The sequence below is a fragment of the Pseudomonas sp. CC120222-01a genome, from assembly GCF_003097235.1.
GTDB lineage: Bacteria > Pseudomonadota > Gammaproteobacteria > Pseudomonadales > Pseudomonadaceae > Aquipseudomonas.
Window position 1 is genome coordinate 171397 of record NZ_QEQQ01000006.1, and the last position, 57671, is coordinate 229067.

General features: G+C 63.7%; 47 protein-coding genes and 1 pseudogene (2 of these 48 only partly in view). 21 read left to right on the plus strand and 27 right to left on the minus strand.

From position 1 onward, the window contains the following. The 15 genes from rfbG to flgB all read right to left on the minus strand — a co-directional run. Positions 1-694, minus strand: partial view of a CDP-glucose 4,6-dehydratase gene (rfbG, locus tag N430_RS10710; RefSeq protein ID WP_110636448.1) — the 5' portion only. Its footprint begins 389 nt before the window's first position; the window shows 694 of its 1083 coding nt (coding positions 1-694); the start codon lies at positions 692-694; the stop codon falls past the left edge of the window. After that, positions 676-1449 carry a glucose-1-phosphate cytidylyltransferase gene (rfbF, locus tag N430_RS10715; RefSeq protein ID WP_110636445.1) on the minus strand — a complete coding sequence of 258 codons (774 nt, stop codon included), beginning with the start codon at positions 1447-1449 and terminating at the stop codon, positions 676-678. Before rfbF ends, rfbG begins: the two co-directional genes overlap by 19 nt. Before the next feature lie 117 nt (positions 1450-1566). Next, positions 1567-5148, minus strand: a complete 3582-nt coding sequence (locus tag N430_RS10720) for a glycosyltransferase (protein WP_110636442.1) — start codon at positions 5146-5148, stop codon at positions 1567-1569. A 114-nt stretch (positions 5149-5262) separates the two neighbouring features. Next, positions 5263-6834: a flagellar hook-associated protein 3 gene (locus N430_RS10725; RefSeq protein WP_110636439.1), complete on the minus strand. Its 1572-nt coding sequence runs from the start codon at positions 6832-6834 to the stop codon at positions 5263-5265. Between the two features lie 13 nt (positions 6835-6847). Next, positions 6848-8896, minus strand: coding sequence for a flagellar hook-associated protein FlgK (gene flgK / locus N430_RS10730; RefSeq protein WP_110636436.1), 2049 nt, complete (start codon positions 8894-8896; stop codon positions 6848-6850). A 12-nt stretch (positions 8897-8908) separates the two neighbouring features. Further along, positions 8909-10075, minus strand: coding sequence for a flagellar assembly peptidoglycan hydrolase FlgJ (flgJ, locus tag N430_RS10735; protein ID WP_110636433.1), 1167 nt, complete (start codon positions 10073-10075; stop codon positions 8909-8911). A gap of 11 nt (positions 10076-10086) precedes the next feature. Then, positions 10087-11196, minus strand: coding sequence for a flagellar basal body P-ring protein FlgI (locus N430_RS10740; protein WP_110636808.1), 1110 nt, complete (start codon positions 11194-11196; stop codon positions 10087-10089). Between the two features lie 12 nt (positions 11197-11208). After that, positions 11209-11904: a flagellar basal body L-ring protein FlgH gene (gene flgH, locus N430_RS10745; protein ID WP_027921149.1), complete on the minus strand. Its 696-nt coding sequence runs from the start codon at positions 11902-11904 to the stop codon at positions 11209-11211. Between the two features lie 47 nt (positions 11905-11951). After that, positions 11952-12737, minus strand: coding sequence for a flagellar basal-body rod protein FlgG (flgG, locus tag N430_RS10750; protein WP_027921148.1), 786 nt, complete (start codon positions 12735-12737; stop codon positions 11952-11954). A gap of 47 nt (positions 12738-12784) precedes the next feature. After that, positions 12785-13525, minus strand: a complete 741-nt coding sequence (gene flgF / locus N430_RS10755; protein WP_085677753.1) for a flagellar basal-body rod protein FlgF — start codon at positions 13523-13525, stop codon at positions 12785-12787. Positions 13526-13704: 179 nt separating this feature from the next. Further along, complete coding sequence (locus N430_RS10760; RefSeq protein WP_110636430.1) at positions 13705-13890, minus strand: hypothetical protein; 186 nt, start codon at positions 13888-13890, stop codon at positions 13705-13707. 132 nt (positions 13891-14022) lie between these two features. Further along, complete coding sequence (flgE, locus tag N430_RS10765) at positions 14023-15375, minus strand: flagellar hook protein FlgE (protein WP_110636428.1); 1353 nt, start codon at positions 15373-15375, stop codon at positions 14023-14025. Positions 15376-15406: 31 nt separating this feature from the next. After that, entirely contained in the window at positions 15407-16114 is a 708-nt protein-coding gene (gene flgD / locus N430_RS10770) for a flagellar hook assembly protein FlgD (RefSeq protein WP_110636425.1), read from the minus strand. A gap of 15 nt (positions 16115-16129) precedes the next feature. Beyond that, positions 16130-16573 (minus strand): flagellar basal body rod protein FlgC, encoded by a 444-nt coding sequence (gene flgC, locus N430_RS10775; protein ID WP_027921143.1) that lies wholly within the window; start codon positions 16571-16573, stop codon positions 16130-16132. A 3-nt stretch (positions 16574-16576) separates the two neighbouring features. Continuing rightward, complete coding sequence (flgB, locus tag N430_RS10780) at positions 16577-16984, minus strand: flagellar basal body rod protein FlgB (protein WP_085677749.1); 408 nt, start codon at positions 16982-16984, stop codon at positions 16577-16579. A gap of 436 nt (positions 16985-17420) precedes the next feature. Here flgB and N430_RS10785 point away from each other — a divergent pair. Continuing rightward, positions 17421-18764 (plus strand): annotated as a pseudogene (locus N430_RS10785) (DUF6861 domain-containing protein). Positions 18765-18777: 13 nt separating this feature from the next. Further along, complete coding sequence (locus N430_RS10790) at positions 18778-19401, plus strand: GAD-like domain-containing protein (protein ID WP_110636805.1); 624 nt, start codon at positions 18778-18780, stop codon at positions 19399-19401. A 90-nt stretch (positions 19402-19491) separates the two neighbouring features. Here N430_RS10790 and cheR read toward each other — a convergent pair whose 3' ends face one another. Together cheR and N430_RS10800 are read right to left on the minus strand one after the other, a co-directional pair. Then, positions 19492-20319, minus strand: a complete 828-nt coding sequence (cheR, locus tag N430_RS10795; RefSeq protein WP_027921141.1) for a protein-glutamate O-methyltransferase CheR — start codon at positions 20317-20319, stop codon at positions 19492-19494. A gap of 52 nt (positions 20320-20371) precedes the next feature. Then, positions 20372-21301 (minus strand): chemotaxis protein CheV, encoded by a 930-nt coding sequence (locus tag N430_RS10800; protein WP_110636422.1) that lies wholly within the window; start codon positions 21299-21301, stop codon positions 20372-20374. A 78-nt stretch (positions 21302-21379) separates the two neighbouring features. On the opposite strand from N430_RS10800, the gene flgA reads away from it, so the two are divergent. From flgA to N430_RS10820, 4 genes are all read left to right on the plus strand, one after another. Next, positions 21380-22132, plus strand: coding sequence for a flagellar basal body P-ring formation chaperone FlgA (flgA, locus tag N430_RS10805; protein ID WP_110636420.1), 753 nt, complete (start codon positions 21380-21382; stop codon positions 22130-22132). Positions 22133-22284: 152 nt separating this feature from the next. Further along, positions 22285-22599, plus strand: coding sequence for a flagellar biosynthesis anti-sigma factor FlgM (gene flgM, locus N430_RS10810; protein WP_110636417.1), 315 nt, complete (start codon positions 22285-22287; stop codon positions 22597-22599). Between the two features lie 50 nt (positions 22600-22649). Then, on the plus strand, positions 22650-23117 hold the full coding sequence (locus tag N430_RS10815; protein WP_110636414.1) for a flagella synthesis protein FlgN: 468 nt from the start codon (positions 22650-22652) through the stop codon (positions 23115-23117). Between the two features lie 80 nt (positions 23118-23197). Continuing rightward, on the plus strand, positions 23198-23941 hold the full coding sequence (locus tag N430_RS10820; RefSeq protein WP_110636411.1) for a flagellar brake protein: 744 nt from the start codon (positions 23198-23200) through the stop codon (positions 23939-23941). A gap of 167 nt (positions 23942-24108) precedes the next feature. On the opposite strand, the gene N430_RS10830 is transcribed toward N430_RS10820, so the two are convergent. The 3 genes from N430_RS10830 to bkdR all read right to left on the minus strand — a co-directional run bounded on the left by N430_RS10830 (position 24109) and on the right by bkdR (position 27604). Continuing rightward, positions 24109-25452: an MFS transporter gene (locus tag N430_RS10830; RefSeq protein WP_110636405.1), complete on the minus strand. Its 1344-nt coding sequence runs from the start codon at positions 25450-25452 to the stop codon at positions 24109-24111. A 130-nt stretch (positions 25453-25582) separates the two neighbouring features. Beyond that, positions 25583-26824: a glutamine synthetase family protein gene (locus N430_RS10835; protein WP_165837352.1), complete on the minus strand. Its 1242-nt coding sequence runs from the start codon at positions 26822-26824 to the stop codon at positions 25583-25585. A gap of 294 nt (positions 26825-27118) precedes the next feature. Continuing rightward, on the minus strand, positions 27119-27604 hold the full coding sequence (gene bkdR, locus N430_RS10840) for a Bkd operon transcriptional regulator BkdR (RefSeq protein ID WP_012315571.1): 486 nt from the start codon (positions 27602-27604) through the stop codon (positions 27119-27121). A gap of 197 nt (positions 27605-27801) precedes the next feature. Here bkdR and N430_RS10845 point away from each other — a divergent pair, with 197 nt between their 5' ends. Genes N430_RS10845 through lpdA form a run of 4 tightly spaced genes read left to right on the plus strand, consistent with a single transcriptional unit; the run spans position 27802 to position 32754 of the window. Beyond that, entirely contained in the window at positions 27802-29034 is a 1233-nt protein-coding gene (locus N430_RS10845) for a 3-methyl-2-oxobutanoate dehydrogenase (2-methylpropanoyl-transferring) subunit alpha (RefSeq protein ID WP_103446457.1), read from the plus strand. Between the two features lies 1 nt (position 29035). Further along, positions 29036-30094, plus strand: coding sequence for an alpha-ketoacid dehydrogenase subunit beta (locus N430_RS10850; protein ID WP_110636399.1), 1059 nt, complete (start codon positions 29036-29038; stop codon positions 30092-30094). Continuing rightward, positions 30095-31372, plus strand: coding sequence for a dihydrolipoamide acetyltransferase family protein (locus N430_RS10855; protein ID WP_110636396.1), 1278 nt, complete (start codon positions 30095-30097; stop codon positions 31370-31372). Between the two features lie 2 nt (positions 31373-31374). After that, on the plus strand, positions 31375-32754 hold the full coding sequence (gene lpdA, locus N430_RS10860; RefSeq protein ID WP_110636393.1) for a dihydrolipoyl dehydrogenase: 1380 nt from the start codon (positions 31375-31377) through the stop codon (positions 32752-32754). Positions 32755-32832: 78 nt separating this feature from the next. On the opposite strand, the gene N430_RS10865 is transcribed toward lpdA, so the two are convergent. Continuing rightward, on the minus strand, positions 32833-33555 hold the full coding sequence (locus N430_RS10865) for a TylF/MycF/NovP-related O-methyltransferase (protein ID WP_027921127.1): 723 nt from the start codon (positions 33553-33555) through the stop codon (positions 32833-32835). Continuing rightward, the gene (locus N430_RS10870) at positions 33552-34418 is read right to left on the minus strand and encodes a hypothetical protein (protein WP_110636389.1); all 867 of its coding nucleotides are present in this window, start codon (positions 34416-34418) and stop codon (positions 33552-33554) included. Before N430_RS10870 ends, N430_RS10865 begins: the two co-directional genes overlap by 4 nt. A gap of 439 nt (positions 34419-34857) precedes the next feature. Here N430_RS10870 and N430_RS10875 point away from each other — a divergent pair, with 439 nt between their 5' ends. Next, entirely contained in the window at positions 34858-35352 is a 495-nt protein-coding gene (locus N430_RS10875; RefSeq protein ID WP_110636386.1) for a hypothetical protein, read from the plus strand. 35 nt (positions 35353-35387) lie between these two features. Here N430_RS10875 and N430_RS10880 read toward each other — a convergent pair whose 3' ends face one another. Then, the gene (locus N430_RS10880; RefSeq protein WP_110636383.1) at positions 35388-36266 is read right to left on the minus strand and encodes a LysR family transcriptional regulator; all 879 of its coding nucleotides are present in this window, start codon (positions 36264-36266) and stop codon (positions 35388-35390) included. 107 nt (positions 36267-36373) lie between these two features. Here N430_RS10880 and N430_RS10885 point away from each other — a divergent pair, with 107 nt between their 5' ends. Together N430_RS10885 and N430_RS10890 are read left to right on the plus strand one after the other, a co-directional pair. After that, entirely contained in the window at positions 36374-37093 is a 720-nt protein-coding gene (locus N430_RS10885; protein ID WP_110636380.1) for an AzlC family ABC transporter permease, read from the plus strand. Further along, a complete protein-coding gene (locus N430_RS10890) occupies positions 37090-37416 on the plus strand; it encodes an AzlD domain-containing protein (RefSeq protein ID WP_110636377.1) in 327 nt (108 codons plus the stop codon). The genes N430_RS10885 and N430_RS10890 overlap by 4 nt, the downstream gene beginning before the upstream one ends. Here N430_RS10890 and N430_RS10895 read toward each other — a convergent pair. After that, on the minus strand, positions 37413-39254 hold the full coding sequence (locus tag N430_RS10895; protein ID WP_110636374.1) for a diguanylate cyclase domain-containing protein: 1842 nt from the start codon (positions 39252-39254) through the stop codon (positions 37413-37415). The genes N430_RS10890 and N430_RS10895 overlap by 4 nt on opposite strands. A gap of 131 nt (positions 39255-39385) precedes the next feature. Here N430_RS10895 and N430_RS10900 point away from each other — a divergent pair, with 131 nt between their 5' ends. The 3 genes from N430_RS10900 (at position 39386) to N430_RS10920 (ending at position 41598) form a co-directional block, all read left to right on the plus strand. Next, positions 39386-40342, plus strand: coding sequence for an endonuclease (locus tag N430_RS10900; RefSeq protein WP_110636371.1), 957 nt, complete (start codon positions 39386-39388; stop codon positions 40340-40342). Between the two features lie 710 nt (positions 40343-41052). Further along, a complete protein-coding gene (locus N430_RS10915) occupies positions 41053-41322 on the plus strand; it encodes a hypothetical protein (protein WP_110636367.1) in 270 nt (89 codons plus the stop codon). Between the two features lie 3 nt (positions 41323-41325). Then, positions 41326-41598 carry a DUF3077 domain-containing protein gene (locus N430_RS10920; protein ID WP_110636364.1) on the plus strand — a complete coding sequence of 91 codons (273 nt, stop codon included), beginning with the start codon at positions 41326-41328 and terminating at the stop codon, positions 41596-41598. A 402-nt stretch (positions 41599-42000) separates the two neighbouring features. Here the strand turns inward: N430_RS10920 and N430_RS10935 are convergent, their stop codons facing one another. Further along, positions 42001-43632: a twin-arginine translocation signal domain-containing protein gene (locus N430_RS10935; protein WP_110636361.1), complete on the minus strand. Its 1632-nt coding sequence runs from the start codon at positions 43630-43632 to the stop codon at positions 42001-42003. A gap of 177 nt (positions 43633-43809) precedes the next feature. Between N430_RS10935 and pvdM the strand changes: the two genes are divergently transcribed. The 5 genes from pvdM (at position 43810) to N430_RS10960 (ending at position 51721) form a co-directional block, all read left to right on the plus strand. After that, positions 43810-45168, plus strand: a complete 1359-nt coding sequence (pvdM, locus tag N430_RS10940) for a pyoverdine-tailoring dipeptidase-like protein PvdM (RefSeq protein WP_110636358.1) — start codon at positions 43810-43812, stop codon at positions 45166-45168. Next, positions 45168-46457 (plus strand): pyoverdine-tailoring periplasmic protein PvdN, encoded by a 1290-nt coding sequence (pvdN, locus tag N430_RS10945; RefSeq protein WP_110636355.1) that lies wholly within the window; start codon positions 45168-45170, stop codon positions 46455-46457. The genes pvdM and pvdN overlap by 1 nt, the downstream gene beginning before the upstream one ends. 25 nt (positions 46458-46482) lie before the next feature. Then, positions 46483-47337, plus strand: a complete 855-nt coding sequence (locus N430_RS10950; protein ID WP_110636352.1) for a formylglycine-generating enzyme family protein — start codon at positions 46483-46485, stop codon at positions 47335-47337. A gap of 171 nt (positions 47338-47508) precedes the next feature. Then, positions 47509-49167 (plus strand): cyclic peptide export ABC transporter, encoded by a 1659-nt coding sequence (locus N430_RS10955; protein ID WP_110636349.1) that lies wholly within the window; start codon positions 47509-47511, stop codon positions 49165-49167. Positions 49168-49351: 184 nt separating this feature from the next. After that, positions 49352-51721, plus strand: coding sequence for a TonB-dependent receptor (locus N430_RS10960; protein ID WP_165837350.1), 2370 nt, complete (start codon positions 49352-49354; stop codon positions 51719-51721). Between the two features lie 69 nt (positions 51722-51790). On the opposite strand, the gene N430_RS10965 is transcribed toward N430_RS10960, so the two are convergent. Next, entirely contained in the window at positions 51791-55918 is a 4128-nt protein-coding gene (locus N430_RS10965) for a non-ribosomal peptide synthetase (RefSeq protein ID WP_110636343.1), read from the minus strand. Further along, positions 55911-57671 carry the final stretch of a non-ribosomal peptide synthetase gene (locus N430_RS10970; RefSeq protein ID WP_110636340.1) on the minus strand. The gene runs 6006 nt beyond the window's last position, so 1761 of the gene's 7767 nt are visible here — the last part of the coding sequence; its start codon lies beyond the right edge, outside the window — the gene reads right to left on this strand; it ends in the stop codon at positions 55911-55913. The genes N430_RS10965 and N430_RS10970 overlap by 8 nt, the downstream gene beginning before the upstream one ends.

Here is a 57671-nt window from a genome sequence, read left to right on the forward strand (position 1 = left end):
CCTGCGGATAGCGCAGGGTCACAGGCGTACCCGCCGACCAGGCCTTGAGCACGTCCGGGATCAGCCGATCGGCAGCGAAGTCGCCACCACCCAGCACATTGCCGGCGCGGGCGGTCGCCATCGCCAGGCCGTGTTCGGCGTGTTTGTCCGCCGGGAAGAACGAAGCGGCGTAAGACTGCGCCAGCAACTCGCAGCAGGCCTTGCTGCTGCTGTATGGGTCGTGCCCGCCAAGGGCTTCGTTCTCGCGGTATGGCCAAGGCCATTCCTGGTTGGCATAGACCTTGTCGGTAGTCACCAACACGCAGGCGCGCACGCCACCGACCTGGCGTATGGCTTCCAGCAGGTTGAGGGTGCCCATGACATTGCTGGAGTAGGTGCCCAGCGGGTCGCGATAGGCCTCACGCACCAGCGGCTGCGCTGCCAGGTGCAGGACGATTTCAGGCTGCGCGTCGGCCACGACCTCGAGCAGCGCGCCCAGGTCACGCAGATCGCCACGCACATCGGAGATCTCGCGGCTGACCTGGGCCAGCTCGAACAGGCTGGGTTCGGTTCCCGGGTCCAGGGCAAAGCCTGTGACCTGCGCCCCCAGCTCACGCAGCCAGAGGGCCAGCCAGCTGCCCTTGAAGCCTGTGTGACCAGTCAGCAGGACACGCTTGCCCTGCCAGAACGCCGGGCTCAGTCCCACTGCTTCCATGGGGCCTCCCCGCTCTGCCAGAGCTGCTCCAGGTGGTTCTTGTCGCGCAGCGTGTCCATCGGGTGCCAGAAGCCGTCATGCTGGAAGGCGTTGAGCTGCGACGCTGCCGCCAGGCGGGCGAGCGGTTCGGACTCCCAGGAAGTCTGGTCGTCGTCGATGTAGTCGATCACCTTGGGCGAGAGCACGAAGAAGCCGCCGTTGATCCAGCCGCCATCGCCACGGGGCTTCTCGACGAAGCCGCGCACCTGCTCGCCGTCGCGCTCCAGCGCGCCATAGCGGCCCGGTGGCTGCACGGCGGTCACCGTGGCGAGCTTGCCGTGGGCCATGTGGAAGTCCACCAGGGCGCCGATATTCAGGTCCGAGACACCGTCGCCGTAGGTGAAGCAAAAGGCTTTTTCGCCCTCCAGGTAACGCGCGGCACGGCGCAGTCGGCCGCCGGTCATGGTCTCTTCACCGGTGTCGACCAGCGTGACACGCCAAGGCTCGCTGTAGTTCTGGTGCACGTCCATGCGGTTGGCGCGCATGTCGAAGGTGACGTCCGAGGTGTGCAGGAAGTAGTTGGCGAAGAAATCCTTGATCGCATAGCCCTTGTAGCCCAGGCAGATCACGAAATCGTGGATGCCATGGGCCGAGTACTGCTTCATGATGTGCCAGAGAATTGGCTTGCCGCCAATCTCGATCATGGGCTTGGGCTTGAGGTGGGACTCTTCGCTGATACGCGTGCCCAGTCCACCGGCCAGAATTACCGCCTTCATGTTGTCCCCTCTTGTTCGTCACCGGCCATGGCTCGTGTGGCTGCACGATTTATGGCGATATCAGAGGGGACTTGCAGGAAACGCGCCAGAGTGGCGCGCGTGGATGAAGCCGCGTGCTCAGCCCGGCATCCAGCCGCTGTACCAGTGCTGCACGTGCTCTTCGCGCAGCACATAGTCGCGCAGCACTTCCTGTTTCAGGCGCTCGCCCATGCGCATGCTTTCGTCCGGGTCGGCCAGGTGCATGCGGATCGCCTGCAACCACTCTTCGGTGCTGTTGGTCTTGATCCGCGTGCACGGCAGATAGCCTTCGTAGGCTCGGGTGTCGGTGACAATTACCGGGTAGCCGCAGGCACCGTACTCCAGCAGGCGCAGGTTGCTCTTGCAGTCGTTGAAGATGTGATACTCCAGCGGTGCCAGGGCAAGGTCCAGGTTCAGGCTGGCCAGTTTGGCCGGGTACAACTCCAGCGCCACCGGCGCGTGGAACTCCTTGATGTACGGGCGCAGCGCCGGCGGGCACATGCCGAAGAATACCCAGTCCACCTCGCTGGCCAAGGCCTTGACCACCTCGGCGATCACCTCCAGGTCACCGGTATGGCTGGTACCCCCGCCCCAACCCACACGCGGCCTGCGCGAACTGTGGCGCTGGCTGCGCAGGCCAACCCAAAGGTCCTCGGCAAGCATGTTCGGCATGACCCGGATATCGCTGTGGGCGCCGTACAGCGCATCGGCCAGGGCCTGGGTCGAGACCACCAGGCGGTCGCAACGCTCGATACCTCGGCGCAGCGACTTCTCCAGATTTCCAGGCGAATACTTGAGATGGTCGTTCTTCTTCGGCACATCGACCACGTAGTCATCCAGCTCGTAGATGCAGAAGCCCTTGGAGAACGTCTTGAGGCGCTCGATCTCTTTGACGAAGTTTTCCTGATAGCGCCCCTGCACGATCACCACGTCCGGCGAGCTGCGCTCCAGCTCGATACTGGTGGGAAACTCGAAGTACTGCTGCTGAGTCACCCAACCGGCCTTCTCCAGCTCCACCAGCGGCTGGATCACCCGGTAATGGCCAACCGCGCCGGTGTTCATGGGCAACGCCAGCACATGCGGCAGCGAGCGTTCGACGAACGGCATCCAGCCTGCCTTCAGGCCCGGGGACAGGCAAAAGCCGGAGCCACCCAGGGACAGGTTGATGTTGTAGGCTGGGTCCCGTGCCAACAACGGCATCCAGGCCCGGGAGAACACCTCGTGCTGCTGTACCAGGCTGGCTTGGCGTTCGGCATCACGGGCAGCATCGGCCGCAGTGTCCGCTGGCGGGTCCAGCACCAGGCGGGCATCGGCCGCCCACACCACCAGGTAACCGGCCTGGCCCAGTCGCAGGCCCAGATCGGTAACGCTGAAGGCGATGCTGAACAACGTGTCATTCAGCCCACCAAAGTCCATGAACAGCTGCTTACGCACCAGCAGGCAGTCGCCAGACACTGCCGAGTAGTTCTGCGTCACCTGCAGACGCTGCATGTAGCCGCCCGCCTCCACAGGCTCGCCGACAAAGGGTGAGGCCACCCCGCCGCGCAGGCCCAGCACGCTGCCAGCGTGGACCACCAGGCCCCGGGCATCGCACAGCTTGGCGCCCACCGCGCCGACTTCTTGACGTTGGCCATGGCCCAGCATCGCGTCGAGCCAGCCCGGTTCGGTGACCACGGCAAACGGGCTCAGCATCAGCAGGTAGTCACCCCGTGCCTGCTGCGCAGCCAGGTTATGCAGCGCGGCGAAGCTGGTTTCCTCACCCAGGCTCAGCACCCGCAGCTTGTCACTGCCCAACTGCTGCAGGGCGGCCAGCCAGGCTTGGGTTTCACTGCCCTGGCTGGCATTGTCGACGATCAACACTTCGTAATGTGGGTAGGCCGTCTTCTCCAGCACGCTTTCCAGGCAGCGCTCGAGCGCCGGTAACTGGTCCCGGACACTGATCACCAGGCTCACCCGTGGCTGCGTGGCGTGCAGGTAACGCACCTGATTGATCGCCCCATCGCTGTTGCGCAGCTGGTAGGCCACCCCCAGGCGCTTGAGATGCGCGTCCAGCAGCAGGCGGTTCTCTTCGACCACCGCCGCCGAGGACAGCCAGGCGGCATAGCCGAAAGCGCTCTCCCCCAGCACTTCGGGAATGTGCTCGATGACCTGCGGGCCATGGCCTTCCACCAGCCGCCAGAGCAGGTCGTGGGGTGCCAGCTCGCGGTAGCCAGCGGCGAAACCACCCAAGGCCTGGATGGCGTTGCGGGCGAACGCCAGCATGCGGCCGGTATAGGGATAACCGCGCATCAGGTCGAGGTTGAAGTCGGGCTTGAACACCGGCTCCACCGACTCGTCGTTGCGCAAGCCACCCTCATCGCCATAGCAGCAGGTGATCTGCGGGCGCGACACGATGCGCTCAGCCAGCAGCATGAGGCTGAAGCCGTTGAGGCGATCGCCGGCACGCAGCAGGTAGATCCAGTCCACCCCGTCCAGTTGCTCGACCAGCGTGTTCAGTTGTACTGCCCAGTCAGGCTGCAACGGCTGGCTGATGACGCGAGCATCGTGCGCGGCCGCCTGAGGCGAGCATGACAACACCAGGGTCGCATCCGCGGCATAGGCCTGGCGGGCGATGCTGTCCAGGGTCACCTGCAGCGCCTGAGGGTCGCCCTCGCTGTCGATCACCACCGGCACGATGCGCGGGCGCACCGGCCAGTGCTCGCTCAGGCGCATCAGCCGCGCCAGCACCAGTGGGTCCTGGCGGCAGGCCAGCCATTGGCCGTAAAGCTCGGCAAAACTGTCGCTGTCGCTGCCGACCTGGGAGTCATGGATCGCCTGCAGGCAGCGCAGCGTGTGTATCAGGAACAGGTTCTCCCAGGTGCGCTGTGCATCCCGCTGATCATCCCGCAGGACTTGCACCCGTACCCAGCCACTGAACGGCTCTCGCTCGCCAGTGCGAGCGGCGAACATATCGCGCAGGTGCTGCACTTCAATGTCGGCGGCGGCCTTCATGTCGCTCTGGCTGCTCAGCTGGCCCGGATGGACCCGTTCGATGCAGTGCACCCCGGCGGTGACGCCCAGGTGCCCGCGGCGCAACAGGCACACAAAGAGCACGAAGTCGAGCATGGCCACAAAGCCTGGCGCCAACGCTGGCAGCAGTTCGCTCAGGTCGCTGGCACGCAGCAGCACACTGCTCAGGCCGCCAATGAAGTTGAGCTGGCGAGTCTCGAAGAAGTCCAGCAGGTCCTCGCCATTGAACAGCGTGGCGCCGACGGTGACCGGGCTGGTCTCCAGACGCTGCGGCAAGGTGCAATCGTCGGCGTCGGCCAGCAGGCGCCGGGTCGCGACCAGGCTGAGGTCGTCATGGGCCTGGAACAGCCGCACCTGGCTGGACACACAATCGGCCATCAGCCGGTCGTCATCGCAGAGGAACTTGATGTAGTCGCCCTGGCTTTGTTCGAGCCCCAGCTGCAGGTTGCCGACAAACCCCAGCGGCTGCGAGTTGCGCAGATACACCAGCGGGTGAGTGGCCAGCCCGCGCAGTTCATCGACCACCGCTTCGATCTCGGGCCCGCGGCTGTCGTCGCAGACGATCACTTCGAGGTTCGTGTAGTCCTGGGCCAGGGCACTGGCCAAGGCCGCACGGAAGAACCGAGGGTTGCAGGCGGGGATGACGAGGCTGACTAGGGGCGCTGGGTACACGGGAAAATTCTCTCGACAGGTGACTGCCCGCGGAGAATTCAGAACAGTCGCTACCAGGATGAAACAAGGCGCCGCCCCTCCCCGGTCAGGAGGAGGGAGCGGCAACAGGCGCCCTTAGAGGGCGTTGAACAGGCTCAGCTGGCTGATTCGCGCGAACGCCTGCTGGGAGGCTTCGAGCGTGGTCTTCTGCTGGGTCAGGCGGATCAGTACCTCGGCCGGGTCGGAGTCACGGATCGACGACTGCGTAGTGGTGTTGGCGATGGTCAGGCTTTCGTTGGTGCCCTGCTGGATCTCCAGTGCCTTGCCCCGCGCACCGATATCGGTAACCGCCCGGCTCAGGGTGTCCTGACCGCTCTGAATGTTGGCGATGGCCGAATCCAGGTCGGCGCGCAGTTGCTGGTAGGCCGCATTGTCGCCATCGATTGGCTGGCTCAGGGCTGTGCGCAGCTTGGCCACGCTGTCGAGGACGTTCTGGGTCTGGTGGTTGTCGACTTTCACCATGTACTGGTCGCCGGACTGCTGCGCGGGGGTGCTGGTGAACGTGAAGTCCACACCTGCTGCCGAGGCGACGTTGCCAACCATGGTGCCACTGGCCACTGGCCGACTGTCGGCGGTGAGCGGCTGTGCATACAGCTCGAAGTCAGTGTCGCTGGTGAACTTGATCACCGCACCGCCGCTCGGGAACATGGCCTTGTACTTGGTCGGGTCGGTGACATTGACCGACGACACCTGCGCGCTCGACGGGTTGCCCGGGCTGCGGGTGGCAGTGATGGTGTCCGGCTTGCTCTGCAGGGTGAAGGTATGGCCCGCCACGGCGGTGTCCGCAACATCACCATCCTGCAGGTTGATGTTCAGGCGCAGGTCAACGCCACGGAAACTGACCATCGAACCGCCCGCCGTGTTCGGGTCGAATGTGCCACCCTGGGAGGCTTCGGCGGTGACGTCGTTGCCCTGGCTGTCGGTAATGCTGAACTTGGTGCTGCTGAGCATGGTGATGGTGTACGGCTGGCCGCTTCTGAAGCGGTCGTTGTAGGTGACGCTGCCCGACACCTGGCCGTTGGACAGTTTCACCCGGCCGTCATCCACTGGCGGAGCGGTCAGGGTGGTGGACGTGCGACTGGTGTTCAGCGCTTGCTCGAACACGCTGTAGCCGGTGCTGTTGCCCGCCATCTTGAGCATGTCGCCGACCTGCAGCTCCTGCTGGGTCTGGTCACCCTGGTAGCTGTAGGTGCCATCGGCATTGCGCACGAACGGTGCCGTGTCGGTCTTGGAGCCGGCGAACAGGTACTGGCCGTTCTCGTCACGGCTGTTCATCAGGCCCAGCAACTGGTCTTCCAGCTGGCCCAGCTCGGCCGCCTTGGCCTTGCGCTCGGTGTCGGTGTAGCCGGCATTGCCCGACTCCAGCGCCAGCTCGTTGACCCGCGACAGGATCGTGTTGATCGAGTTCAGCGTGGTCTCGGTCTGGTTCAGCGTGTTGGTGATGTTGGTGGCGTTGGTCTTGTACTGCGCCAGCATATCTGCCTGGTTGCCCAGCTGCAGCAGGCGCGCTGCCCCTACCGGGTCGTCGGCAGCCGTGTTGACCCGCACGAAGGAACTGGCCTCTTCGTTGGTCTTGACCACGTTGGAATAGTTGCGCTGGTAGTTTGCCGCGCTGGACGAATAGAACTGGGCCGTGGAAATACGCATGGGTCAAGCCTCCTTAAAGCGCGGCGATCAGGGTGTTGAAGATTTCCTGCGCCGCCTTGATGATCTGCGACGAGGCCGTGTAGTACTGCTGGTACTTGACCAGGTTGCCGGCTTCTTCATCCAGCTGCACACCGGACACCGAATCACGAGCACCGGTTGCCTGGGTCAGGATGACACCGGTTGCCTGGGTGTCCATCTGGCCCTGCTTGGCCTGGGCTCCGACGCTTTCCACCAGCTTGCCGTAGGCGTCGGTGATGCTGATGCCCTTGGTCGAACCAACGTCCACGGTCTGCTTGGTCTGCAGCTCCTGCAGAGACAGCGCGTTGCGGTTGTCCGAAGACCCGGCGCCGGTCAGCGATACGGTGAAGCTGTCGCCATCCTTGGGCGCACCGGCAACATCCATTTCGAAGCTGAACGACTTCTGGTTGCCACTGGCGTCGTTGATCGGGTTGCCTGCGGAGTCGATCATCGGCACATCGAATTTCAGGGTATTGCTCTGCCCTGGGACGAAGGTGCCCGTCCCAATGCTGTTGCCCTTGGCATCGAAGGCTTCGTAGGTCTGCGGCGAAGTGGTTTCGTTGCCGAATACCAGACGCACCGGCGTGGAATACTTGATACCGGTCTGCAGTTCCTGGCGTTGAGCCGGGTCGGCGATATCCAGCACAGAGGTCAGCACCGGCTGAGTGATGACACCGGTACCGATGTTGCCGCTACCCGAAGTAGCGGTCAGGGGGGCGGCCAACGACAGGCGCTTGGCGTCGGTGAGCACCACACCGATCTCAGCCGAGGCATTGCGGGTCGGGGTGATCTTGAAGCTGTCGCCCACTGCCGCGGTGCCGCTCTTGAGGTCGAGGCTGAAACCGTCGATGACTGGCGCCGGGTCGTCATTGGTGCTGTAGGTGCCCATGTCGGTGCCGTCGGGCAGCTTCTTGACTTGGTACTTGTCTGCGCCTGGGCCGACGAAGGTCACCTGGTAATCACTGGTGCTGAGCTTGCCGGTGTCACGGATGACCACGTTCAGCGCGGCACTGCCGGCGTTGCCGACCTTGGGCGTGCTGCGCGCGGACATGGCGCTGTCGCTGTTGAGGTCGCCAAACAGCGCCGCACCGAACTCACCGTTCTTGTCGATACCCTGGCCGAGCTGCGAGTTGATCTGCTGCGACACCACCAGCGCGACACGGCCCAGCTCGTTCATCGCCGGTGCCAGGGTCTCGCTGCGGTAGCGCAGCAGCCCGCCCATTTCGCCACCGCTGATGCTGCTGGTGACATCCATGGTGGTGCTGCCACGATCGAGCTTGACCGCGAACTGGGTCGGGTCGGTGGCACTCGGCTCGGCACTCATCTTGTTGGTGGTCTTGCCCAGCACCAGCGATTGGCCGTTCTTCAGGTAGACATCGATACTGCCGTCACGCTCGACGGTCTGCACACCCACCAGTTCGTTGAGCTGGCGCACCGCCTCGTTGCGCTGGTCGAGCAGGTCGTTCGGCTGGCCGCTGCTGGCCGAGACCTTGGAAATCTGGTCGTTGTACTGGGCGATGCTGGAGGTCAGCTCGTTGATCCGCGAGGTCATCGAGCTGAGGTTGCCGTTGATGTTGCTGTTCTGCTCCTTGAACTGGGCAGACAGGCTGTTGAAGCGGCTGGCCAGCGCCTGGGCATTGCTCAGCAACAGCTGACGGGAAGCGTCTTCGGTCGGCTTGTTGGCAGCACTTTGCAGGGCGGAGAAGAAGTTGGTCAGCGCACCGGTGATGCCGGTATTGCTGTCGGACAGCAGGTTGTTGAGCGGCGTGACCTGGTTCAGGTAGGCGGTGCTGTCGCTGTTGAGCGAAGTGGCGGTCTGCAACTGAGCATCCAGGAAGGCGTTGTACACGCGACGGACATCGCCCAGGGTGGTGCCGGTGCCCATGAACACCTGGCCTTCCTGGATCGAACCCTTGGCTCGCTGGACGTTCTGCTGGCGGGAATAACCGGCAACATCGGCGTTGGCGATGTTGTTGCCGGTGGTATGCAGGCCCGCCTGGGAGGCCGACAGTCCCGACATGCCAATATTGATCAGACTCGCCATGGTTCCATACCCTTAAAGTTTCGTTGTGGTACCGAGCATTGCGTAGCTCTCGTACGACTTCATCTGTCTTGCGATCTGCGAGATCTTGCTGGCGTAGTTCGGGTCGGTGGCATACCCGGCCTTTTGCAGTTCTCGCACGAATTGTTCTGGGTTATCGGCCGACTTCACCGCATCTTGATAGCGTGAATTGCTCTGCAGCAGGCTTACCAGGTCATGGAAACTGTCCTGGTACGAATCGTAGGAACGGAACGCCGCCGTCTCCTTGACGAACTGGCCGTCGCGGAATTCGCTGGTGATCGCCCGCGCCGAATCGCCGTCCCAGTTGCTGCTGGCCTTGATGCCGAACAGGTTGTGGCTGCTGCTGCCGTCACTGTTGCGCATGACCGACTTGCCCCAGCCGGTTTCCAGGGCGGCCTGGGCCACCAGGTAACGCGGATCGACACCAATGCGCTTGGCGGCCTGCTCGGCCATCGGCAGCATGGTGGCGACAAATTCGTCGCTGTCGGCAAAGGCCTTCTTCGGCGCCAGCGGCGGCTGCGCCACGGCACGGCCAGTGATGCGCAGGCCGTTGTCCGGGATGGCAATGGCCTTGGCCACCTGTTGCCCGTCACGGGCCGGCACGGCAGCGGTATTGGTGGCTGCGGCCGGGCTGGTGGCCGAAGGCACGATGCCGGCCAGCAGGCGGTCGGTGAGCTTGCCCGGCAGCGCCAGGCGCCGCGAGTTGAGCGCGGCGACGTCGTTGCGCGTGGCAGTGGTTTGTGTCGCCTGAACCGGGTCGGCCACCTTGTTGCCCCAGAGCGTCGGCGCGTTGCCATCGACACGCGGGAACGGGCTGGTGTTGACCGGGGTGCTCTTGTTCTTCGAGAGCTGGCGCACCAGCACGTCCTGCAGGCCGATACCGCCACCCTCGCGGGACATGCTCACGGCCAGCTGCTGGTCGTACATGTCGCGGTACTGCTTGACCGTCTCGCTGTTCATCGGGTTGTCGTCGGCCAGCACGTCGCTGGCCTTGCGCGAGGCCTTGAGCATCTCGCTGATGAACAGCGACTCGAACTCCTGGGCCACCTTGCGCACGTTGGCGTCGCTGTCGCGGTCACCGTGCTTGAGCGAGCTCAGGCGATTGAGGTCGGTGTAGGCACCGCTGTCGGCGTGGCTGGAGACCAGGCTTTTCGAATTCATTAGCGGCGTCCTCAGATCACGATCAGGTCGGCCTGCAAGGCGCCGGCCTGTTTCAGTGCTTCGAGGATGGCCATCAGGTCGCCCGGTGCCGCGCCCACCTGGTTCACCGCACGGACGATCTCATCCAGCGTGGTGCCCGGGCCGAACTTGAACATCGGCTTGGCTTCCTGCTCGGCATTGACCCGCGAACGCGGAACCACTGCCGTCTGGCCATTGGAGAACGGCCCCGGCTGGCTGACGATCGGGTCTTCGGTAATGGTCACGGTCAGGCTGCCATGGGTCACCGCCGCCGGCGAGACCTTGACGTTCTGGCCGATGACGATGGTACCGGTGCGCGAGTTGATGATGACCTTGGCCACGGCCTGGCCCGGGTCGATCTCGAGGTTCTCGAGGATCGACAGGTAATCGACCCGCTGGCTCGGGTCCATCGGCGCGGTGACCCGCACCGAGCCGCCGTCCACGGCCTGGGCCACGCCTGGGCCGAGCAGGTCGTTGACCTTGTCGACGATGCGCTTGGCGGTGGTGAAGTCCGGGCGGTTGAGGTTCAGGGTCAGGCTGTTGCCCTGGTTGAAGCCGCTCGGCACGGCGCGCTCGACCGAGGCGCCGCCAGGAATACGGCCGGCCGACGGAACGTTGACGGTGATCTTCGAGCCGTCACGGCCTTCGGCATCGAAGCCGCCGACCACCAGGTTACCCTGGGCGATGGCGTAGACGTTGCCATCGATACCCTTGAGCGGGGTCATCAGCAGGCTGCCACCGCGCAGGCTCTTGGAGTTGCCGATCGACGAAACGGTGATGTCCACCACCTGGCCCGGCTTGGCGAACGCCGGCAGGTCGGCATGCACCGACACCGCAGCGACGTTCTTCAGCTGCACGTTGCCGGAGCCGGCCGGCACCTTGATGCCGAACTGCGACAGCATGTTGTTGAAGGTCTGCAGGGTGAACGGGGTCTGGGTGGTCTGGTCACCCGTGCCGTTGAGCCCCACCACCAGGCCATAGCCGATCAACTGGTTGGAACGCACGCCGGAGATGCTGGCAATGTCCTTGAGGCGCTCGGCGTGGGCACCGAACGCACAGGACAGAAGCAGGGTCGCGGCTATCAGCTGCCTAAGGTTGAACATGTTCATCCGTACTCAGAAGGGCCAAAGCGGGCTCATGAAGAAGCGGTCCAGCCAGCCGGGCTGACTGGCATCGGCGAACGAGCCGGTGCCCGAATAGGTGATGCGCGCATCGGCCACGCGGGTGGACGGCACGGTGTTGTCGGTGGCGATGTCGTCGGCACGGATCAGGCCGGCGATACGCACCAGCTCCTCACCGGTGTTCAGGGTCATCCACTTCTCGCCGCGCACGGCAATGATGCCGTTAGGCAGCACCTCGGCCACGGTGACGGTGATCGAGCCGGTCAGGGTGTTGCCCTGGGTGGCCTTGCTGTCGCCCTTGGTGGTGCGGTCACCGCTGTAGCCGGCCTCGAGCGAAAGGTCACCGCTGCCGAACGGGTTGTTGGTGTTCGGGTTGGAGCCGAACAGCGAGGTCAGGCCGATGTCGGCCTTGCTGTTCTTCTGGATCTGGGAACCGGCGTTCTTGCTCGCCGACGTGCGTTCGTTGAGGGTGATGGTGATGATGTCACCCACGCGGAACGCTTTGCGGTCGGTGTACAGGCCCTGCTCGAAACCCGCCTGGTAAATCGAACCGTTGTTGGCTGCTGCCGGCAGCGGGGTGCGCGGCAGAACCGGCGCGTAATACGGGTCGTTCGGCTTGGGCGTCGGCGCGACGCAACCTGCCAACACAACCGCCCCCCCCAGGGCGAATACAGACAACAGACGCTTCATGACACTTACCTCACGGTGTAACGGGAGTAGAACCTGCACTAGGGCTTTCAGAGCTGTTGAGTGACGAACGACAGCATCTGGTCGGCGGTGGAGATGACCTTGGAGTTCATCTCGTAGGCACGCTGGGTGGTGATCATGTTCACCAGCTCTTCCACGGTGCTGACGTTGGAGTTTTCCAGGGTCTGCTGCAGGGTGGTGCCGAAGCCGTTCAGGCCTGGGGTACCGACCTGTGGCGCGCCACTGGCAGCGGTTTCCAGGAACAGGTTGTCACCGATCGCCTGGAGGCCGGCCGGGTTGATGAAGTCAGCGGTCTGCAGGTTGCCGATGACCTGTGCAGCCGGGTTGCCGGCAGTGGTGATCGACACGGTGCCGTCCTGGCCGACGGTGAAGGTCTGGGCATCGTTCGGCACCACGATCGCTGGCTCCAGGGCAAAGCCTTGGGCGGTGACGATCTGGCCATCGGAGTTCAGGTGGAAGGTACCGTCGCGGGTGTACGAGACCGTGCCGTCCGGCTGCAGCACCTGGAAGAAGCCGCGGCCGTTGACCGCCATGTCCAGCGGGTTTTCGGTGGTCTGCAGGCTGCCGGTCTGGAAGTTCTTCTGGGTGCCGACAATGCGCACACCGGTACCGACTTGCAGGCCCGACGGCAGCTCGCTGTCCTGGGTCGACTGCGCACCTGGCTGACGCTTGATCTGGTACAGCAGGTCGGCGAATTCGGCGCGATCCCGCTTGAAGCCGGTGGTCGAGACGTTGGCCAGGTTGTTGGAAATGACGGTCAGGTTGGTGTCCTGGGCGGACAGGCCGGTTTTAGCGACCCAAAGAGCCGGAAGCATCAGTATTCTCCTCGTGCGCCTGTTTTACGGCACCCGTTCAAAGTTGGTTAGCCGATTTGCAAAACACGCGCCATGGCTTCATCGCCTTCCTTGGCCGCGTTCATCATTTTCACGTGCAGTTCGAACTGGCGGGACAGTGCCAGGACCGAAGTCATTTCTTCCACGGCATTGACGTTGCTGCCCTCAAGGAAACCCGATACCACCCGCACATTGACATCGGCGGCAGCCGGTTGGCCGTTCTGGGTGTGGATCAGGCCGTCCAGGCCCTTGGTCATGCTCTTGATGTCCGGGTTGACCAGCTTGATGCGGTCGACCTCGGCCATCACCCGTGGGTCTTCACCCATCGAGCGGATGCTGATGGTGCCGTCGGCACCGACTTCGACTTTCTGCTCTGGCGGAATGGCGATCGGGCCACCGTTGCCGATCACCGGCATGCCATTGCCGGCACGCAGCACGCCGAGCGCGTCGATGTTCAGGCTGCCGGTGCGCACGTAGGCTTCGCTGCCATCGGGCGCCTGCACGGCGATGAAGCCTTGGCCGCTCACGGCAACGTCCAGGTCTCGCCCGGTCTCGACCATCGGCCCTTCGCTGAAGTCGGTGGCCGGGCGTTCAGTCATGGCAAACGCCCGCGACGGAAAGCTGTCACCGAACACCGGCATCGAGCGCGCCTGTTCCAGGTCGCGCTGGAAGCCATTGGTGGAAACGTTCGCCAGGTTGTTGGCGTGGGCCTTCTGCGCCAGCGCGTTCTGGCTGGCGCCGGTCATGGCCACGTAAAGCATCTTGTCCACAGTCATCCTCCGCTGCACTGACGATCGTTTGCCGCTCGCCGTTGCTGTGCAGGCTCTAAAGCAAGTTCCGAACCAACTTTTCGAATTCATGAAAAAGCCCGTGAATACGGGCTTTTTCGGGGTTTTGCTGCTGAGGTGCCGCCGGTTATCCGGCGCCGGGTTGCCGGTTGCGGCAATCCTCAAGGCTCGCGGCAACCGCCATTGGTGAAAGGACCGGCAAACTTCTTCCAGCCATCTCCCGGCGGCCATTGCGAGCACACCAGCCGGCCATCCGCCTGGCTCTCCCAACGCCACCAGGGCGCGGTGCCGGCCTGGGCCTGGTACAGGCAGAAAGCGGTGATCAATGTGACAACCAGCCTTTTCATCAACCCTCCAAATTGCCGGGGCTGCTTTGCAGCCCTTTCGCGACACAAGGCCGCTCCTACAAGGGAGTGCGTAATCCTGTAGGAGCGGCCTTGTGTCGCGATAGGGCCGCAAAGCGGCCCCATCAAAAACCATCAGGTCATCTGGATGATGGTCTGCATGATGGTGCTTTCGGTGGAGATGGTCTTGGCGTTCGCCTGGTAGTTGCTCTGCGCCTTGATCAGCTCGACCAGCTCCTGGGTCAGGTTGACGTTCGAGGCTTCCAGCGAGTTCGACTCGACGCTACCCAGAGTGCCGGTTTTCGGCGAGTCGATACCCGGAATACCCGACGAGTAGGTCTCGGTCCAGCGCGTGCCGCCAATCTGCTGCAACCCTTGCTCGTTGGCAAAGCTGGCCAGGGCCACCTGGCCGATGGCGCGCGATTGCTGGTTGCTGAAGCTCGCGAACATTACGCCGGTGGAGTCGATCGACAGGCTCGACAGGATACCGGTGGCGTAGCCGTCCTGGGACTGCGACATGCGCGCCGTCTCGGTGTTGTACGAGGTGGTGCTGTTCATCGACAGCTTCATGCCGTCGGCGTTTTCCGCCGAACCGTTGGAGGCCCAGTTGCCCGCAGCATCCTTGGCGGCCGGCACCCAGCCCTTGAGGGTGAAGGTGTTGTTGGTCACGGCCCATTCGGCGTTGGCCGGGGCGCCGGCCGGAATGCTGGCCGGGTCGGTCGCCATCGACGCCACGCTGCCGTCGGAATTGAAGGTCATGGACGCTTCCAGCGGCGCAGTGGAAGTCGGGTCCATCGGGTTGCGACCATCTACCAGGGTGTACATGGTCCACTGGTTCGTACCGGTCTTGCGGTAGAACTGCTCCATGGTGTGCTCGTTGCCCTGGCTGTCATACACCTTGGTCGGGAAGGACTTGGTGTAGGTGGTGTCATCCGTCGGGTCGAAGGTCGGGCCGGCAGGCGTGGCGCTCGGCAGCGGAATGATGGTCGCTTCGGAGTTGAGGTTGATACCCTGGTCGATCAGGGTGGTGGCCTTCGGCGCCAGCGACGAGGTGTCGATCTTCAGGTCGGTCAGCACGCCGCGCTTGATGTTGCCGTTTTCGTCGGCAGCATAGCCCTGCAGGCGCAGGCCGTCCGAGGTGACCACGTAGTTGTCCTTGCTGTTCTGGAAGGCGCCGGCACGGGTGTAAACGCGTGCGCCGTTGTCGGACAGCACGAAGAAGCCCTGGCCCTGGATACCCATGTCCAGCACGTTGCCGGTGTTGTTGACGTCACCCTGGCTGAACTGCTGGGAGATCGCCGCCAGGCGCACACCATTACCGACCTGGTTCTTGCCTACACCCAGGCGGTTGGCACCGGCGTACACGTCGGCGAACTCGGCGCGCGAGGATTTGAAGCCCGTGGTGTTGACGTTGGCAATGTTGTTGCCGGTAACGTCCAGCTGCTTGTTGGCTGCGTACAGACCGCTAAGGCCGATATTGAAAGACATGCTGTTGCTCCTTATTGCCGTTCTGTCGGCCTTAGATACCGATGGTTTGTACGTCGGACAGGGAAACCTTGCCCACACCCGCCAGGTTCAGCACCATCTCGCCCGTGGTGTTGAAGCTGACGCTGGTGACCTTGGCTGGCAGCAAGGTATTCATCTGGACTGCCTTGCCATCCACCGTGGTGGTGGCAGTGAAGGTGTAGGTGCCCGGGTCGACCTTCTCGCCGCTGTTATTGGTGCCATCCCAGATGAAGTCGCCATAACCGGCCGCCTGCTCACCCAGCTCGATGGTCTTGACGGTCTTGCCATCTTTGTCGGTGATGGTGATCTTCGCCTCGCTGATGGCCTGAGGCACCACGAACTGTGCGTTGAAGCTGCTGGTGGTATCGACAACGGCCTTGTCGTTCTGCACGATCACCGAGCGGCCGACCAGCGAAGAGGCCTGCAGCGCTTGCGACGAGGCCATGGCACTGGTGATGGCGCTGACCGACTCGTTCAGCGACGTGATGCCTTCGAGGCTGCTGAACTGCGCCAGCTGCGCAACGAATTCGCTGTTGTCCTGCGGATCCAGCGGGTTCTGGTTCTGCATCTGGGTGACCAGCAACTGCAGGAACGCATCCTTGCCCAGGGTCTGACCACCGGTCGCGGAACTGGTCGTGGAGGTTTTGCTGGTTTTGGTGGTTACACCGGACGCCGCGATGACGTCGTTGAGGTTCACACCGCTGGTGCTATCGACTGCCATGGTCTGGATTCCTTATCACTGACCCAGGGTCAGTACTTTCTGCATCATGTTCTTGGCGGTGTTCATCAGCTCGGCGTTGGTCTGGAACGCACGGCTGGCGGAGATCATGTCAGCCATCTCCTCGACCACGTTGACGTTCGGGTAGTAGACGTAGCCGTCCTTGTTCGCCGCCGGGTGATTGGGCTCGTAGCGCGCTTCCAGGTTGCTCTGGTCTTCGACGATGCCCTTGACCTGCACGCCCTGCCCTGCCTCGCCCTGATCCTCGAACAGCGACTGGCTGACGCCGCTTTGCGCGTTCTGGAAGGTGGTGGCGAACACCGGATGGCGCGCACGGTAGGTCTGGTCGATGCTCGACGACACGGTCTCGGCGTTGGCGATGTTCGAGGCGACGGTGTTGAGGCGGGTGTTCTGCGCGCTCATGCCACTGCCGGCAATGTTGAAAACACTGGAAAGGGACATGAATTACTCTCCGCGCAGGGCCGAAACCAGCCCTTTGAATTTACTGTTGAGCAAGGTGAAGCTGGCCTGGAAACCGATGGCGTTTTCCGTGTAGTTCGATTGCTCGATCTGGGCGTCCACGGTGTTCTGGTCGATCGACGGCTGGGTCGGCACGCGGTATTGCATCGTGTCGTCAGCCATCGCCAGGCCTTCGGCCTCGATGTGGCGGCTGTTGGTGCGGTCCATGGCGAAGCGGCCGCTTTGCTGCTTCTGGCTCTCGGCGGCGAGCACCGAAGAGAAGTCCATGTCACGCGCCTTGTAGTTGGGCGTGTCGGCGTTGGCGATGTTGTTGGCCAGCACTTCGGCGCGCTGGGCGCGGAAGCCCAATGCCTTTTCGTGAATGCCAAGCGCCTTGTCGAAACTGATGCTCATGTCGGGAAAACCTTCGAAGGTTGGCCGGAATTTCGTTGAGCAAGGTATAGCAAGGGCTGTGCCAGAATCCCAAAACTGCGAAAACACTGGGCTGCGGCGCGAGTGGCTGATGGCGTGATGCCAGAAAAGCGGCAAAGTGCTTCCGCCTGGCGAAGCGAAAGCGGCAATTGCCGGGTGGCAAAAGCGGCAAAACAAAAAATTGACGTCAGATGGGGCGGGTGCTTTGCAGTGCATGTATCGCTTCAAGATCGAGCGCCGTCCGCGTGGCGTTCGATCTAGAAACGACAACCCCTCCAACCTTACCCAACAAGCTCAAATCTCATTAACCCTTGCCCCATCAGCAACGAAATAGACTTTTCCTACAACCGACTCAGGAATTTCCCACCCTCACTCCATGATGTGATTTCCCTGCACAAAACTGGCAGGGAGACGCCTCATGCTGCTCTGGCACATCGTGCCCACCTGGCGCGATATCGAAACACGCATCACCGATGAAATGGGCTATCAAGGAGGTGCCCATTTCCGTACTTACCTCAACGAAGAGGTGCCGTCACTGGCCCTCAACCTGCGCCGCGTGGACACCGTCCGGCGCGCGTTCCACAAGGCTTAATGGGTAGCCGGCGCGCTGCTGCGCCAGCGCTTCGCCGACCTCGACATCAAAAGCATCCTCAACGACCTGATCAGCGTCGCTGAACAGATGGCGATGATCGTCGCCGGCACTGCCCTAACCGGCGGCTTGCTCGGTGCTGGCATAGGTGCCTTCGCTGGCGGTGCCGGTGCCATTCCCGGCGGCGTTGCCGGCACCGCTATCGGCTTCAAGGTCAGCGGCTGGATCCTCGGCGCGCTGGGCATCGCCTCTATCGCCGAGTTCTTCGTCGATGGCCTGCCGCGTATCGGCGAGTACTACCTCGACGGCATCGGTATCGCCTGGGAGGGCACCCGCGGTGAAGAAGGGCTGAACGCGTTCAGCCAAGACAACCCGTTTGCCATCGACCAGGCGGCGCATTTCATTGCCACGGGGCATGTGGAAGTGGTGATGCTGCTGTTGGGCGCCATGGTGTCCTACCTCACCCGCGGGGGTGGCAACGCGGGTGTGCTTGCCCAGGAAATGGCCGCCAGCAAGAAAGGCGCGCGGATTGGGCAGTGGATGCTCAAGCACGAGGATGCGTTAAAAAAACGGCCGGACTTGCAGGTGCCTGAGCGGCGCAAGGTAGCTGTGGGCGGCCGGGAACCTGAGGTACCGTACACCCACAAAAATGACAACAGGCCGACGAAAAACCGACCGGGTTTCATGGCATTGCATCACGTCGAATGCTTTAAAACTGGCAAATTGCCGGAGTATAAGACAGGGGAATTCAAACGACAGTTGAATGGTCAAGAAGATGGGCTCAACTGGATGACGGTTGAGGAGTTTTTGGAGAGCGTTACGTCCCCAAACAAACGAAATCCCGGAATTGCCAAAAAAGCGAGGGTAAATTATGAGGACGACATCCGAATCAGTATTGCACAAGAGCTCCGAAAAACACTCAACCCATTAGACGCTGAATTGGCCGCAATCGAAAAAGCCAAAAACCGGATGTCTGTGCTGGCTGCGCTGCACAACCCTGACCTCATAGCAGGCGGCAAGGATAAAATTTCGGATTTCGGCGACCGCCAAGTGAACGCTGTAATAGGACCACAATGGAAGACGAAACTACCAAACCTCAAAAGAGCTGCCGAGACGGTTCCGCCAGAACTTAGAAGCACAACGCGCATGAACACAAAATTACACAAATGCTAAAAGGGCATCCATGATGGATAAAGTTTTTGCCAGGTTCATCGAAATTTTTGGCCCCGCCATCGACCGCAGGGAAGTGCCACCGTCAAGCCTCGACCGCTACAAAGACAAGCTACCTCCTAAGCTCTTGGAGTATTGGGCCGAACATGGCTGGGGAGGATACGGGGATGGCATTTTCTGGTTAGTCAACCCACAGGAATATGAGGCAGTCGTATCGTCCTGGATAGAAAACACAGCACTCAACACGCAAGATACTTATCACCTCATCGCCAGAAGCGCCTTTGGTGACCTGTACCTGTGGGGGGAAAAATCCGGGGCGTCACTCACAATAACAAGCGTTAGCGCTCAGTATGTATTCCACAAAAACAGCTTCACAAAAACAGAACTAGATGCTGAACTTCAGGGTTTTATCCTTTCATCACGAGTAGAGTCGAACGACTTCAACGACCTGTTCAAGCCTGCACTAAGTACACTTGGCCAACTTAAGCATGACGAGATGTATGGATTTTTCCCAGCGCTCATGCTGGGCGGCTCCGACTCTCTCAAGTTCTTGAAAAAAATCAGTGCAGTTGAGCATCTGATTTTCCTTGCTCAACTCACTGATCTAGAGCCCTATTTTTTCTCGGAAGTACCGACTTGAGCATGTTGCTCAGCAAATCAAGAGCCGCCCGCGCGGCGGCTCGGTTTGACGCGAACTACAGAACCACCGGCATACCCAGGCGCTCCGCTCTTACTTCGCCTGGTAGATGATCCCCGGGCTGCACTGGACCATCTGGTAGTGGTCCGGCAACCCGTTCAGCGCCTCCGAGGCGCCGAGGAACAAGTAGCCCCCAGGCTTCAGGGTGCTGTGAATCCGCATCAGGATGTCCTTCTTCACCTGCGCCGAGAAGTAGATCAGCACATTGCGGCAGAACACGATATCGAACTTGCCCAGGCTCGCGTAGCTGTCGAGCAGGTTGAACGAACGGAACTCGACGCGGCTGCGGATCGCCGGCTTGACCGCCCAGCGCCCTGGCGCCTTGGTATCGAAGTAGCGCTGCAGGCGCTCCTGGGACAAGCCACGGGCAATCGCCAGGCTGTCGTACTCACCGGTCTTGCAGTTGGTCAGCATCGAACCGGACAAGTCGGTGGCAACGATCTGCGCGCCCATCTTCAACTGGCCCAGGTTGCTGCGCTCGAACTCATCGATGGCCATCGAGATCGAGTACGGCTCCTGCCCCGACGAGCAGGCCGCCGACCACATGCGCAGGCGCTGGCCGGGGTTGTTCCTGATGAACTCGGGGATGACCTTGTTCTTCAGCACTTCGAACGGGTAGGTATCGCGAAACCACAGGGTCTCGTTGGTGGTCATCGCATCCACCACCTGTTCGCGCAGGCCGCCCCGCGGCTGGGTCTGGATGCGTTGCACCAGCTCGCCCAGGCTCTTGATGCCCTGCTGTTCCATCAGCTTGTTGAGACGGCTGGAAACCAGGTACTGCTTATTCTCGCCCAGCAGGATGCCACAGGCTTTTTCCAGGAAGACCCTGAACTGTTCGAACTCCAAATTACCCGTAGACACTACTGCCGCCTCTTTTCAATCACTGGTGCCGGGAGCATGCCCCCCGGCTGCTTCAATGCGCTGCCTTGATCCGGTCGACCACGCGCTGGGCCAGGTCGTCCGGCTTGAACTTGGCCAGGAAATCATCAGCCCCGACCTTCTTGACCATCGCCTGGTTGAACACCCCGGACAACGAAGTATGCAGGCAGATGTGCAATTTTTGCATACGCGGGTCGCTGCGGATCTCTGCGGTAAGCGTATAGCCGTCCATTTCCGGCATTTCAATGTCGGAGATCATCATCAGGAACTCTTCTTCCGGCTTCTTGCCCTCATCGACCAGCTTGCGCAGGTAGTCCAGGGCCTGTCGGCCATCGTTGAGCGCCACCACTTCCACACCTACCGTCTGCAGGCAGCGGCTGACCTGCTTGCGCGCCACCGACGAATCGTCGACGGTCAGTACCCGCAGCAGCGTGGCCTTGTCCTGCACCTCGGCATCGACCACGCCGGCAGACACCGACTCGGACGACGGCGCCACTTCGGCCAGCACCTTCTCCACGTCGATGATCTCGACCATGCGGTTGTCGACCCGGGTGACGGCTGTCAGGTAGTGGTCGCGACCGGTGCCTTTGGGTGGCGGATGAATTTCTTCCCAGTTCATGTTGACGATGCGCTCGACCGAGTGCACCAGGAAGCCCTGGGTCTTGGTGTTGTACTCGGTGATGATCACGAAGCTGCTGCGCGTGTCTTCCTGCAACCCCGGCAGGCCGGTCGCCATCGACAGGTCGAGAATCGGGATGGTCGCCCCGCGAATGTTGGCCACGCCGCGCACCACCGGGTGCGACTTGGGCAGCACGGTCAGCTCCGGGCACTGCAGCACTTCGCGAACCTTGAATACGTTGATGCCGTAAAGCTGCGCTCCGTTGAGACGGAACAGCAGCAACTCCAGGCGATTCTGCCCAACCAGCTGCGTGCGCTGGTTGACTGAATCCATTACCCCCGCCATGCCTGACTCCTTATGCGATCTGCCATTTTGGTGCTACGTGGTCACCAAGTCGGCACGGGCTTTGCTTTTTTGAGCGCCATGTACACGAAAACGACAAATTTCCGACGACTGACGCACCTGCTGAGCGGCACGCTCGCCGTGCTGTGCCTGCTGGCACCCGGCGTTCGCACGCTGGCGGACGCAGTTACCTTGCCTGAACAGCTTATCGGTGTCACCCAAGGGTTTCTTGAATTCAGTGTCGAGGACTACCTGGCCACCACCCAGACGCCCGGGCGCTACGAAATCCAGGTCAACCCGCTCGACCCGCGCCTGCGCATGCCGCTGTGCAGCCAGCAGCTGGACGCCTCGCTGGAAAGCCCCGCGCAGCCGCTGGGGCGGGTGACCGTACGGGTACGCTGCGACGGCAGCGCGCCGTGGACCATTTTCGTGCCGGCGACGGTGAAGCTGTTCCGCGACGTGGTGGTAGTGACCCGCCCGCTCAAGCGTGACAACGTGGTTGGCGAAGGCGACGTGGCCCTGCGCGAGCGCGACGTCGGTACGCTGACCCAGGGTTTCCTCACCGATCTCGACCAGGCGGTGGGCATGAAGATGGTGCGACCGACGGTGCTCGACCAGGTGCTCACGGCACAGCACCTGGAGCAAGCCGAGGTGGTGCGCAAGGGCGACCACGTGGTGATTACCGCACGCAGCGGCTCCTTGAGCGTGCGCATGCCGGGCGAAGCCTTGGCCAAGGGCGGCCAGGGCGAGCAGATCCGCGTGCGTAACCTCAACTCGCAAAGGGTGGTCAAGGCCCGGGTTACCGGCCCCGGCCAGGTCGAGGTCGCCATGTAGATTACGCTGGCGGTAAGGAACCGCTTTTCCTAAACTGTGTCAGAACGCGGGTTCGCGAGCTTGCTGACAGGCGGCTAAGCATTTGTGCCTAAAGTTTCTTTCGGGTTGGCCGAAAACAAGGCAAGCGTCCAAATACCCAGAGGTTTCTGATCATGGTCATCGACTTCAGTCGTTTGAATAACTCTCCGTCCATCACGGGCGGCGTTCGTGGCAATGCCACGTCCGGCAACGCCGAGAAATCCGGCGAAACCCAAGAAGCGCCAAAAAGCGCCAGCGCCAGCGGAGAAGCGGTACACCTCAGCCAAGAGGCCCAGCAGTTGCAAAAGGTCAGCGACAAGCTGCGCGACCAGCCCGTGGTCAACAGTGCCCGTGTGGCCCAGTTGAAGCAGGCGATCGCAGACGGCAGCTACCAGGTCGATGCCGGCCGGGTCGCCAGCAAACTGCTCGATTTCGAAGCCCAGCGCTGACCGTTCGGCGCGCTGACTTCACGGACGCTATGTAAAGCCAAGAGTTAGCCATGCACGACATCACTTTGCTGCAACTGATCGAAGACGACATCGCCCCGACCCAGGAACTGCTCGACCTGCTCCAGCAGGAATCGGTGGCCCTGCACGGTCGCGACATGGCGCCGCTGGAGGGCATCCTGGCCCGCAAGCAGTCGCTGATCGTCCTGCTCGAGCAGCAAGGCATGCGGCGCAATAACCTGCTCACCAGCCTTGGCCTCAGCGCCAACCGCGCCGGGGTGCAGGCATTGGCGGCGCAGTCGGACAACGGCGAGCTGATCCTGCAGCAGCTGGAGGTGCTGAACCAGCTGATGAATGACTGCCAGAAGGTCAACGAGACCAATGGCCGGATCATCCAGGTACAACAACACGTCACGGCCAACCAGATCAGAATCCTTCAGGGCGGTGAAGCACCGTCGCTCTACGACAGCCGTGGCACCACTTCTCCACTTGCCAAGCCCCGGGCGCTCAGCCAAGTGTGATTACTTCTATCAAGGCACGGAACATACTGGCAAAATGCCGTTACTTGCGTGTGTCGTTTTTGCCTGGAGATTGAAAACCCGTGTTCAATGAAGCCGATGCCCCGCAACCGCCGAAGGTGCTGAACACGCCCTTGGAGATCGCGGCCAACCTGCGCCAGCTACAAGAGAGCCATGATCCGCTGATCATCACCTTCCATGAGCGCAGCCAGCGGTTCCAGAGCTACGTGGTACACGTGGACCGTGACAGCAATACCCTGGCGCTGGACGAAATGATCCCGCGCGATGGCGAAAAATTCATCGAGAATGGCGAACCGTTCCGCGTCGAAGGCTTCCACGATGGCGTGCGCATCGCCTGGGAATGCAATCAGGAACTGAAGATCAGCGAAGTCGACGGCCACCGCTGCTACCGTGGCGCGATGCCGGAAGAGATGACCTACCACCAGCGCCGCAACGCCTTCCGCGCCGCGCTGAAGCTGTCGCAACTGGTCGACATCATTCTCGACGGCAGCTTCCTCAAGGGTAACGGTGCCCTGCGCGGCAAGTTGCTGGACATCTCGGCCACCGGCTGCAAGCTGCGCTTCGAAGGCAACGTCGAGGACCGCCTGCAACTGGGCCAGGTGTACGAACGCTTCAAGGCCGGCAACCCGCTGGGCCTGGTGGACACCATGGTCGAGCTGCGCCACCTGCATTATGAAGAGCGGATCAACACCACCTTCGCTGGTGTGCGCTTCCATAACCTCAATGGCCAGGCACAGCGCAAGATCGAGAGTTTTGTCTACCAGCTGCAGCGTGAAGCACGGCGGTTCGACAAAGACGACTACTGAGTCGCCTGCCAATACAAGAACGCCACCCATCGGGTGGCGTTTTTGTTTGTATGTTTGCAGGACAGGCCTCTTCGCGGGCTCGCCCGCTCCCACAGGGACCGCACCGGTCTCGAAACCTTTGCAGTACCTGTGGGAGCGGGCAAGCCCGCGAAGAGGCGGGCACAGGCTCAAACCGACTTGCTGACCTCATCCTCAGGCCGAGCCTCGGCAACCGGCTCTGCCTTCTGATCATCCTCGGTATCCTCAGCCGCCACTGGCGCCTGCATCACCTCCTGCACGGTCTGCTCATCCACCCGTGGGTCAAGCGCCGCCGACAGTGGCGAACCGGCCGCCGGCATGGCCACGTGGCCCAACGGCGCATCCTGCACCTGGTGCAGCCCGGTAACCGCCTTCGGCCGGATGCGCCACACCAGTACCAGGGCAAAGAACGCGAAGAACGCATACAGCATCTGCGCCCCCAGGACCTTCATTAGCACCCCCGCCGCCAGTGGCCCGATACAGGCACCCACGCCATAGGTGACCAGCAGCATGGCGGTCAGTGACACCCGTCGCTCGCTCTCGACGTGGTCATTGGAAAACGCCACTGCCAGCGGGTAAAGGCAGAACTGCAGCAGCGAAATCACGAAGCCGATGCCGAACAGCACCTCCAGCGGCACGCTCGGCAGGAACGCCAGCGGCGCCGAAGCCAGTGCCAGGCCCACCGCGACGCTGCGGATCAGCACCGCCCGGTCATAACGGTCTGACAACCAGCCCAGCGGCCACTGCACCAGCAGCCCGGCGAAGATGCAGCAGCCCATGAACAGGCCGATCTGCTCGGTCGACATGCCTTGGCTGGAGGCGTACAGCGGCGCCAGGCCGTAGAACGAACCGACGATCAAGCCTGAACCCAGCACCGTGCTGAGCGACTGCGGCACCCGCTTGATGAAGAACTTCGGCTCCATTGGCGCTGGGCGCAATGGCGCCGGGTGGATGCGCCGGGTCATCGCCACCGGCACCAGGCACAGGGCAAAGCACATGGCTACCAGCATCAGCAGTTCCGGGCCCAGCTGCGGGTGCACCACCAGGATCAGCTGGCCGAGCACCAGGCCAAGGTAGGAGGCGATCATGTAGCCACTGAACACCGCACCGCGGTACTTGGCCTCGGCCTGCTCGTTGAGCCAGCTTTCGATGACCATGTACTGGCACATCATCCCCAGGCCGACGATCATCCGCAGCCCGACCCACACCGGCAGCCAGCTGGTCATGCCATGCCCCAGCACTGCCGCGCAAACGATGCCGGCGCAGGTGGTGTAGGCCCGTATGTGCCCGACCCGGCCGATCAGCCGGTGGCCGACCTTGCCGCCCACGGCCAGGCCGAAATAGTTGGCGGCCATCAAGGCACCGACCCACAGGCTGTCGACATGATCGGCCGCCAGGCGCAGTGCCAGGTAGGTACTGAGCAGGCCCGAGCCGATCAACATCATCAAGGCGGCAAAATACAACGACTGAAAGGGCTTCCAGATGTTCCGCATACGTCCCGTCGAACTCCCTGGTCAGGTGGCGTTGGCTTGCTGGCAAGCATAAAAGCAAAATCGCCGCGGCGCAGTCCCCTGCCAGACAAATAGCCGGACCGGGGCGCGTCCAGTAGCGGTTGTGTCGCGATCAGGCCTGTGCAGCCAGTACGCGCCGCTCCCAGGGGGTGATCTCGTTGAAGAAGTCCGTCAGCTCCAAGGTCTTGCTGGCCAGGTAGCCATCGATGAACTCGCCGCCGAACAGCTCCCGCGCCAGGGCGCTGCGCTTGAGGCGCTCGAGGGCCGCATGCAGGGTGCACGGCAGGCTCAGGTGTTCCGGCACCTCGAACTCGCCCTGGATTGCAGCGGTTGGCTGCAGGCGCTGCTCGATGCCGTGCAGGCCGGCGGCCAGGCTGGCAGCGATGGCCAGGTAGGGATTGGCGTCGGCGCCCGGCAGGCGGTTCTCGACCCGCCGCGCCACCGGGGCGCTGGCCGGAATGCGCAGGCCGGCAGCGCGGTTGTCCTCGGACCAGCAGGCATTGTTCGGCGAGGCGTAGGGGTGGCACAAACGCTGGTAGGAGTTGACGTTGGGCGCGAAGAGCGCGGTGAAGTCGGCCATGCACGCCTGCTGTCCGCCGATGAAGTGGTAGAAGGTGTCGGTCGGCTGCCCTTGTTCATCGCTGAACACGTTGCGCCCGCTGGCGATCTCCACCACGCTCTGGTGAATGTGCATGGAGCTGCCCGGGGTGTGCGCCAGCGGCTTGGCCATGCACACCACGCTCAGGCCGTGCTTGAGTGCCACTTCCTTGAGCAGGTGCTTGAACAGGAAGGTCTGGTCGGCCAGCAGCAGCGGGTCGCCGTGCAACAGATTGATCTCGAACTGGCTCACGCCCATTTCGTGCATGAAGGTGTCGCGTGGCAGGCCCAGGGCCGCCATGCACTGGTAGACCTCCTGGAAGAACGGGCGCAGGCCATTGTTGGAACTGACGCTGAACGCCGAATGGCCAAGCTCGCGGCGGCCATCCTTGCCAACGGGTGGCAGGAAGGGTTGCTGCGGGTCGGTGTTGGGGGCGAAGACAAAGAACTCCAGCTCGGTCGCCACCACCGGCGCAAGGCCAAGGGCGGCGTAGCGGGCGATCACCGCCTTGAGCTGCCCCCGCGTGGACAGCCCGGAAGGCCGGCCATCGAGCTCGTTGGCGTCACAGATGGCCAGCGCCAGGCCCTCTTCGCTCCACGGCAGGCGGTGAATCTGCGCCGGTTCCGCCACCAGCGCCAGGTCGCCGTCGTCACTGCCGTAGAAACGCGCCGGCGGGTAGCCACCCATGATGCATTGCAGCAGCACGCCCCGGGCCATCTGCAGGCGGCGGCCTTCGAGGAAGCCCTCGGCAGTCATCACCTTGCCACGGGGAACACCGTTGAGGTCGGGGGTGACGCATTCGATCTGGTCGATGCCCTGGAGGAGCTCGGCGTGCGAGCGGTGGGCGGCGGTGGTCATGACGCTTGTCCTTGTTGTTATAGGCTGACAACAACATAGGCTTGGGGTGTTTAAAATATCAAGCACCCTCTGTGTTGCCTGTGCCGGCCTCTTCGCGGGCTCGCCCGCTCCCACAGGACAGCACGAGCCTCAGGCATTGTGTGATCCCTGTGGGAGCGGGCGAGCCCGCGAAGAGGCCGGCACAGGCGAAAATTATTCGCGCAAGGTCATGCCATTGGAAGGCAACGGCAACGCCGTCTTGTATCTCACCTGCTTGAGGGCAAAGCTCGAGCGGATGTTCGCCACCCCCGGCAACCGCGTCAGGTAATCGAGAAACCGCTCCAGCGCCTGGATGCTCGGCAACAGCACCCGCAACAGGTAATCCGGGTCGCCGGTCATCAGGTAGCACTCCATCACCTCGGGCCGCTCGGCGATCTCTTCCTCGAAGCGGTGCAACGCTTGCTCGACCTGCTTCTCCAGGCTGACATGGATGAACACGTTCACATCCAGCCCCAGCACCTCCGGCGACAGCAAGGTCACCTGCTGGCGGATCACCCCCAACTCTTCCATGGCCTTGACCCGGTTGAAACAGGGCGTCGGCGACAGGTTCACCGACCGCGCCAGTTCCGCATTGGTGATGCGTGCGTTGTCCTGAAGGCTGTTGAGAATGCCGATATCGGTACGATCGAGCTTGCGCATGAGACAAATTCACCGGTTTTTTATGTTTATCCGGAATGTTTATCTCCCCTGCCAGACAAAGGCAATCAACTTGAGAGAAAAATTCTCCTGCCCTCCCACTAAGATGTAAATGACGCTGACCTACCAGTCACAAGCCGGTACTCAGCGGCGGCCGCTTCAGAGCTCACAAAAACAACATCCGAGCGAGCGTAAAAAGCATGAACGAGTACGCCCCCCTGCGTTTGCATGTGCCCGAGCCCACCGGCCGGCCAGGCTGCCAGACCGATTTCTCCTACCTGCGCCTGAACGACGCAGGGCAAGTCCGTAAACCCCCGATCGATGTCGACGCTGCCGACACCGCCGACCTGTCCAAAAGCCTGGTCCGCGTGCTCGACGAGCAAGGCAACGCCCAAGGCCCGTGGGCCGAAGACATCGACCCGCAGATCCTGCGCCAAGGCATGCGCGCGATGCTCAAGACGCGCATCTTCGACAGCCGCATGGTGGTTGCCCAGCGCCAGAAGAAGATGTCCTTCTACATGCAGAGCCTGGGCGAGGAAGCCATCGGCAGCGCCCAGGCGCTGGCGCTCAACCGCACCGACATGTGCTTCCCCACCTATCGCCAGCAGAGCATCCTGATGGCCCGCGACGTGTCGCTGGTAGAAATGATCTGCCAGCTGCTGTCCAACGAGCGCGACCCACTCAAGGGCCGCCAGTTGCCGATCATGTATTCGGTGCGCGAAGCCGGTTTCTTCACCATCAGCGGCAACCTGGCGACCCAGTTCGTGCAGGCAGTCGGCTGGGCCATGGCCTCGGCAATCAAGGGCGATACCAAGATCGCTTCGGCCTGGATTGGCGACGGCGCCACCGCCGAGTCGGACTTCCACACCGCCCTCACCTTCGCCCACGTCTACCGCGCCCCAGTGATCCTCAACGTGGTCAACAACCAGTGGGCGATCTCCACCTTCCAGGCCATCGCCGGTGGCGAGCAGACCACCTTCGCCGGCCGTGGCGTGGGTTGCGGCATCGCCTCGCTGCGGGTCGACGGCAACGACTTTGTCGCCGTCTACGCTGCCTCGCGCTGGGCTGCCGAACGTGCCCGCCGCGGCCTTGGCCCCTCGCTGATCGAGTGGGTCACCTACCGCGCCGGCCCGCACTCGACCTCGGACGACCCGTCCAAATACCGCCCCGCCGATGACTGGAGCCACTTCCCGCTGGGCGACCCGATCGCCCGCCTGAAGCAGCACCTGATCAAGATCGGCCACTGGTCCGAGGAAGAACACCAGGCCACCACCGCCGAGTTCGAAGCCGCGGTCATCGCCGCACAGAAGGAAGCGGAACAGTACGGCACTCTGGCCAACGGCCACATCCCGAGCGCGGCTTCGATGTTCGAGGACGTGTACAAGGAAATGCCTGACCACCTGCGCCGTCAGCGCCAGGAACTGGGGGTCTGAGATGAACGATCACAACAACAGCATCAACCCGGAAACCGCCATGGCCACCAGCACACTGACCATGATCCAGGCCCTGCGCTCGGCCATGGATGTCATGCTCGAGCGCGACGACAATGTGGTGATCTACGGCCAGGACGTCGGTTACTTCGGCGGCGTGTTCCGTTGCACCGAGGGCCTGCAGACCAAGTACGGCAAGTCGCGGGTGTTCGACGCCCCGATCTCGGAAAGCGGCATCGTCGGCACTGCCGTGGGCATGGGCGCCTACGGCCTGCGCCCGGTGGTGGAAATCCAGTTCGCCGACTATTTCTACCCGGCGTCCGACCAGATCGTCTCGGAAATGGCCCGCCTGCGCTACCGCTCGGCCGGCGAGTTCATCGCCCCGCTGACCCTGCGCATGCCCTGCGGCGGCGGCATCTACGGCGGCCAGACCCACAGTCAGAGCCCTGAGGCAATGTTCACCCAGGTCTGCGGCCTGCGCACGGTGATGCCGTCCAACCCGTATGACGCCAAGGGCCTGCTGATCGCCTCGATCGAATGCGACGACCCGGTGATCTTCCTGGAGCCCAAGCGCCTGTACAACGGCCCGTTCGACGGCCACCACGACCGCCCTGTCACCCCGTGGTCGAAGCACCCGCAAAGCGCCGTGCCGGACGGCTACTACACCGTGCCGCTGGACAAGGCCGCCATCACCCGCCCGGGTAACGATGTCACCGTGCTGACCTATGGCACCACCGTCTACGTGGCCCAGGTGGCCGCCGAGGAGAGCGGCGTCGACGCCGAAGTCATCGACCTGCGCAGCCTCTGGCCGCTGGACCTGGAGACCATCGTCGAGTCGGTGAAGAAGACCGGCCGCTGCGTGGTCGTGCATGAAGCCACCCGCACCTGCGGCTTCGGCGCCGAGCTGGTGTCGCTGGTGCAGGAGCATTGCTTCCACCACCTCGAGGCACCGATCGAGCGCGTCACCGGCTGGGACACCCCCTACCCCCACGCACAGGAATGGGCTTACTTCCCAGGCCCTTCGCGGGTAGGCGCGGCATTGAAACGGGTCATGGAGGTCTGAATGGGCACGCACGTCATCAAGATGCCGGACATTGGCGAAGGCATCGCGCAGGTCGAGTTGGTGGAATGGTTCGTCAAGGTCGGCGACGTGATCGCCGAGGACCAGGTGGTGGCCGACGTCATGACCGACAAGGCCACCGTGGAAATCCCTTCGCCGGTCAGCGGCAAGGTGCTGGCCCTGGGTGGCCAGCCGGGTGAAGTGATGGCGGTCGGCAGCGAGCTGATCCGCATCGAAGTGGAAGGCAGCGGCAACCATGTGGATGTGCCGCAGGCGAAACCTGTGGAAGCGCACAGCGCGCCCGTGGCGCCTGTTGCTCCCACGCCAGAAACAAAAGCGCCGCAGCCGGCAGCCTTGCAGGCACCCGAGCAACACGTCGAGGCACCGATCGTGCCGCGCCAGCCGGGCGACAAGCCGCTGGCCTCGCCGGCAGTGCGCAAGCGCGCCCTGGATGCCGGCATCGAGCTGCGCTACGTGCATGGCAGTGGCCCGGCCGGGCGCATCCTGCACGAAGACCTCGACGCCTTCATGAGCAAGCCGCACAGTGCTGCCGGCCAGGTGCAGAGTGGCTATGCCAAGCGCACCGACAGCGAACAGGTGCAGGTGATCGGCCTGCGTCGCAAGATCGCCCAGCGCATGCAGGACGCCAAGCGCCGTGTCGCGCACTTCAGCTACGTGGAAGAAATCGACGTCACCGCCGTCGAGGCCCTGCGCCAGCAGCTCAACGCCAAGCACGGCAACACCCGCGGCAAGCTGACCCTGCTGCCGTTCCTGGTCCGTGCCCTGGTCGTCGCCTTGCGCGACTTCCCGCAGATCAACGCCACCTACGACGACGAAGCCCAGGTCATCACCCGCCACGGCGCAGTGCATGTGGGCATCGCCACCCAGGGTGACAACGGCCTGATGGTGCCGGTACTGCGCCATGCCGAAGCCGCCAGTCTGTGGGCCAATGCCGGCGAGATCTCGCGCCTGGCCAACGCCGCACGGAGCAACAAGGCCAGCCGTGAAGAACTGAGCGGCTCGACCATTACCCTGACCAGCCTCGGCGCCCTGGGCGGCATCGTCAGCACCCCGGTGGTCAACACCCCGGAAGTGGCGATCGTCGGCGTCAACCGCATCGTCGAGCGCCCGGTGGTGATCGACGGCCAGATCGTCGTGCGCAAGATGATGAACCTGTCCAGCTCGTTCGATCACCGGGTGGTCGATGGCATGGATGCCGCACAGTTCATCCAGGCCGTGCGCGGCCTGCTCGAACAACCCGCCTGTCTGTTCCTGGAGTGAGCATGTCCCAGATCATCGACACCACCCTGCTGATCATCGGCGGCGGCCCCGGCGGCTACGTCGCCGCCATCCGCGCCGGGCAATTGGGCATCCCCACCGTGCTGGTCGAAGGCCAGGCCCTGGGCGGCACCTGCCTGAACATCGGCTGCATCCCGTCCAAGGCGCTGATCCATGTGGCCGAGCAGTTCCACCAGACCGCACGCTTTGCCGGGCAGTCGCCACTGGGCATCAGCGTCGATAGCCCACGCCTGGACATCAGCCAGAGCGTGGCCTGGAAGGACGGCATCGTCGACCGCCTGACCACCGGCGTGGCCGCCTTGCTGAAAAAGCATGGGGTCAAGGTGATTCACGGCTGGGCGAAGGTCCTCGACGGCAAACAGGTCGAGGTCGACGGCCAGCGCATCCGCTGCGAGCACCTGCTGCTGGCCACCGGCTCGCACAGCGTCGAACTGCCAATGCTGCCACTCGGCGGGCCGATCATTTCCTCCACCGAAGCCCTGGCGCCCAAGGCCCTGCCCAAGCACCTGGTGGTGGTGGGCGGCGGATACATCGGCCTGGAGCTGGGCATCGCCTATCGCAAGCTGGGTGCGCAGGTCAGCGTGGTGGAAGCCCGCGAGTGCATTCTGCCGACCTACGACAGCGAACTGACTGCACCCGTGGCAGAATCGCTGAAGAAGCTGGGCATCGCCCTGCACCTGGGCCACAGCGTCGAAGGCTACGAGAACGGCTGCCTGCTGGCCAGCGATGGCCAGGGCGGGCAACTGCGCCTGGAAGCCGACCAGGTGCTGGTGGCCGTGGGCCGCCGGCCACGCACCAAAGGCTTAAACCTGGAGTGCCTGGACCTGAAGCTGAACGGCGCCGCCATCGCCATCGACGAGCGCTGCCAGACCAGCATGCGCAACGTCTGGGCCATCGGTGACGTGGCCGGCGAACCGATGCTTGCCCACCGCGCCATGGCGCAGGGCGAGATGGTTGCCGAAATCATTGCCGGCAAGACCCGGCGTTTCGAACCTGCAGCGATTGCCGCGGTGTGCTTCACCGACCCGGAAGTCGTTGTAGCAGGCAAGACGCCAGAGCAAGCCAGCCAGCAAGGGCTGGACTGCATCGTTGCGCAGTTCCCGTTCGCCGCCAATGGCCGGGCCATGAGCCTGGAATCGAAAAGCGGTTTCGTGCGGGTGGTGGCGCGGCGTGACAACCACCTGATCGTGGGCTGGCAGGCGGTAGGTGTGGCGGTATCGGAACTGTCCACGGCGTTTGCCCAGTCGCTGGAGATGGGCGCACGGCTGGAAGATGTGGCCGGCACCATCCATGCTCACCCGACGCTGGGCGAGGCGGTGCAGGAAGCGGCACTGCGCGCGCTGGGCCACGCACTGCATATCTGACACTGAAGCGGCCTAGGCCGATTTGACCCGCTGCGCTCCAGGCGCCGCGGGTCTTTTTTCGCTCGTCGCCAGACCACGTCAGACGCGGAAGTAACCCACCGACGAATCGAACGGCAGGCGCTTGAGCTCGATCTTGTTCAAGTCCAGCACGTCACGCAGCGCCTGGGTTTCGCCCGGGAAGTTGCGGTAGGCCACTTCGTCCAGCACCACGATTGCCCCCTTGGGCATGTATGGCAGGAAGGTTTCCAGCGCTACCTTGGTCGATTTGTACAGGTCGGTGTCAAGAATCAGCATCGCCACCACCAGGTCCGGACGGGTCTTGACGAAGGCCGGCACGGTTTCCAGGATGTCACCCTTGACGATCTCGCAGCGCGGGATGCGGTTGACCGGACGGATCAGGTCGTTGGCATCGATCATGTCCTGGATCAGCGTCTCGTCGGTGTCGGAGAACATGCTTTCGTTGATGTCGGCCGGATCCTGCTCGGCATCGATGCTGGCGAAACCACCGAAGGTGTCGAAACCGATGATCGAACGGTTGATCGCATACGGCTCCAGAATCATCGACAGCTGCATGTACAGCATCAACGAGTTGCCTTTGTACACACCACATTCGACGATGGCGCCAGGAATGTCCTGGACCATCTTGAACAGTTCGATGCGCGACAGCGCAGCGGTCACGGCGATACGGTTGGCGAACAGGAACGGTGCATCAGCCACGTATTGGGCATCGACACGGCTCAGCACGCTGGCGCGCTTTTCGTTGTACTCGACCTCGGCAGCGGTCAGTCGACGCTTGGTCATGGGTTAACTCCCTGGAATTGCGAAAAGTCGCTGGCATTGAAAAAGTCTTTGAAGCCGGCCTCTGCGTCCGAACAGCCGTTGTCGACGTTCGGTGCGCCGCGCTTGTGCAGCAAGTCTTGCAGGTGGATCAGGCGGAAGTCCACGCTGAAGCGCACCTTGTCGGTGAAGTTGGCCACGGTGCCGTGCAGGTGGGCACCCGAGAAAATCAGCATCTCGCCACTGTTGGCGGCCACACGCAGCTCGGCGCTGGTGTCGATGTCTTCCAGCGGCACCGGATGCACCCGAGTCTCTTCGGTGATGTTCTGCGAGGCCTTGTGCCGCTGCACGTTGATCCAGTCGTTCAGGCTCCACTGGGCCGAACTGTTGTGCACCGGCCGCTCGAAATACGCCGGGTTGATCATCATGGTCTGCTCGGGCTCGATGCTGTATACCGGCATCCAGGTGTTCACCTGGCTTTCGACGCTGCCGTACCAGGTATCACGGTGCGGTTTGTAGGCATAGCTCACGCCCGCATGCAGGTAGTCGTAGTTGGGCACCACGCGCACCCGCGGCACGTCGAAGATGTACTCTTTCGGGTCGGCGCCGATCTCGCGGATGAAATCACGGATCAGTGCCTTGGCTTCAGGGCCATTGGTGAACTGGCGCTTGAGTGCGGTGACGCGCTCGACGAAGGTCTCCACCGGCATCATCTTGTGCAGCGACTGGTGCTCGGTTTCGCCTTCGAAAGCGGCGGTGATGCTCTGCCGGGCCAGGGCGCACAGCTGATGTGCATTGCCAAGCCCGGTTTCGAGGAAGATGTCGCCCTTGAACAGCGCGCCCCGGTAGTCCGGCTTGTTTTTCACCTGGTTGACATAAAGATTCATACTTGCCCCTTCAGAAATCTTTGAGACCAATGCCTACTGCTGGTTGCGTCGACCGGCAGCGGGGCATGAATTGAAGTGGACGCAAGGCGACGCACCCTGCCGCTGCGGGCAGGTACTCCAACCATTGGCGATACGGACGCATGGCCCGTACCCAGTGACCTATGAGTCGGCATGCTGACAGGAAACTTTAAGCCGCGCGCGTACCGGCGATCAGGATCCTCGCCAGCTGCGCCTGCCGGTATCCCGTTCACACTCCTGCTGCAATGTCTTCTCCAGCCGGGGTTGTTTGCCGCAGGCGGCAACGTGTTTCCTATGACAGGCAAGCATATGCCTGGCGGCCAACGATCGAAATAGCCCGAACGCCCTGTTTTCGCGGCCTGCACGGCTGGCATGGGACTTGCCCTGCTTCCCTGGCTTTGCAACGTCCAAGGAGGAAAACATGGCAATCACCCTCAATGGCCTGGGTTGGCAGGCCACCGTGCACCAGCAGCAGCGCATCAACCACGACCAGGCGCAAGCCGAGCTGGTGCCGTTCCGTGCACCGCTGGCCACCAGCAATGCGTCCGCGCAGCAGAACAGCCAGGGTAGTACTTCGCAGCAGAATGCCGACGACGCCCGCGAAGAAGCCTTCGCCAAACTCAAGGTCATGCTGCAGAACCCCGACCTCGCTGCCCGCCAGCAGGCCAGCGCCAGCACCCAGGAAAGTAGTGATGCGCTGCAGGAGTTCCGCGACTACATGTCCAAGTCACCGGAAGAGAAGATCAAGGAGAAGATCCTTCAGGAACTGGGCATGACCGAAGACGAGTACAACGCCCTGCCACCTGAGCAACAGGCCAAGGTCGATGACCAGATTGCCCAGCGCATGAAGGAAGACATCGAAATCAAGACCCAACAGAAGGCGGCCGGACAGGCAAGCGAAACTGAGCAGGTCTGAAACCAGGGTGTGGCCAGCGCAACGCTGGCCACACCTCAGGCCAACCGTTTCAAGGCCTCTTCCACCGCTGCCACGCGTGGGTTGCCCGTGGCACCCGGCAAGCGCCATGCCGCGATGGTCAGCCCCAATGGCACCGAGCGGTCCAAAGGGGCGACCAACTCGCCACTGTCGAGGTACGGCTGGATCAGGCTCCTGCGCCCGATCAGCACACCGGCGCCCAGCAAGGCTTGCTGCACCGCGATCGAATAAAGGGAAAAACCCGGGCCTCGGGCCACGAAGTGCTGCTCAGGCATGATCGCCGCCGACCAGACATCCCAGTCCTGCCAACCGACATCCTTGATGCAGCGCGCACTGGCCAGGTCTGCCGGCGCGGTGATCTGCGCGGCCAGCGCGGGGCTGCACACCGGCAGGATGTCTTCATCGGCCAGCTTGCGCTGGCCGCGCTGGACCTGCTCGACGTAGAACAGGCAAAGGTCGAACGGGCTGCGCTTGAGGTTGGGCGGTTCATCGACCGCCGTGACGGAGACCTCGATGGGCGCGAGCATTTCGGTCAGGCGCGGCAGCCGCGGCCCGATCCACAGCTGGGCCAACGCCGGCGAGGTGACGATATGCACCCGCTGCGGCGCGGCCAGCCGGCGCAACGTACGGGCAGCCTCCTCCACCGCATCGAAGGCCTCGGTGAACTGCGTCTTCACGCTTTCGCCCAGCGGGGTCAGGCGCACGCCCTTGACATGGCGCTCGAACAGGGCGGCGCCGTACTGGGTTTCCAGGGTCTTGATCAACGCGGCAATCGCCCCGGGCGTGACCTTCAGTTCGTGGGCAGCCCGGGCAAAGCCACCGAGCCGCGCCGACGCCTCGAAGGCGCGCAGGGCATTGAGCTGCAGGGTGTGCCGGGTAGGTGAATCGAGCGACATGGTTCAAGGCCTATTTTTTTTAGGCCTAATATTCCAGAAATCTGCGTTGTTACCAAGCCGGGCCGGTTTTACCTTGAGCGAGCCTGATGAACGTTCAAGGAACCCACATGCACTACAAAAGCGCGATGCACGCATTCACCGAGGGTGTCCGCGCGGTTCTGCCACTGATGACCGGCATGGTGCCCTTCGGCCTGATCACCGGGGTGACAGCCATCGGTATTGGCATGTCGCCGCTCGACGCCATGGGCATGACCCTGCTGTTCTATTCCGGCTCCGCGCAGATGGTGGTGCTGCAGCTGATGCAGAGCGGCGCGCTGCCACTGACCATGGTGGTGACTGCGTTGGTGATCAACCTGCGCTTCCTGATGTACAGCGCCGCCCTGGCCCCGCACCTGAGCGATCTGCCACGGCGCAAGAGCTGGCCGTTATCCTACCTGCTGTCCGACCAGTCGTTCGCCCTGTGCAGCCTGAAATTCGGCACCGACGGCCTCGGTCGATTTGCCTTCCCCTACTACCTGGGCACCGCCTTGCCGATGTGGTTCGGCTGGAACCTGGCGGTGCTGGCCGGCGTGTACCTGGGCACCGGCATTCCGGAGTCCTGGTCGCTGGGCTTTGCCATTCCGCTGTCGTTCCTGGCCCTGCTGGTGCCGGGCATCCGTAACCCGGCGATGCTGGGCGCAGCGGTAGTGGGCGGCGCGCTGGCGGTGCTGGCACACGACCTGCCCTACAACCTTGGCTTGCTGGTCGCCTCGCTGGGCGGTGTGATCAGCGGGTTGAGCATCGAACAGCTGCGCAAGGGCGCACCCGTGGCAGCGGAGGCGCCATGAACGACATGACCCCATGGATCACCTTCGCCCTGATCGGCCTGGGCACCTTTGCGATACGCCTGTCGTTCATCGAGTTCTACGGCGCATTGCGCATTCCGCCGATGTTGCGCCGAGCCCTGGTGTATGTGCCGGCCAGTGTGTTGGCGGCACTGGTGCTGCCGGCCGTGGTGTTCAAGGCCGGGCAGCCGGGTATCGACTGGAGCAACCCGCAGATACCGGCGGCTGTGGTGGCGGGGCTGGTTGCCTGGCGCACGCGCAGCACGCTGCTGACCCTGGCGGTCGGCATGGGCGTGTTGTGGGCCCTGCAGCATTGGGGTTTCTAGCGGTCAGGCACCACGCTGAAGCGGTTGCGCCCGCTGCGCTTGGCCTCGTACATGGCCTTGTCGGCCAGCGCGAGGGCATCCTCGGCCGTTTGCGGGTCATGCCCGGAATGGTTGAGGTACACGCCGATACTGGCACCAACGGCCACTTCGGCCCCCTCTACCGCCACCGGCGCCGACAGCACATCGCACAGCTTGCGTGCGATATCCTGGGCTGATGCCTGGTTGGCCACGGCCTGGGCGATGACCACGAACTCATCACCGGCCAGCCTGGCCACCATGTCATCCGCGCGCATGATCGCCAGCATGCGCCCCGCGGCAGCCTGCAACACGGCATCACCCGCCTCGTGGCCATGCTGGTCGTTGACTTGCTTGAAGCCATCCAGGTCGATGAAGAACAAGGCAAACGCAGCCCGCTGCTGCAGGGCGAAATCCAGCTCTTCATGCAACGCCGCGCGGTTGGGCAACCCGGTCAGCGGGTCGAGCGTGGCCTGGTCGAGCAGGGTCTTTTCCTTGCGCTTGCGTTCGGTCACGTCCAGCGACATGACGAAAAAGCCCTCGACCTTGCCATTGCGGATATCCGGCACATAGGACGCGTGCCAGATCCGCGTGTCGTCGGGGCTGTATCGCACGTTGTCAGCCTCCACCCGCTCGCCGGCCAATGCCTTGTGGAAGCATGGCAGCAGCTGCTGATACACGTCCGCCGGCAGCACATCCTGCACCTTGCGGCCTTTGAGCTGGATCGGCTCGACCCCGAAGATCTGCCGGTACACGGCATTGTTGAAGCGGTATTCGAGGTTGGTGCCGATCTGCGCGATCAGCACCGGAATATTGTCGGCGATGGCCTGCAGGGTTTCCTGGCTGCGTGCCAGCTCTTCGGTGCGCTGCGCCACCTGTTGCTCCAGGGTCGCCTGGTAGCGCTGCAATTGCCGCTGGCGGCGCTTGCGTTCGCTGACGTCACGCACGAACACGACCAGTTGTTCGGTAACGCCGCGCGCGTCACGCAGCGCCGACACGCTCAGCTCGCTCCACAGTGCGCCATTGCCGGGGGTGACCAGCCGCACTTCGATGACCAGCGAATCCTGCTCACCGGCAACGATCTGCTGCCAAGGCTCGTCCAGCTTGGCCAGGTCCTGTGGGTCGATCAGCTCGTTCAATTGGGTCAGCACCAGCCACTCCCTGGCCCTGCCCAGCAATTGGCAGAACTCCCGGTTGGGCTCGAGGATGCGCCCGCCAAGATCGACCAGGGCCTTGCTCGTCGGGCTGTTGTCGAACACCCGGTGGAAACGCGCCTCGGAGGATATCAAGGCGCCTTGCTCCGCCTGCTGCACCGCGCTGCCCGAGTCGATGGCCAGGCTGCGGTGGAGCATCTCGCGCTCGACGATCCGCGCCAGGTCGCGCAGGTGCGCCAACTCGGTTTCCGACACCTGACGGGGCCGGGTGTCCAGCACACACAGCGTGCCCACAGTCAGCTCACCGGCAAAACGCAGTGGCACGCCAGCATAGAAGCGGATGCGCGGCCCACCGGTTACCAGCGGGTTGTCCTCGAAACGCGGATCGGCGCAGGCATCCGGGATCACCAGGATGTCTTCGGCATGCAGGGCATGGGCACAGAACGCCACATCGCGCGTGGTCTCGGCAACGTCCACACCCTGGCGCGACTTGAACCACTGGCGATTCATGTCGACCAGCGACACCAGTGCCATGGGCACTTCGAGCAGCACACTGGCCAACCGGGTGATGCGGTCGAAGGTTTCCTCGGCCGGTGTATCGAGGATGTTCAGGCTCTCGAGGAAACACAGGCGGGCTGCCTCGTTGAGAGGCGATGGGGCGATTTGCATGACGATTCGCTCGACAAGATCCTGACCCGCAAACGATAGCGGCGCAGCGCTCAAGCGCAAGCCTTTGCTCTCTTCTTTCAACGCGCTCAAGCCGTATAATCGTGTTTTTTTGTAAGCCTAAGACGTATTTCATGAAGAAACTGCTTTGCGCCGTCGCCCTCGCCTTCGCCGCCATCCCCGCTGCCTTCGCCACTCCACCCGCCACCTTCACCGAAGCCAAGGTGGTCGCCAAACAGAAGATCTACCTTGACCAGGGCAACAGCGCCATGGGCGAGTTGTACTGTGGCTGCAAGTGGACCTGGGTCGGCAAGTCCGGCGGCCGGGTCGACCTGAAATCCTGTGGCTATGAAACCCGCAAGCTGCAGACCCGCGCCGAGCGTACCGAGTGGGAGCACATCGTCCCGGCCTGGACCTTCGGCCACCAGCGCCAGTGCTGGCAGAACGGCGGGCGCGAGCAGTGCGTCGACAGCGACCCGACCTTCCGCGCCATGGAGGCCGACCTGTTCAACCTCTACCCGTCCGTGGGCGAAGTGAACGGTGACCGCAGCAACTTCAACTACGGCATGGTCTCTGGCGTTGCGCCGCAGTACGGCCAGTGCACCACCAAGATCGACTTCCAGCAGAAAACCGCCGAGCCACGCGACGAGGTGAAGGGGCTGGTGGCACGCACCACGTTCTACATGTTCGATCGCTACAAGCTGAGCATGTCGCGCCAGCAGCAACAGGTGCTGATGGCCTGGGACAAGCAGCACCCGGTGACGGCCTGGGAGAAGCAGCGTGATCAGCGCATTGCCGCGATCATGGGGCACAACAACCCGTTCGTGACCGGTGAGCGCAAGTGGGCGCTGGGGTATACGCCGCAGGGCGCGGCAGTGGTGCCGACTACGGCAGTGAAAGAGGCGGCCAAGCCGACGCTGGCCAGTACCGCGGCAAGTGGTGCGGTGGTCGGTAACCGCAATAGCCATGTGTATCACCTGGCCAGCGGTTGCCCGGGGTACAGCCAGGTTTCGCAGAAGAACCAGGTGGCGTTTGGCAGTGAGGCCGAGGCGTTGGCGGCGGGGTATCGCAAGGCGGGGAATTGCAAGTGACGGCGTGAGGGTTGTGTGAGGGCTGCCATGTGCCTGCCACAACAGTTGCAGCGCCTGTGAGACCGAGCGCCGCCCGCGCGGCGCATCGCGGGCAAGCCCGCTCCCACATCTGTTTCGGGCCAATCTCTCCTGTAAAGCCAACAGGAACCGCTTTGTTTGTTCCCTTCGATATCGAGGTGGACGCAACTGCTTTTCATCGAACTAAAGTCATGCACCTGAGCGGGCCCTGTTGGCGGCACAGGAATAACTGGCCCGAAACAAATGTGGGAGCGGGCTTGCCCGCGATGCGCCGCGCGGGCGGCGCTCGATCTCACAGGCGCTGAACCTGTCATGGCGAGCACCTAGTAGCCCTGACCCATTCCCCCGCCCTACCCCTCCAAGCCCTCACCCGTAAGACATTTCCGAACCTGAAACCAAATGCTTCAAAACCAGCATGCTTGGGAATTATCCTACGCCCGGTGCTGAAGTATCGCTGTTGTCGGGGAAACCTCTCACGGATAACGTTTTCGGGTCGCCGCAGCTTGGCGACCGGGTGTGAGAACCCGAACCGAATTTCATGCATTAGCACCGTTATGGCGGCAGTACGCGGGCAGGCTTCGGCCTGGCCGGGCTTTGCATGGTTCACCGGTTTCTCACCCCGCGTACCGCTGCCACCTTCACCTGTGAGAAGGTCTGGATGGCAGTTCCGATAACGAACTGTGAGATCCAAAATGAAAAAGATCGTACCCGACCCACCCCGCCACAAACCCATCACCACCCCATTCTTCACCGTCCGCACCGACATGTGCCCACCCGACGCCCTGGCCCACGCCAGCGAGCTACTGCGCGGCGTCATCGAAACCATCGACGAGCACTGCCGCGCCCGCGCTGGCGAGCCCGGCCTGAACATGCTCGGCAACGCCATGCATGCCAGCGAGATCGCCCATTCACTGGTCGAACATGTCCACGCCCAGCTTTACGGCCAACAGGCCCAGGAGTGACGCATGGCAGACGAACCGAAAGTCATCACCACCATCGGCGCGGAAACCTTCCTCGACGTCGGCAACCCACCGATCAACCTGCTACGCGTGCAACCCGATGTCCCGATCGAGGATGCCTACGAGCAAGTCTCGATTCTACTGGGTTACATCAAGCACCTGGTGCGCGAAGGCGACATGGAAGATGACCACAAGCTGCTGGGGGCTGCGGATTACCTGATCGCCTTGGCCAAAGGGCTGATGAATGAAATCGAGTTGACCAAGAACGCTCTGCGTTGACTTCAGCCCCCGGTGTTGGTTAGGGGCGGTTGGAGATTGAGGGAGGCTGACAGGTGTTCACCATGACAGGTTCAGCGCTTATGAGATCGAGCGCCGCCCGCGCGGCGCATCGCGGGCAAGCCCGCTCCCACATTTGTTTCGGGCCAGTTATTCCTGTGCCGCCAACAGGGCCCGCCTTGGTGCATGACTTTAGTTCGATGAAAAGCAGTTGCGCCCACCTCGATATCGAAGGGAACAAACAAGGCGGTCCCTGTTGGCTTGACAGGAGAGATTGGCCCGAAACAGATGTGGGAGCGGGCTTGCCCGCGATGCGCCGCGCGGGCGGCGCTCGATTTCACAGGCGATGAAAATGCTGTGGCGAGTACCTGCAAGCCACCACGCGGCCCTCCCGCAAAGGCCACATCACGTCCCCTCCGGCAACTTCATATGCCGCGCATACCAAGGCCTGCGCGGCGTACGCCGCAGCAGGTCGCCAACATCCCGCTCGCCACTGAAGGCAATACGCAACGCCAGCTTCATCGCTTCGACCTCCATCTCCCCAGCACCGCCCCCGGCATCGGAAATCCCCCCACACCCATGGGTCATCGGCCCAAGCCAAGGGTCGCCAACCTGCACCCAACGCCCCGGCGCAAACCACGACACACCATTGACCTCACGCCGCTGCACTTCCCCCGGGTGGGCGCGCTCATGAGCCCGGTACCAATCCTCGATGCGGTCGTCGATCCAGCCATGGAAACGCCAGAACACCGGGTTCACATGGGAAGAGAACGGGTCGCCGAGGAAGTCGTTTTCCTCCCGGAACCAACGCGCCGCGTAGTCCGTCTGGTTGCGATCACCCATCACCGGCGCGCCGTTGGACGGGTCGCGAGTGACGGTCGCCCAGCGCATGTGCAGCCAGTCGTGGATGTTCAGTTCCACTTCCGAACCGAACTGCCCCAGGGTCAGGCGGCTGAGGTAGTCCGGGTCCTGGTACTGCGACTCCCAGACCTGGAAGTTGCTGAAGAAGGTTTCCGCCGCCTTGATGCCATGCAGCCACTGGCTCAGTTCTTCATCATTGGCCGCGACCCAGGCCGGCGGCACCGAGTTGCCGTCATGGTTTTCCTGATAGCGGATGAACCCCAGCCGATCGTATTCGAGCTGCGGTGACGGCAGCGGCAGTTGCGCCCAGTTCGGCAAGTCGGGCTGCAAGCCGCGCGCATGCCCGAGCATGTGCCGGTGCATGAAGAAAAAGTCCTCGCCGGAGCCATTGAGGTGTTTGCGCCGCCCACGTGCCCCCCGCTCGGCGTCACGCGGGCCAGGCTGCCAACCGGCACCGCGCAGGCCATCACGTTTCTCATCATCCAGGCGGTGCCACTTGTCCCGGGTGGCATGCCACACCTGGTGGAACAGGCGGTGCTCGGGGGAATTCAGCCAGGCCATCAGCGCCGGCGCCAGCGGCGTGACCTGGCGTGCCTCGGGGAAGGCGCGCTTGCTGGCGACGAAGTGGTTGTCCGGCTCAGGGCTCAGCAGGGGCCGGTCGATGCGGCGGATGCGCCCGGTCAGGGTGCCGGCGCCAGCATTGCCCCAGCCAGCCCAAACCTCATCGAGGGTCGCCTCCAGCTCATGGCTCGGCGCTGATGCCCCGGTCGGGACCAGACGCCAGCGGACCTTGCCGGCATCGGCGGCGACCAGTTCGCCGAGCACCCGGTAGCGCGGCTGATCGTTGCCGCGCAGGCGTTCAGCCACGTCGATGAAGCCACGCAGCGAGCGGCCAGTCGGGCCGACATCGAGCAGCATCTGCACGCCCTGCAGCGCCAAGCCGTCCAGGCCGGCCTCGGCGCCTGTGAAGCGCATGTCCCAGATGCCGCGCAGCTTGTCGGCGATGCGCACGCCAGTCCCTGCGGCAGCCTCTACCGTGGCTTCGCCCGCGGTCTCCACTTCATCTTTGCCGAGCTTCTCGTCGTGGTCGCGCGGCTGGCGCGCATACCACGCTGCCGAACCCGCTGCGCCGGCGACCGCCAGCCCCACCATGAACCCACGCCTGGAAAACCTCATCGCCACATCCGTATCCGTGTCAGCCACGCCTATCGAGCTAGAACGAGATGCCGCGCGGCAAATTTACCGGCAGCACGTCGCTAAATTTCCCGCTGTCGCGCTCGTCCCTCGGTGACAGGCAAGCCCCGTGATCGCGGCTGCCGCAACCGCATCGACCCTGCAACCAACGGGATGGCAATGAACACGACACGCTTGCGCAAGGCCCCCTACCTCGCTGCCCTGGCGCTGATCCTCGCGCTTGCGGGCGCCGCGGCCTGGTACTTCTTCATCTACCTGCCGGCCGGTTACCCGCGTGAGGTGATGAAACATGCCGAGGAACTTCAGGAGCGCATCATCTCCTTCGACAGCCACATCACCGTGCCGCTGAACTTTGGCACCGAAGGCAAAGAGGCCGACAAGGATGGCAGCGGCCAGTTCGACCTGGTCAAGGCCGGCCGCGGTCGCCTCTCGGGCGCTGCGCTGACGATCTTCGGCTGGCCGGAAATCTGGAATGGCCCGAACGCGCCCCATCGCCCGACCGCCGCCTTCGTCGACGAAGCGCGCCAGCAGCAGGAGATGCGCTACAAGATCCTCACTGGCATGGTTCGCGACTACCCCAACCAGGTCGCCATCGCCTACACCCCTGCCGACTTCCGGCGCCTGCACGGCGAAGGCAAGTTCGCGATCTTCCTCAGCATGCTCAATGCTTACCCGCTGGGCCACGACCTCAATGCCCTGGATACCTGGGCCGCCCGCGGCATGCGCATGTTCGGCTTCAGCTACGTGGGCAACAACGCCTGGGCCGACTCCTCGCGCCCGCTGCCGTTCCTCAACGACACCCCCGACGCCCTCGGTGGCCTGTCGCCGCTAGGTGAACAGGCCGTGGGCCGGCTCAATGACCTGGGGGTGATCATCGACGTGTCGCAGATGTCCACCCTGGCCCTGGAAGACGTCGCCCGCCTGAGCCGCGCGCCGATGGTTGCCTCCCACTCGGCACCGCGTGCGCTGGTGGACATCCCGCGCAACCTCAGCGACCACGAACTGCAGGCGATCAAGCGCAGCGGCGGCGTGGTGCAGGTGGTGGGCTTCCCGGCCTACCTCAAGCCCCTGAGCCAAGGCACCCTGGACAAGCTCAATACCCTGCGCAAGCGCTTCGACCTGCAGCCGCTGAACGGCCTGGCCAACGCCCTGATGCCGGGTGACGCGATCATTTCCATCTGGCCCGAGAAGAAGTTCGGCGAATACGCCAGCGCGCTCTACGCCATCCTCGACGAAGAACCCCGCGCCACGGTCAAGGACATGGTCGATGCCATCGACTACACCGTGCGCAAGATCGGTATCGACCACGTCGGCATCGCCTCCGACTTCAACGACGGTGGCGGCGTGACCGGCTGGATGAACGTCGGCGAGTCGCGCAATGTCACTGCCGAACTGATCCAGCGCGGCTACTCCGACGCCGACATCGCCAAGCTGTGGGGTGGCAACTTCCTGCGTGTATGGGAAGAAGTACAGCGCCTGGCCAAGCCAGCTGCCAGCACCCAGGCGGAGCGTGGCTGATGAACGACCGACGCCGCTTTCTCAAGCAGGCCGGCCTGCTCGCCGCCGCCCTGCCCCTGACCGGCAGCTTTGCCCAGAGCGCACTGGCGGCCGCGCCTGTGGCAAAAAACGGCCTGAACAAATGGCAGGCCCTGCGCCAGCAGTTCGACCTGGACCCAACCTACCTGCACTTCTGCAACTTCCTGCTCGCCTCCCACCCCCGTGTGGTCAGCGAAGCCATCGCCCGCTTCCGCGCACGGCTGGACCAAAACCCGGGCGAAATGGTCGACTGGGACCGCGAGGAGCTCTGGGGCTACGAAGATGAAGTACGCGCCTGGGCCGGCCGCTACTTCGGCGTGCAGCCGGGCCAGGTGGCCCTGACCGGCAGCACCACCGAAGGCTTGTCGATGATCTATGGCGGCCTGCAGGTAGCGCCGGGCAAGGAGATCCTGGTCAGCGCCCACGAGCACTACTCCACCAACACCCGCCTGGCCTACCGCGAGCGGCTGATGGGCACCCAGGTGCGCCGCGTGAAGCTGTTCAAGGAGCCGCAGCTGGCCTCGGTGGACGAAATGCTCGGCAACATCCGCCAGGCCATCCGCCCGCAAACCCGCGTGCTCGGCATGACCTGGGTGCAGTCCGGCAGCGGCGTCAAGCTGCCGATCCGCGAAGTCGGCGAACTGGTGAAAACACTCAACCAGGGCCGTGACGAGCAGGACCAGATCATCTACGTGGTCGACGGCGTGCACGGCTTCGGCATCGAAGACGTGAACTTCGCCGACTTCAACTGCGACTACTTCATCGCTGGCACCCACAAGTGGCTGTTCGGCCCACGCGGCACCGGCGTGATCATCGCCCGCGAAGAAAAGCCGCAGCCGTACCTGGTGCCCAGCCTGCCGACCTTCACCAAGGGCGAGAACTTCGGCACCTTGATGACCCCCGGTGGCTACCACGCCTTCGACCATCGCCTGGCCCTGGGCAAGGCGTTCGAACTGCACCTGCAACTGGGCAAGGCCGATGTCCAGGCCCGCGTGCACCAGCTCAACGACTACCTCAAGCAGCGCCTCGCCGAGCACGCCAAGGTGCAGCTGGTGACGCCACGCAGCAGCCAGCTGTCCGCAGGCTTCACCTTCTTCCGTGTCGAGGGCCGCGATTGTGATGCCGTCGCCCGCCACCTGATGGCCAACAAGGTGATCAGCGATGCCGTGGACCGTGACGTCGGCCCAGTGGTGCGCCTGGCCCCGAGCCTGCTCAACGACGAAGCCGAGATCGACCGGGTGATGGCCATCCTCGCCCCGCAACTCGCCTGACCTTTTGCCTTTCAAGAGAACCGCCATGCACATGTTCAAACCTCTGGCCCTGGTGGCCGCCCTGCTCGCCAGCGCCCCGGCCTTCGCCGCCGACGCGCACGCACCTGGCAAGACGTTCAAGGACTGCAAGGATTGCCCGCAGATGGTCGTGCTGCCCGCCGGCAGCTTCACCATGGGCGTGCCCGACGACGAAGTCGGCCGCCAGCCGGACGAAGGCCCGATGCACACCGTGACCTTCGCCAAGCCCTTCGCAATCAGCCAGTTCCAGGTGCAGGCCAAACAGCTGCAGGCCTGGCAGCGCGACGCCAAGGTCACCCTCCCCGACGGCGACGACCGCCCGGGCCGCCGTTGCACCAACGGCAAGCCCAGTTACCCGCAAGGCCCCGACCAGCCGGCGGTGTGCATCAGCTATGACGAGGTCAAGGCCTACGTCGCCTGGCTGTCGAAGAAAACCGGCAAGCACTACCGCATGCTCAGCGAAGCCGAGCGCGAATACGGCGCTCGCGCAGGCACCAGCGGCCCGTTCCCGTTCCCCTTCGATGAAGGCAAGGAATACAGCATCGCACAGCATGCCAACACCTATGGCGCCGCCGATGGCTACAACTACACCTCGCCCGCTGGCAGCTTCCCGGCCAACGCCTTCGGCCTGTACGACATGCATGGCAACGTCTACGAATGGGTCGCCGACTGCCGCCACGACAACTATGTCGGCGCCCCCGCCGATGGCAGCGCGTGGATGGAAGCGAGCTGCGAATACAACCACATCCGTGGCAACGACTACAGCGAAGCGCCGGTGTTCTCCCGCTCCGGCAACCGCAACTACCGCGAACCCTACGTGCGCGGCGACTGGCTGGGCTTCCGGGTAGCCCGCGAGCTCTGAGCGCCCTCCTCTGCACGGTACCGTATGCGGTACCTGACTCGCCCGGGCGCACGGCCCGGGCCGGCTAAATCACAGCCCCCCTCACACGTCTTTTCACTGGGCAACCAGCCCACACGGTGCTCGCCACGCGCAGCGCCGAAACCGCATCCGCGTACCCACCAGGAACTCACCATGAACCGATCGACCCCTGGCGCACTCCGCGAACTCCTCGGCCTGCTCAAGCCTTACCGACTGATCGTCGCCCTGGCCGTCGTGCTGGGGATCGTCGGCGGCCTGTGCATCACCTTGCTGCTCGCCAACATCAACAACCTGCTGCATGCCCCTGGCGCCATCACCTGGGGCGTGGTGCTGGCGTTCGCCGGCATCTGCCTGCTCGCCCTGTGCGCCTCCATCGCCTCGGACATCGGCACCAACTATGTCGGCCAGCATGTGATCGCCCGGCTGCGCCGCGACCTCGGCGAGAAGGTGCTCAGCGCCCCCATCGAGCAGATCGAACGCTACCGCAGCCACCGCCTGATCCCGGTGCTGACCCATGATGTCGACACCATCAGCGACTTCGCCTTCGCCTTCGCCCCCCTGGCCATTTCGCTGTCGGTGACCCTGGGTTGCCTCGGCTACCTCGCCCAGTTGTCGTTGCCGATGTTCCTGATCACCGCGTGCGCCATCTTGCTCGGCACCGCCGTGCAGTACATCGCCCGCGTACGGGGCATCCGCGGCTTCCATGCCGCCCGCGAGGCAGAAGACGAAATGCAGCGGCACTACAGCGGCGTCGCCTCCGGTGCCAAGGAGCTGCGCATCAGCCGCCCGCGTCGCCAGCGCATGTTCGACGAGCGCATCAGCCGCACCGCCAATTTCATCCGCGACACCCATATCCGCTCGATCAACATCTTCGTGGTCGCCAAGAGCCTCGGCTCGATGCTGTTCTTCGTGGTGATCGGGCTGGTGCTGGCCCTGCAACAGGCCGAACTGATCACCGACCCCAAGGTCACCAGCGGCTTCGTGCTGGTGCTGCTGTTCATGAAAGGGCCGCTGGAACACCTGGTGTCGACCTTGCCCATCGTCAGCCGCGCGCAAATTGCCTTCCGCCGCATTGCCGAGCTGTCGACCCAGTTCTCGTCACCCGAACCGCACCTGCTGCTCGATGCGCCTGAAGTCCCCGACCGGCAGATCCGCAGCCTCGAACTGCGTAACGTACGCTTTGCCTTCCCGCCGGTGGACGGTGCCGCGCCGTTCGCCCTGGGGCCGATCAACCTGCGCGTCGAACAGGGCGACATCCTGTTCATCGTCGGCGAGAACGGCTGTGGCAAGACCACGCTGATCAAGCTGCTATTGGGCCTGTACGCCCCCCATGAGGGCGAGATCGTACTGGACGGCGAAGCCGTCACCGCCAGCAACCGCGACGACTACCGCCAGCTGTTCACCACGGTGTTCGCCGACTACTACCTGTTCGATGACCTGCTGCAGGACGGCCAGGCCTTGCCCGAGGACGCCGGCAAGTACCTGCAACGCCTGGAGATCGCCCACAAGGTGCAGATCCGCGATGGCGCCTTCACCACCACCGACCTGTCCACCGGCCAGCGCAAGCGCCTGGCGCTGGTCAACGCCTGGCTGGAGAAGCGCCCGGTGCTGGTGTTCGACGAATGGGCCGCCGACCAGGACCCGACCTTCCGCCGCATTTTCTACACCGAACTGCTGCCGGAACTGAAGCGCCTGGGCAAGACCATCATCGTCATCAGCCACGACGACCGCTACTTCGACGTCGCCGATCACCTGCTGCGTTTGCGCGACGGCAAGCGGGTCGAAGAAGAAATCACAGAATTTTCACATTGATTTTTCCGGTTCTGCGGCGCTGGTACGTCACATAAATGCAAATAAATCTCATAACCAATATATCTGCTAACACTTGAGTATCCGCATGACCATTACCACGGTTTCGCCGCTCGCCCGGGCGGTTCGCAGGAAAACACTGGCCCTACTCCCTCCGTCGCTGCTGGCCTGTGCGCTGGCAGCCTCCATGGCAGCGCAAGCCGAGCCGGTCGCGCTGGATATCCCTTCGCAAGGGCTGGTGGGGGCACTCAATACCCTGGCCAAGCAGGCCAACCTGCAGCTGCTGTACAGCCCGGACGCCGTGCACAACACCCCTGCTCCCGCAGTGAAAGGCAACATGGAGCCCGAGCAGGCCCTGCGCCTGCTGCTGCGCGACAGTGGCCTGACCTACCAGCTCGACGGCCATACCATCACCCTCAGCGGCCCGGCCGACGGCTCCGCCCTGAACCTGGCCCCGGTCAACATCAACGGGCGCCAGTTCGATGCCACCACGGAGGACTCGGGGAGCTACACGTCCAACGCGGTGACCATCGGCAAAGGTACCCATCGCCTCAAGGACATCCCGCAGTCGGTCAGCGTGGTCACCCGCAAGGCGATGGACGACCAGCGCCTCGACACCCTTGACCAGGTATTGGAAAAGACCACCGGCATCACCACCTACCAGAGCCCGTCCGGCGGCAAGTACATCTACTCGCGTGGCTTCGAGGTAGAGACCATCCAGTACGACGGCGTGCCGCTGGACCGCCGCTATTACGGCATCGGCAGCAGCTTCACCTCCGATACCCTGCTGTACGATCGCGTCGAGATCCTGCGCGGCGCCAACGGCCTGCTGCAAGGCAGCGGCAACCCCGGTGCAGCCATCAACCTGGTGCGCAAGCGCCCGAAGGCGGTTCCTTCGCTGTCGGTCACGGCCAGCGCCGGCTCCTGGGACACCTATCGCCAGACCGTCGACGCCAGCGGCCCGCTGACCGCCGATGGCCGGCTGCGCGGGCGCCTGGTCGCCGGCCATGAGGACCGCGACTACTTCTACGACACGGCAGAAAGCCGCAAGAACGTGCTGTACGGGATTCTCGAATACGACCTGAGCGACTCCACCACGGTCGCCGCCGGCGCCAGTGTCGAGGACCTGCACTCGACGCCCTACTTCGGTGGCCTGCCGCGCAACAAGGATGGCAGTGCGGTGAACGTCAGCCGCTCCACCTTCACCGGTGCCGACTGGAACAAGTGGAACAACAAGCAGACCACCTACTTCGCCGATATCACCCACGACTTCAACGAAGACTGGCGCCTGAAGGCCTCGGGCAGCTACATCCGCGAGACCAACGACATTTTCTACAGCTTCGGCCGTGGCGCCGTCGACCCGGCAACCGGCAGCGGCATGCAGTCGCGTGCCTACCTGTACGACTTCGAGAACATCAACCAGGGCGCCGACATCAACCTCACCGGCAAATGGCGCGCCTTCGGCCTGGAGCACGAGGTGGTGGTGGGTGCCAACGCCAGCGACCTGCGCACCGACGACCTGCAAGGTGGCCTGCTCAACCTCGGCCCGATGAACATCTATGACCCGGTCTCGCCTCGCGAACCCACCCTGGATGAAATGCTCAGCACCACCTACGCCGGTGTTTCCAAGGCCAAGATTCGCCAGAATGGCGTGTACGGCGTGATGCGCTACAAGCTGATCGACCCGCTGACCCTGGTGCTCGGCGCACGGGTGAGCAACTACAAGTACGACTATGAACTGACGCGCTTCACCACGACATCGCCAGACCCTGCGCACGCCAAGGAAACCGGTGAAGTCACCCCGTACGGTGGCCTGATCTACGCGCTGAACGATCAATGGTCGGCCTACGTCAGTTACGCCGACATCTTCAAGCCGCAGACCGAACTGACCGAAGACCTCGCACCGCTCAAGCCGATCGAAGGCTCCAACTATGAGATCGGCCTGAAAGGCGAGCTGATGGATGGCCGGGTCAACACCAGCTTCGCGGTGTTCCGCGTCGACCAGAAAAACCGCGCCCAGTACGACTATTCGTCGGTGTGCGGGCAGGACGGTGAAACCAACTGCTACGTGGCAGGCGGCAAGGTACGCGCCGAAGGCTTCGATGCGGAAATCAGCGGCGAAGTGCTGGCCGGCCTGCAACTGTTTGCCGGCTACACCTACACCTCGACCAAGTTTCTCAACGACCCGGGTGATGGCAGCACGGCGTCCGGCGCTACCTTCAACAGCTACACGCCACGCCACCTGCTGCGCTTCTGGGGTGACTACAACCTGCCGGGCGAGCTGAACCAGTGGACCGTCGGTGCCGGTGCCAGCATCCAGAGCAAGAACCACAACACCAACCAGGGTGGCACCAACGGCATCGACAAGATCGAACAGGCCGGCTACGCCATCTGGAACGCCCGCGTGGCGTACCAGATCAACCAGAACTTCAGCGTCGCCCTTAACGGCAACAACCTGTTCGACAAGAAGTACTACTCGTCGATTGGCTGGTTGAACGCGAGCAACGTGTATGGCGAACCACGCAACTACACCGTGACACTCAAAGCAGACTTCTGAAGCTGACGGTATGAAAAAGCCCCCTGGCGTGATGCGCCAGGGGGCTTTTTTTCGTGCAGGCGGTGAGGGTCAAACCTCGAACGCCGCCTCCTGGCGCTCGACGCCGATACCCTGCAGTTGCCCGGCCACCGCCTCGATCAGCTGCGCATCCTGCAGCAGGTCGAAATGGCCACGGTCGCTGCTCAAGTGCCGCAGTGCCGTGCCATAGTGACCATCGAGGCCCGCCTGCACCGCCGCTTCGCGCCCTGCCGCCCACCAGCAGGTCGGCTTCACCCGAGTGACTGGCAAACCCTTCATGGCCATCGCCACCCGATCCAGCTGCAGCGTGGTACGCACGAAGGCCACCCGCTCGGCAATGGCGAGGTCGGCCAGCACCGGCGCCGACAGGTTGCTCAGCACGGTCGCCATTGGCTCACCGAACAGCAGTCGCTCATCCTGTTCAGGCCCCTTCCATCCGCTGGACAGCGCTCGGCTGGCGCCTTCATCAGCGCCCAGCGCCAGCAGCAGGCCCAGCAAGCGTTCATCCCATTGCTGCTGTTGATCGGCCTGCGGCAGGTAACTGTCCAGCAGCCCGACGAAGGCCACCACCTGCCCCTGCGCTTCCAACTCCCGCGCCACCTGCAACGCCAAGGCGCCGCCAAGTGACCAGCCGAGCAGGCAGTACGGCCCCTGCGGCTGCACGGCGCGGATGTAATCGCAGTAGTCGGCGGCCATGGATTCGACATCCGCGTCGACCCAGGCGGCATTGAACAGCATCCGGCACTGGATGCCGTGCACCGCCCACTGCGGCTGCAGCCGCCTGGCCAGTGGCAGGTAATCGAACACCGCGCCATGCACGCCGTGCAGGCAGAACAGCGGTGTGGCGCCTGGCGCCGGCGTATTGAGCAACAGCATCGGGGTCTGGCTGGCAGTGCTTTGCAGGCGCCCGACCAACTCGCCGATACGCGGTGTGGTCATCAGATCGCGAAGGGTCATGGTGAACCCGTCCAGCGCGGCCACCCGCACCCGGCGCACCAGTTCCATGGCCAGCAGCGAGTTGCCGCCCAGTTCGAAGAAGCTGTCATCGAGCCCGACTTCCTCTACTTCCAGCAGCTCACCCCAGAGCTTCGCCAGGCTCACCTCAAGCGGCGTGACCGGCGCACGATAGTGTTCGGAACGGTCCAGCACTGGGGCTGGCAAGGCATGACGGTCGAGCTTGCCGTTGGGGTTCAGTGGCATGGCCGGCAGCACCAGCAGGTGCGCAGGCACCATGTACTCCGGCAGGGCCTGGCGCAGCCGGGCAAGTACCTGGCCGCGCAACGTGGCATCCCACTGCAACCCCGGCGCCAGCACCAGATAGGCCACCAGACGCGAACCGCGCCCTTCGCCCGCCACGGCGACCACCGCCTCGCGCACTTCATCCATGCCCATCAGGCACGATTCCACCTCGCCCAGTTCGATGCGGAAACCGCGCACCTTGACCTGGTGATCGACCCGGCCAAGGTACTCGACCACCCCATCATGGCGCAGGCGCACCAGGTCACCGGTGCGATAAAGGCGGCCACCCGGCGGGCCGAACGGGTCGGCGACGAAACGCTCGGCAGTCAGGCCTGGGCGCTGGTGATAACCGCGCGCCAGCCCTTCACCGCCGATATACAGTTCGCCGGGCACGCCTGCAGGCAACAGCTGCAGGTCGCTGCCCAACACATAGGCTGAACGCGCGCCGACCGGTGTGCCCACCGGCATGTACTGCGCCTCGAAACCGCTGCCCAGGTGGACCGCCCACAGCAACGGCGTGATCACCGTTTCGGTCGGGCCATAGCCATTGATGATGCGCGGCGTGCGCAGCACCTGCTGGATCTGCTCGAAGGTGGCGCGGCTGGTGCCTTCGCCACCCACGGTGTAGGAGCGGATGGGCAGGTCTGCCCCCGCCTCGCCCAGATGCTCAGCCAGCTGTTGCAAGTAGCTTGGGGTGAAGCAGGTGATGGTGATGCCGTGCTCGGCAATCTCGCGCGCGCTGCGCTCGACATCCCAGGCATCGTTGTCGCGCAGCATCAGCATCGAACCGGAAACCAGCGGCACCAGCCAGCGTTCGTGGGCGCCGTCGAAATTGATGGAGGCGAACTGCAGTTCGCGGTCCTCGGGGGTCATGCCGTAGCGCTCGGCAATCGCCAGGCAGTGCATGGCCAGCGGGCCGTGGGTGACCGCTACGCCCTTCGGCCGGCCAGTGGAGCCGGAGGTGTAGATCAGATAAGCCAGGTTATCCGCCGCCACCGGGTAATCGGCATCGTGTGCCGGGTAGCCTTGCAGCTCGGCGCCATCCGCGCTGACCGGTAACACCTCGACGCTGGCCGGTAGCGGTAGCACGGTCAGCAGATGCGGCTGGGCCAGTACCAGGGCAACGCCGCTGTCCTCGATCATGTAGCTCAGCCGCTCACGCGGGTGGGTCGGGTCCAGTGGCACGTAGGCGCCGCCAGCCTTGAGCACGGCCAGCAACGCGACCAGCATTTCGACCGAGCGCTCCAGCGCGATCCCCACGCGCACTTCCGGGCCTACGCCCGCCTCGTGCAGGCGTGCCGCCAGTCGGTTGGCCCACTGGTTGAGTTGCTGGTAATCGAGCTGCCTACCCGCCACGACCAGGGCCGGGGCAGTCGGGCGCAGCCTGGCCTGTTGCTGAATCAGGCCATGCACGGTGCGCATTTCGGCCGGCTGGCCGAGGCCGGGGTTCAAATCTACAAGCTGCCAAAGGCGCTCATCTTCGCTGAGCATGCACAACTCGGCGATCGGCTTGGCTGGCTCGGCGCTCATGCGCCGCAGGAGGTTCTGCCAGTGCGCGAACATCTTCTGGGCGGTAGCGGCATCGAACAGGTCGGTGGCGTAACTCAGGCTGGCACTCAGGTGGCCGCCATGCTCCTGGGTGTCCAGCGCCAGGTCGAACTTGGCCTGTGAAGTCGGCGCTGGCAGCAGGCTCAACGACAGGCCGGCAAGCGCCGAGGCGCCCAGGCCATCGCCCATCACCTGGTGGTTGAACATCACCTGGAACAGCGGGTTGTGGCTAAGGTCGCGGTGCGCCACCAGGCTATCGACCAGCGCTTCGAATGGCAGGTCCTGGTTGGCCTGGGCGGCAAGCAGGGTGGTGCGTGTGTGCTGCAGCAGCTGCGCGGTGCTCAGGCCATCTTCAAGCCGACCGCGCAACACCAGGGTGTTGACGAAGAAGCCCGTCAGTGGCTCCACCTCCGGCCGGTTGCGCCCCGCCGACGGCATGCCCACGCACACATCGCTCTGGCCGCTGTAGCGGCGCAGCAGCAGCTGGAAAGACGCCAGCAGCACCATCGACAACGTGCAGCCGTGCGCCTGTGCCAGGGCGACCAGGCGTTGGCACAACGGCTCGTCCAGCGTGCCGGTCACGGCCTGGCCACGATGGCTGGGCACGGCCGGGCGTGGCCGGTCGGTGGGCAGTTCCAGTACCGCAGGGGCATTGCTTAGCTGCTTGGTCCAATAAGCCAGCTGCCGCGGCCCTTCGCCCGCCTCGAGCAGCTGGCGCTGCCAGGCGGCGAAGTCGGCGTACTGGATGGCCAACGCCGGGAGCTTGGCCTCACGCCCCTCGCAGGCGGCCTGATAGAGCTGGATCAGCTCGGCGATCATGACCTGCATCGACCAGCCATCGGAGACGATGTGGTGCTGGGTCATGACCAGCACCCGGTCCGCCGCGCCGATTTCCAGCAGCAGCACCCGCAGCAACGGGCCACGCTGCAGGTCGAAGGGCCGGACCACTTCACGGCTCACCGCCTCGGCAATGGCCTGGTCATCGGCCCCCGGCAAGGCCACGCGCTCGATCGCCAGCGGGCCTGCAGCGTGAATACGTTGCAGTGGCTCACCTGCGCTTGCCTCAAAGGTGGTGCGCAGCGGCGGGTGCCGTGCCACCAGGGCATCGAAGCTCTTCTGCAGTGCAGCAAGGTCCAGTGTGCCTTTGAGGCGCAGCGCGGCCGGCATGTTGTAGGCGGCACTCTGTGGGTCGAGCTGCCAGAGGAACCACTGGCGCTGCTGGGCATGGGACAGGCGTGGCACGTCGCCTTCGGCCAGCGCCACGATGGGCAGCCGGCCTGGGTCGATGCCTTTTTCCAGCAGGCGCTTGAACAGGGCCACGCGCTTGTCGTGAGCCAGCCCGCTGATCCGCTGGACCAGCTCATTGCCCTGTTGGGTCCCTTGCTTAAACATCCAGTGCCTCCAGTTCGTCGAGGGCGTCGAAGATCGCGTCGTAGTCGTGTTGCGCCGGGCTGGCGTGGCCTGCCACCAGGCTGGCCAAGGCGCCGAGATTGTCGGCCAGGTAGGCGTCCTGCATCGCAAGCTCGATGGCGAACTCGGTCTTGATCCGCGAGACCAGGCGTACCAGCAGCAGCGAATGCCCGCCCAGTTCGAAGAAGTTGTCGTTGAGGCCAACCCGCTCGACCTGCAGCACCTCTTGCCAGAGGGCTGCCAGGCGTTGCTCCAGTTCGCTTTGCGGCGCCAGGTATTCGCGTTGCGACTGGCCCAGCTCAGGCTTCGGCAGCGCTTTGCGATCGAGCTTGCCGTTGGGCGACAGCGGCATACGTTCGAGCAGCACCCACTGGCTTGGCACCATGTAGTCCGGCAGCACGGTCGCCAGATGGGCCTTGATGGCCGCCAGGCTGTCGGCCTGCTCGGCTACCAGGTACGCCACCAGTTGCCCCTCGGCCGCCACGACCACCGCCTCACGCACGGCGTCCTGTTCCTGCAGGCGGGCTTCGATCTCGCCCAGTTCGATGCGCAGGCCGCGGATTTTCACCTGGTGGTCGATGCGCCCGGCGTACTCGATTACGCCGTCCTCGCGCTGACGTGCCAGGTCACCGGTGCGGTACAGCCGCTGGCCCGCGCCAAACGGGCTGGTGACGAAGCGCTCGGCAGTCAGCGATGGGCGACGGTGATAACCCCGGGCCAGGCCGATGCCGCCCAGGTACAGCTCGCCGGTCACGCCGGGGCTGACCGGGTTCAGTTCGCCGTCCAGCACGTAGGTTTGCAGGTTGGCGATTGGCCGGCCGATCGGCACCGCGTCCTTGCCTTCCTCGACGCAGGTCCAGTGGGTGACGTCGATGGCCGCTTCGGTCGGACCGTACAGGTTGTACAGGCCGCTCTGCGGCAGCAGCGCCAGGGTCTGGCGTTGCAGCTCCACCGGCAGTGCTTCGCCGGAGCAGATGATCCGCTGCAACGAGGTGCAGCGGGCGGCGTTTTCGTCGCCGACGAAGGCCTGCAGCATCGATGGCACGAAGTGCAACGTGCTGATCCGCTCGCGAGTGATCAGCTCGGCCAGGCGTGCCGGGTCGCGGTGGTCACCCGGCAGCGCCATGACCAGGCGTGCGCCTTCCATCAAGGGCCAGAAGAACTCCCACACCGAGACGTCAAAGCTGAACGGAGTCTTCTGCAGCACGCTGTCATCGGCATTGAGCTGATAAGCCTCCTGCATCCAGGCCAGGCGATTGTGCAAGGCGATATGTCGGTTGCCCGCGCCCTTCGGCTTGCCGGTGGAGCCGGAGGTGTAGATGACGTAGGCGAGGTTTTCCGGGTGCAGCAGCACGTCCGGATTGTGTGCGGCCTGAGCGCTCCAGGTTTCAGCCCGGTCCAGATCGAGCACCTCCAGCCCAGCCGGGATCGGCAGGCCGTCACGCAGGTGCGACTGGGTCAGCAGCAAGGTGATGCCGCTGTCTTCAAACATGTAGGCCAGACGGTCCTGCGGGTACTCAGGGTCAAGCGGCACATAGGCGCCACCGGCCTTGAGGATTGCCAGCAGGCCGACGACCATTTCCACCGAGCGCTCAGCGGCGATGCCGACCAGCACGTCCGGGCCGACACCGTGGCCGCGCAGATACTGAGCCAGGCGGTTGGCCTCGGCATTGAGTTCGGCGTAGCTCAAAGTGCGTTCGGCGAAGGTCAGTGCTGGCGCTTGCGGCTGGCGGGC

What these genes read in the sequence shown, in the direction of transcription:
- rfbF (WP_110636445.1), bottom strand. Translation starts at nt 1,449, where the DNA reads ATGAAGGCGGTAATTCTGGCCGGTGGACTGGGCACGCGTATCAGCGAA.
- N430_RS10725 (WP_110636439.1), bottom strand. Translation starts at nt 6,834, where the DNA reads ATGCGTATTTCCACGGCCCAGTTCTATTCGTCCAGCGCGGCAAACTAC.
- flgK (WP_110636436.1), bottom strand. Translation starts at nt 8,896, where the DNA reads ATGGCGAGTCTGATCAATATTGGCATGTCGGGACTGTCGGCCTCCCAG.
- flgJ (WP_110636433.1), bottom strand. Translation starts at nt 10,075, where the DNA reads ATGAATTCGAAAAGCCTGGTCTCCAGCCACGCCGACAGCGGTGCCTAC.
- N430_RS10740 (WP_110636808.1), bottom strand. Translation starts at nt 11,196, where the DNA reads ATGTTCAACCTTAGGCAGCTGATAGCCGCGACCCTGCTTCTGTCCTGT.
- flgH (WP_027921149.1), bottom strand. Translation starts at nt 11,904, where the DNA reads ATGAAGCGTCTGTTGTCTGTATTCGCCCTGGGGGGGGCGGTTGTGTTG.
- flgG (WP_027921148.1), bottom strand. Translation starts at nt 12,737, where the DNA reads ATGCTTCCGGCTCTTTGGGTCGCTAAAACCGGCCTGTCCGCCCAGGAC.
- N430_RS10760 (WP_110636430.1), bottom strand. Translation starts at nt 13,890, where the DNA reads ATGAAAAGGCTGGTTGTCACATTGATCACCGCTTTCTGCCTGTACCAG.
- flgE (WP_110636428.1), bottom strand. Translation starts at nt 15,375, where the DNA reads ATGTCTTTCAATATCGGCCTTAGCGGTCTGTACGCAGCCAACAAGCAG.
- flgD (WP_110636425.1), bottom strand. Translation starts at nt 16,114, where the DNA reads ATGGCAGTCGATAGCACCAGCGGTGTGAACCTCAACGACGTCATCGCG.
- flgC (WP_027921143.1), bottom strand. Translation starts at nt 16,573, where the DNA reads ATGTCCCTTTCCAGTGTTTTCAACATTGCCGGCAGTGGCATGAGCGCG.
- flgB (WP_085677749.1), bottom strand. Translation starts at nt 16,984, where the DNA reads ATGAGCATCAGTTTCGACAAGGCGCTTGGCATTCACGAAAAGGCATTG.
- N430_RS10790 (WP_110636805.1), top strand. Translation starts at nt 18,778, where the DNA reads ATGGATAAAGTTTTTGCCAGGTTCATCGAAATTTTTGGCCCCGCCATC.
- N430_RS10800 (WP_110636422.1), bottom strand. Translation starts at nt 21,301, where the DNA reads ATGGCGGGGGTAATGGATTCAGTCAACCAGCGCACGCAGCTGGTTGGG.
- flgA (WP_110636420.1), top strand. Translation starts at nt 21,380, where the DNA reads ATGTACACGAAAACGACAAATTTCCGACGACTGACGCACCTGCTGAGC.
- flgM (WP_110636417.1), top strand. Translation starts at nt 22,285, where the DNA reads ATGGTCATCGACTTCAGTCGTTTGAATAACTCTCCGTCCATCACGGGC.
- N430_RS10815 (WP_110636414.1), top strand. Translation starts at nt 22,650, where the DNA reads ATGCACGACATCACTTTGCTGCAACTGATCGAAGACGACATCGCCCCG.
- N430_RS10830 (WP_110636405.1), bottom strand. Translation starts at nt 25,452, where the DNA reads ATGCGGAACATCTGGAAGCCCTTTCAGTCGTTGTATTTTGCCGCCTTG.
- N430_RS10835 (WP_165837352.1), bottom strand. Translation starts at nt 26,824, where the DNA reads ATGACTGCCGAGGGCTTCCTCGAAGGCCGCCGCCTGCAGATGGCCCGG.
- bkdR (WP_012315571.1), bottom strand. Translation starts at nt 27,604, where the DNA reads ATGCGCAAGCTCGATCGTACCGATATCGGCATTCTCAACAGCCTTCAG.
- N430_RS10845 (WP_103446457.1), top strand. Translation starts at nt 27,802, where the DNA reads ATGAACGAGTACGCCCCCCTGCGTTTGCATGTGCCCGAGCCCACCGGC.
- N430_RS10850 (WP_110636399.1), top strand. Translation starts at nt 29,036, where the DNA reads ATGAACGATCACAACAACAGCATCAACCCGGAAACCGCCATGGCCACC.
- N430_RS10855 (WP_110636396.1), top strand. Translation starts at nt 30,095, where the DNA reads ATGGGCACGCACGTCATCAAGATGCCGGACATTGGCGAAGGCATCGCG.
- lpdA (WP_110636393.1), top strand. Translation starts at nt 31,375, where the DNA reads ATGTCCCAGATCATCGACACCACCCTGCTGATCATCGGCGGCGGCCCC.
- N430_RS10865 (WP_027921127.1), bottom strand. Translation starts at nt 33,555, where the DNA reads ATGACCAAGCGTCGACTGACCGCTGCCGAGGTCGAGTACAACGAAAAG.
- N430_RS10870 (WP_110636389.1), bottom strand. Translation starts at nt 34,418, where the DNA reads ATGAATCTTTATGTCAACCAGGTGAAAAACAAGCCGGACTACCGGGGC.
- N430_RS10875 (WP_110636386.1), top strand. Translation starts at nt 34,858, where the DNA reads ATGGCAATCACCCTCAATGGCCTGGGTTGGCAGGCCACCGTGCACCAG.
- N430_RS10880 (WP_110636383.1), bottom strand. Translation starts at nt 36,266, where the DNA reads ATGTCGCTCGATTCACCTACCCGGCACACCCTGCAGCTCAATGCCCTG.
- N430_RS10885 (WP_110636380.1), top strand. Translation starts at nt 36,374, where the DNA reads ATGCACTACAAAAGCGCGATGCACGCATTCACCGAGGGTGTCCGCGCG.
- N430_RS10890 (WP_110636377.1), top strand. Translation starts at nt 37,090, where the DNA reads ATGAACGACATGACCCCATGGATCACCTTCGCCCTGATCGGCCTGGGC.
- N430_RS10895 (WP_110636374.1), bottom strand. Translation starts at nt 39,254, where the DNA reads ATGCAAATCGCCCCATCGCCTCTCAACGAGGCAGCCCGCCTGTGTTTC.
- N430_RS10900 (WP_110636371.1), top strand. Translation starts at nt 39,386, where the DNA reads ATGAAGAAACTGCTTTGCGCCGTCGCCCTCGCCTTCGCCGCCATCCCC.
- N430_RS10915 (WP_110636367.1), top strand. Translation starts at nt 41,053, where the DNA reads ATGAAAAAGATCGTACCCGACCCACCCCGCCACAAACCCATCACCACC.
- N430_RS10920 (WP_110636364.1), top strand. Translation starts at nt 41,326, where the DNA reads ATGGCAGACGAACCGAAAGTCATCACCACCATCGGCGCGGAAACCTTC.
- N430_RS10935 (WP_110636361.1), bottom strand. Translation starts at nt 43,632, where the DNA reads ATGAGGTTTTCCAGGCGTGGGTTCATGGTGGGGCTGGCGGTCGCCGGC.
- pvdM (WP_110636358.1), top strand. Translation starts at nt 43,810, where the DNA reads ATGAACACGACACGCTTGCGCAAGGCCCCCTACCTCGCTGCCCTGGCG.
- pvdN (WP_110636355.1), top strand. Translation starts at nt 45,168, where the DNA reads ATGAACGACCGACGCCGCTTTCTCAAGCAGGCCGGCCTGCTCGCCGCC.
- N430_RS10950 (WP_110636352.1), top strand. Translation starts at nt 46,483, where the DNA reads ATGCACATGTTCAAACCTCTGGCCCTGGTGGCCGCCCTGCTCGCCAGC.
- N430_RS10955 (WP_110636349.1), top strand. Translation starts at nt 47,509, where the DNA reads ATGAACCGATCGACCCCTGGCGCACTCCGCGAACTCCTCGGCCTGCTC.
- N430_RS10960 (WP_165837350.1), top strand. Translation starts at nt 49,352, where the DNA reads ATGGCAGCGCAAGCCGAGCCGGTCGCGCTGGATATCCCTTCGCAAGGG.
- N430_RS10965 (WP_110636343.1), bottom strand. Translation starts at nt 55,918, where the DNA reads ATGTTTAAGCAAGGGACCCAACAGGGCAATGAGCTGGTCCAGCGGATC.